This window comes from Pseudomonas sp. efr-133-TYG-23 (assembly GCF_030209215.1).
Taxonomy (GTDB): Bacteria; Pseudomonadota; Gammaproteobacteria; order Pseudomonadales; family Pseudomonadaceae; genus Aquipseudomonas; species Aquipseudomonas rhodesiae.
Window position 1 is genome coordinate 1 of record NZ_JARVSL010000024.1, and the last position, 51,548, is coordinate 51,548.

Here is a 51,548-nt window from a genome sequence, read left to right on the forward strand (position 1 = left end):
GCCCGATAGCAGAGTGTCAGTCGATGTAGATGCCGACTGAAGCACTGCCATCGGGGGCAAGCCCCCTCCCACATTTGCTTTGTGTTGCCTGAGGATCGGGGCCAGCGTCTGCTGTTGATTGGGATCGAGTTCACGCCGTAATGCTGAATCGAGATGCAAGCCCATCAGGTGGCCGATGTCAGAGGCACTGAACGACGGTTGGTCGTCGATTAGCACATTCAAATCTTGCACAAACCTAATGTGGGAGGGGGCTTGCCCCCGATAGCAGAGTGTCAGTCGATGTAGATGCCGACTGAAGCACTGCCATCGGGCAAGCCCCCTCCCACATTTGCTTTGTGTTGCCTGAGGGATCGGGGCCAGCGTCTGCTGTTGATTGGGATCGAGTTCACGCCGTAATGCTGAATCGAGATGCAAGCCCATCAGGTGGCCGATGTCAGAGGCACTGAACCACGGTTGGTCGTCGATTAGCACATTCAAATCTTGCACAAACCTAATGTGGGAGGGGGCTTGCCCCCGATAGCAGAGTGTCAGTCGATGTAGATGCCGACTGAAGCACTGCTATCGGGAGCAAGCCCCCTCCCATATTGTTGATCGCCAGTGGACTGGGGATCAGGTTGTTTCTTCAGGATCAGAACGCCGGCTTGATCGCGCCTTTGTATTTTTCTTCGATGAATTGCTTCACCTCAGGGGTGTGCAGCGCGGCGATCAGTTTCTTCACGGCGTCCGCGTCCTTGTTGTCTTCGCGGGTGACCAGGATGTTCACATACGGCGAGTCGCTGCCTTCGATCAACAGGGCGTCCTTGGCAGGGTCCAGCTTGGCTTCCAGGGCGTAGTTGGTGTTGATCAGCGCCAGGTCGACCTGGGTCAGCACGCGTGGCAGGGTGGCGGCTTCCAGTTCGCGGAACTTCAGGTCTTTCGGGTTGGCGGTAATGTCTTTGATGGTCGACAGGATGTTGGTTGGGTCCTTCAGGGTGATCAGGCCGTTGTTGGCCAGAAGCAGCAGGGCGCGGCCGCCGTTGGTGGCGTCGTTCGGGATCACGACGTTGGCGCCGCTTGGCAGCTCGTCGATTTTTTTGTACTTGCTGGAGTAAGCACCCAGGGGCTCCAGGTGTACCCCGCCCACGCTTACCAAGTGAGTGCCCTTGGTCTTGTTGAATTCATCGAGGTACGGCTGGTGCTGGAAGAAGTTGGCGTCCAGGCGCTTCTCGGCCACTTGTACGTTGGGCTGCACGTAATCGGTGAACACCTTGACCTCGAGGTCCACGCCTTCTTTAGCCAGGGCTGGCTTCACGAATTCGAGGATTTCTGCGTGGGGCACCGGCGAGGCCGCGACGGTGAGGGTCTCGGCCGCGTGAGCGGAAAACGCGGCAACGGCGGCGAAAGCAACCAGTAGTTTTTTCATCCAGCAAGCTCCTTGTTCGGGCATCTGCCGGCAGTTGGCCGGCAATGGCCGTTATTTTCGAGAATAGTGTGTCACCAGCTTGTCGCCGATGGTTTGCAGAATCTGCACCAGCACAATCAACATAATGACGGTGACGACCATGACGTCGTCCTGGAAACGCTGGTATCCATAGCGGATCGCCAGGTCGCCCAACCCGCCGGCACCGACCACGCCGGCCATGGCGGTATAGCCCACCAGTGCAATGGCGGTCACGGTGATTGCGGCAATGATGCCAGGCTTCGCCTCGGGCAAAAGTGCCTTGACGATGATCTGCCGAGTGGTGGCGCCCATGGCTTGTGTCGCTTCGATGATGCCGCGATCCACTTCGCGCAGAGCCGTTTCCACCAGCCGCGCGAAGAACGTCGAGGCGCCTACCACCAACGGCGGAATCGCGCCGGCCACTCCCAGGGATGTGCCGGTGATAAAGATCGTTGTAGGAATCATCACAATCAGCAGAATGATAAACGGCAGTGAGCGTATAGCGTTGACGATAAACGCCAGAACGCCGTAGGTGGCTTTCTGCTCCAGCAACTGACGTGGGCTGAACAAGAAGAGCAGGATGCCGAGCGGCAGGCCGACCAGCACGGTGAACAGCAGTGAAGTGCTGAGCATCAGCATGGTGTCACCGGTGGCGACCCAAATGTCGGCCCAATCCACCTTATCGAAGTAATGCAGTAACACGTCCATTAACGCAGGACCTCCATATGCACGTCGGCTGCGGTGAAGCGGGCGAAAGCTGCTTCCATATCACCGCCGGTGATGGCCAGAGTCAGTTGCCCGTAGGGAATGTCTTTGATGCGATCGATACGACCGGCAAGGATGCTGTAGTCCACTCCCGTCTCGCGCGCGACGGTACCCAACAATGGCGCGTAAGTCGCTTCGCCCTGGAATGTCAGGCGCACGATACGGCCAGGCACGTGAGCGAAGTCATCGCGCTGTTCGCTTTCGTCGATTTGGTCGGCTTCCTGCACAAAACGCTTGGTGGTCGGGTGCTTAGGGTGCAGGAACACATCCGCCACCGACCCCTGCTCGACGATTACACCGGCGTCCATGACTGCGACTTGGTCGCATACGCGACGGATCACATCCATTTCATGGGTGATCAGTACGATGGTCAGTTTCAACTCGCGATTGATTTCGGCCAGCAATTGCAGGACCGACGCGGTGGTCTGCGGGTCGAGGGCGCTGGTGGCTTCGTCGCACAGCAGGATCTTCGGCTTGGTTGCCAGGGCGCGGGCGATGCCGACGCGTTGCTTTTGACCGCCGGAGAGTTGCGCGGGGTACTTCTTGGCGTGGTCGGACAGGCCCACGCGAGCGAGCAGTTCTGCCACCCGTTGGTCGATTGCCTTGCGCGACATTTCGCCGGCCAGAGTCAGTGGCAGCGCCACGTTGTCGGCGACGGTCTTGGAAGCCAGCAGGTTGAAGTGCTGGAAGATCATGCCGACCTGCTGGCGGAAACGCCGCAGGCCGTTGGCGTCCAGGGCGGTGACTTCTTCGCCATCGACCGTGATCTGACCGCCGCTGGGTTCTTCCAGGCGGTTGATCAAGCGCAACAGCGTGCTTTTACCTGCACCCGAATGGCCGATCAGGCCGAACACCTGGCCGTTCTCGACTCGCAGGCTGGTGGGATGCAGCGCGGGGATATCCCTACCGTCGACACGGTAGGTTTTATGGACGTTTTGAAACTCGATCACGTAGCGAACCTTGTGGGGCGCATGAAAAGGGATCAGCGGTTAGCCGGGCGCGCATTTTAGCCTGTCCGTATAGCGTTTCTTAGCATTTATTTCGTATCCAACCAGCGATTTGGCAATAACGCGATCAAAGGTCATAAAAAAGGAACGGCGCAAAACCCTGTCAGTCCCTACTTAAGCAACTCAATTTCCCAGGTGCCGTGCCTGGGGTTTTGCTCAAACGAGCCGGGGAACGCTCTGGCCACTTTGAATAAGGAGTTTTGACTGATGAGCACCAAGAAGCCAGCTACCCCGTCCAAGAGCGAACTCGCGGGGACCGATACCCTGGACCGCGGCAATACCAACGCCAAGCTGCAGGCCCTGGAAGCCTTTCGCTCCGATGCCACCGGCCAGGCTTTGCGTACCAACCAGGGCGTGAAGATTTCTGACAACCAAAACAGCTTGAAGGTCGGCTCCCGCGGCCCGTCGCTGCTCGAAGACTTCATCATGCGTGAAAAAATCACCCACTTTGACCATGAGCGCATCCCGGAGCGCATCGTGCATGCTCGCGGTACCGGCGCCCATGGCTATTTCCAGACCTACGAAGACCATTCGGCACTGACCAAGGCCGGGTTCCTACGGACCCCCGAGCATAAAACACCGGTATTTGCGCGGTTCTCCACCGTACAGGGCCCGCGTGGTTCCGGTGACACCGTGCGCGATGTGCGCGGCTTTGCCGTGAAGTTTTTCACCGAGGAAGGCAACTTCGACTTGGTGGGCAACAACATGCCAGTGTTTTTCATTCAGGACGCGATCAAGTTTCCTGACTTCGTGCATGCGGTAAAACCTGAGCCCCATAACGAAATTCCTACCGGCGGCTCGGCGCACGACACTTTTTGGGATTTCGTTTCCCTGGTGCCGGAATCGGCCCACATGGTGGTGTGGGCAATGTCCGACCGCGCCATTCCGAAAAGCCTGCGCGCCATGCAGGGTTTTGGCGTGCATACCTTTCGCCTGATCAACACTGAGGGCAAGTCCAGCTTCGTCAAATTCCACTGGCGTCCGAAGGTCGGCACCTGCTCCCTGGTGTGGGACGAAGCGCAGAAGCTTGCCGGTAAAGACACCGACTACCACCGCCGCGACCTGTGGGAATCCATCGAGAGCGGTGACTACCCCGAGTGGGAGCTGGGCGTACAGATCGTCGCCGAAGAGGACGAGCATAAGTTTGACTTCGACCTGCTCGACCCGACCAAGATCATCCCCGAAGAGTTGGTGCCCATCACGCCGCTGGGCAAGATGGTGCTTAACCGCAACCCAGACAACTTCTTTGCCGAAGTCGAGCAGGTGGCGTTCTGCCCGGGTCATATCGTGCCGGGTATCGATTTCACTAACGACCCGCTGCTGCAAGGCCGTCTGTTTTCCTACACGGACACGCAGATCAGCCGCCTGGGTGGTCCGAACTTCCATGAAATCCCGATCAATCGACCAGTTGCGCCGTTCCATAACGGCCAGCGCGACGCGCAGCACCGCAGCGTGATTGATAAGGGACGTGCCTCTTACGAGCCGAACTCCATCGATGGCGGCTGGCCGAAAGAAACCCCGCCGGGCCCGACCGACGGTGGCTTCGAAACCTATTACGAGCGCGTCGACGCCAACAAGGTACGTGAGCGCAGTGAATCGTTTGGCGATCACTTCTCCCAGGCCACGCTGTTTTTCAACAGCATGAGCCACCACGAGAAAGAGCACATTATTGCCGCTTACAGCTTTGAGCTGGGCAAGGTCGAGCGCGAGCATATTCGTGCGCGCCAGGTGAACGAGATCCTCGCCAATATCGATTTGGAACTGGCCAAGCGTGTGGCGCAGAACCTGGGCTTGCCGGTGCCGACCAAGGGCACCGTGCCGCCACGCGAAACCTCGGTGAAAACTTCGCCGGCGTTGAGTCAGGTGAACTTGCTGTCGGGGGATATCAAGACGCGCAAAGTGGCGATTCTGGCCGCCAACGGCGTGGATGGTGCCGCGATTGATGCGTTGAAAAAGGCTTTGGAGGCCGAAGGGGCTCACGCCAAATTGCTGGGGCCGACTTCGGCACCGGTGAAGACGGCCGATGGCAAAACCCTGGCGGTGGATGCATCGATGGAAGGCATGCCGTCCATTGCGTTCGACGCGGTGTTTATTCCTGGCGGCAAAGACTCGGTGAAAGCCCTGAGCGGCGACGGTGTGGCATTGCACTACGTACTGGAAGCCTACAAGCACCTGAAGGCGATTGCCGTAGGGGCGGATGTGAAGCCGCTGCTGGATCAGCTGAAGCTAGAGGCGGATGCGGGGCTGATCGTCGGCTCGGATGCCAAAGCGTTCAAGGCGTTCTTCGCCGCGATTGCACAGCACCGGGTCTGGGAGCGTGAGCCGAAGGCCAAGGCGATTCCGGCTTAAGGCAGGAGTTGCTAGTTAGATAGCTATCGGGGGCAGGCCCCCTCCCACATTTGAATGTATTCACAGTTCAATGTGTGGGAGGGGGCTTGCCCCCGATGCTTTTATTTCACTGCGCCTTGCGCGGAATCAGCACGATCTGCGCCGGGATCTTCTTCAGAATCTGCCGGTGAATCTTCAGGTCATATCCCGAATCAATGCGCTTCACCCGTTTGGTCAGCAGGCTGGCCAGCCACGGGTAATCTTCTGTGCGCGGCACCTGGATGCTCACGTCGCACTGGTAATTCACCACGTCGGTGGCGATGGCGTCGAGCTGATGGCGCATGTCTTCGATGTTGGTGAGGTTCAGCGCCACGGTGGTGCTCGGTGCTGCCGGGTCGATGACCTTCGCGGCGGGCTTGGCTTCGGCGGCTTTAAGGGCCTCTTCGGCTTGATCCAGCTCGGCTTTACGGGCGTGGGTGATAGCGCTGTTGACGCCGCCGGTCAGCGCCGGTGCTTTTGGCATCAATGCCCGGGCGCGGCTCAAGGCGGTGGCGGCCGCGTTGACGTCGCCTTTTTGCAGCACGATCTGGCTGCGTTGTAGATAGGCTTCGGCCAGTTGGCGCTGGTAGGTTTCCAGCGCCGGATCATTGGGCGTCTGGGCCTGCAGGGTGGCGAGTTGGTCTTCGGCGGTGGCCAACTCACTGCTGGCCAGGTTTTGCTCCAGCTGCGCGATGGCCGCAGCACGCGGGTCCGTGGCCTCCGGGGCAGCGGGCGGTGTGCTTTGACAGGCACCCAGCAGCAGGGAAAATGCGGCAAGGAGCAGATAACGTGCGGTGAACGGCTTCATTCCTGCGACTCTCTATTTGCGCAAAAAGCGAGCAAGTCTACACCCCTCGACGGGGCAGGACAAAACTCAGCAGAAACAGGGCGGCGGCGGTGACCACGATCGATGGTCCGGCCGGAGTGTCCTTGAACCACGACAACGCCAGGCCCCCACACACCGCAAGCATCCCCAGCAGGCTGGCGCCAATCGCCATTTGCTCCGGTGAACGGGCGTGACGCTGAGCGGCCGCGGCGGGGATGATCAGCAACGATGTGATCAACAATACGCCGACAATCTTCATCGCGACAGCAATCACCACCGCGATCAATAACATCAAGGCCATGCGCAGGGCGGGCACCGGCAAGCCTTCGACCCTGGCCAGTTCTTCATGCACAGTGATCGCCAGCAGCGGGCGCCACAGCGTCACCAGCAACACCAGTACCATTGCGCTGCCGCCGAGGATCCAGGCCAGGTCGGTGGGGCTGATTGCCAGCAGATCGCCGAACAGGTAAGCCATCAGGTCGATACGCACTTCATGCATAAAGCTCAGCACCACCAGGCCCAGGGATAAGGTGCTCGGTGCCAAGATCCCCAGCAAGGTGTCGGAAGCCAGCGGCTGGCGCTGTTGCAGCGTCACCAATAGCACGGCCAGCAGCAGGCAGCCGGCGGTTACGGCGATGGTTGGGCTCACATCCAACAGGAAGCCCATGGCTACGCCCAGCAGCGCGGCGTGTGACAAGGTGTCGCCGAAATAGGCCATGCGCCGCCAGACCACGAACGAGCCCAGAGGGCCCGCGACCAGTGCCAGAGCCAAGCCTGCCAGCAGGGCGTAGAGCAGAAAATCAGCCATGCTTGCAGCTATCTCCGTGAACGTGGGTATGGGGGACGCTCGGGTCGTCGACCACTGCGCCATGTAGGTCATGGGCGTGGTCATGATGGTGATGGTAAATCGCCAGGCTTTGCGCGTTTTTGCCGAACAACTCGACAAATGCCGGGTCGCCGCTGACTTGTTCCGGGTGGCCCGAGCAGCACACATGGCGGTTGAGGCATACCACTTGGTCGGTGGTGCTCATCACCAGATGCAGATCGTGGGACACCATCAGCACGCCGCAGCCGTGGCGGTCGCGCAGGCGGGTGATCAGGCTATACAGTTCGGCCTGGCCGGCGACGTCGACGCCCTGCACGGGCTCGTCCAGCACCAGCAGCTCCGGTTCGCGCAGCAGCGCGCGGGCCAGCAGCACGCGTTGCATTTCGCCGCCGGAAATACTTTGTACCGGGCTGTCGATCACCTGTTCGGCGCCGACTTCCTTAAGTGCGGCTTGGGCGCGGGCGCGGTCCACGCCGGGCACCAGACGCAGGAAGCGCAATACGGACAGCGGCAGAGTTGGGTCCACATGCAGTTTCTGCGGCATATAGCCCACGCGTAGCTTAGGCTTGCGCCACACACTGCCACTGTCGGGCTTGAGCAGGCCGAGCACGGCGCGCACCAGCGTGGTCTTGCCGGCACCGTTAGGGCCGATCAGTGTGACGATCTGCCCCGGCTCCACGCTCAGTGCGATGTTATCCAGCACGTTTTGCCCGGCGAACTTGACGCCGACCTGCTCCAGACGGATTAACGCGTTGCTCATCAAGCCCCCTGGCAACCCGAGCACAAACCGACCACTTCGACCGTTTGCCCTTCGACTCGGAAGCCAACGTCGGCGGCGCTGTGGATAATGGAATCGCTGATGCTTTTTTGTTCAAGCTCGATGGCCGCATGGCACACCCGGCAGATCAGGAACTGACCCTGGTGCGCATGCTCTGGGTGGTTGCAACCGACAAACGCGTTGAGGGAGGCGATACGGTGGACCAGGCCGTTTTCCAGCAGGAAATCCAGCGCGCGATAAACCGTAGGCGGCGCGGCGCGGCGGCCGTCCTGCTCGCTGAGCACGCCGAGAATGTCGTAGGCACCCAGCGGTTTGTGGCTTTGCCAGACCAATTCCAGCACGCGCCGCCGCAGGGCGGTCAGGCGCAGGCCTTGGCGTGCGCACAGCGCATCGGCCTCCGACAGCGCGCTGTGCACGCAGTGAGAGTGGTCGTGGGGACGGCTGGCAAGCGGTGTTATAGGCATGAGCGGCGACAGATATTTGATAGAGACGTTATTATGTTACCCGTTCCTACGCCATTGAGTGGTCATCGTGTCCCGACTTTTTCCCGTTTTTGTCGTATTTGTCACCAGTTTATTCATTGCCGGTGCCGCTCAGGCCGACGTCAAGGTGCTCACCAGCATCAAGCCGTTGCAGCTGATCGCCGCGGCGGTGCAGGACGGCGTGGCGGTTCCGGAGGTGCTGTTGCCGCCGGGCGCGTCGCCGCATAACTTCGCCTTGCGCCCATCCGACGTACGGCGTGTGCAGTCGGTCGACCTGCTGTATTGGATCGGGCCGGACATGGAGACTTTCCTGCCACGCGTGCTCAAAAATCGTACAGCCACAACTGTGGCCGTGCAGGATTTGCCTGGCATGCAATTGCGCCGTTTCGCCGAAGATAGCCATTCCCACGCCGATGAAGACGAACATGATCACGACCACCGTCCAGGCAGCGTGGATGCCCACTTGTGGCTATCGACAGTGAACGCCCGCGTGATTGCCGCGCGCATGGCCTCCGATCTCGCCAGCGCCGACCCTGCCAATGCCGCGCGTTATCAGAGCAACGCCAAGGCTTTCGCCGCACGCCTGGATGCGTTGGACGCGCGATTGAAGAAACGTCTGGCCGGCATCGGCGACAAGCCCTACTTCGTCTTTCACGAAGCCTTCGATTACTTCGAAGCTGCCTACGGCCTCAAGCATGCCGGCGTGTTCAGTGTTGCCGCTGAGGTACAGCCGGGGGCTCAGCACGTCGCGGCAATGCGTACGCGGTTGCAGGAAGTGGGCAAAACCTGTGTGTTCAGCGAACCGCCGCTGCGTCCGCGTTTAGCTGAAACCCTGGTGGCAGGGTTGCCGGTAAAACTGGCGGAATTGGATGCTTTGGGCGGTTACACCCCGGCGACCGCGCAAGGTTATGAGCAGGTGCTGGAAAAGTTGGGTAATGACCTGGCTGGGTGCCTGGAGTCGTTGTAAGTGTTAGCGCAGATCAAATGCAGGAAGGGTTTGCCCCTTCCCGCATTGTTGACCGGATCGGCGCTTAGAGCGCGAATGGCAGGTTGACCGTGACCTGCTGACGCTGCGCCAGGCGATGTTCGAACTCGGCGGGATCGTGAATGAGAACATCCTGCCCGGCAAACGACTCGGCCGCGATCAAGCGCGAGAGCCAGAAGCGTACACACGCTACCCGCAGCATGGTCGGCCACAGTTCGGCTTCCTTGGCGGTAAATGGCCGTAGGCTCGCGTAGGCGCCCAACAGTGCGCGAGCGCGGGGTGCGTCGATCACACCGTCGGCGTCCGAACACCAGTCGTTCAGGGCAATCGCCACGTCGTACAGCATCGGACCCGAGCAGGCGTTGTAGAAGTCGATCAGGCCGGTCAGATGTGTGCCTTCGAACATCGCGTTGTCGCGGAACAGGTCCGCGTGCACGTTGGCCCGAGGCAAGGCGAGGATCTGAGCCTTATGGGCGGCGATTTCATCCAGCGCGCCTTGCAACAGGCGCTGTTGGGCATCGTTAAGATGTGAAATCAGTTGGTTGCCCTCACTGAGCATCCAGTCCAACCCGCGATCGGTCTTACGTTCCAGCACCTTGTCGCCCTGAGTTGCCAGATGCAGGTGACCGAGCAATTCGCCGACCTGGGCGCAGTGCTGGGCATTGGCATCTTTGATGTGCTTGCCGGCCAGGCGCGGCTGCAACAGCGCCGGTTTGCCGGCCAGTTCGCGCAGGGCCACGCCATCGGTTGTACGCAGGGCGTATGGCACGGGCAGGTTGGCGTCGTGGAGTACGTCCAGCAGCTCGATGAAGAACGGCATTTCCTGCACCGGGCCGCGCTCAACCAGGGTCAGGACAAACTCGCCCTGCTCCAGGCTGATAAAGAAGTTGGTGTTTTCGCTACCAGCGGCAATCCCCTGGAAGTCAAGCAGGCGGCCGAGCCCATAAGGGGCAAGAAAGGTTTCCAGCTCGGGCCGAGCCAGGGGGGTAAACACAGACATGGTTAAAACTGCCAGTACGGGCGCCGCGGTGGGCGGCGCCGATTGAAGTTAAGAAGTCATTTCCATTCGAAGATCTTCCATGACGGGATCAGCATATCCGGCTGGTCGGAGCGGATGAAGTTCGCATCGGTTCCGTCTGCGCGCACGAGGAAATACGGCGGGCCCTTCTTAGGGATCACCTTGATTGCGTACAGGAAGCCATTCTGACGATATTCCTGAATAGTCTTGTCGCCTTCGGTGCGAATGGTAACTTGCGGGTCGCCCGAAGGCGCATCGTCTGCCGCCATGGCAGCCATCGGAGCGAGTGCGATCAAGCCGGTCAACAGCAGGCGATTGAATGTACGCATGATAACCTTGTCCCTTTGTTTTCATTGGTCCGGCTATTCTAGCGCCTGACCCGCCGAAAAGGTTGATCCTGCTCATGAGCCAAGCCCCCCTCGTCCTGGTGGACGGTTCGTCCTACCTGTACCGCGCCTTCCACGCGCTGCCACCGCTGACCACCTCCAAAGGCCTGCCGACCGGTGCGGTCAAAGGCGTCTTGAACATGCTCAAAAGCCTGCGCAAGCAGTACCCGGACAGCCCGTTCGCGGTGGTGTTCGACGCTAAGGGTGGGACTTTTCGCGATGACATGTACGCCGAATACAAGGCCAACCGCCCCAGCATGCCTGATGACATGCGCCTGCAGATCGAGCCGCTGCACCAGAGCGTGATCGCTCTGGGCTTCCCGTTGCTGTGCGTCGAAGGCGTCGAGGCCGACGACGTGATCGGCACCCTGGCGCGCAGCAGTGCGGCCGCTGACCGTCCGGTAGTGATCTCCACCGGTGATAAAGACATGGCGCAGTTGGTCGACGGGCACATTACCTTGGTCAACACCATGACCGGTAGCGCCTTGGACGTGGAGGGCGTAAAGGAGAAATTTGGCGTCGCTCCCGAGCAGATCATCGACTATCTGGCGTTGATGGGCGATTCGTCCGACAACATCCCCGGCGTACCGGGCATCGGCCCCAAGACTGCGTCCGGCCTGCTGGTGGGCGTCAATGGTGGCCTCAAAGAGCTTTATGAGCAGTTGGATATCGTGCCGACGCTGCCGATCCGTGGGGCCAAGAACCTGCCGGCCAAGTTGGAAGAACACAGGGAAATGGCGTTTCTTTCCTACCAATTGGCGACGATCAAGATCGATGTGCCACTGGACGTGGGCCTGGATGACCTGCATCTGATCGAACCGGACCGTGAAAAACTGCTGGAGCTGTACACCCTGCTGGAGTTCAAGAGCTGGTACGACGAAGTGCAGCGTGATACCAAACGCGTCGAACTGAAGGCGTCGACCGAAGCGGCCCCCGTCGCGGCGGTAGCGGAGGCAGTGGTTGTGGCCCCTGTTGAAGCGGTCTACACCACCATCTTGGATCAGGCCACGTTCGACGTCTGGCTGAAGAAGCTCGACGCTGCAACGTTGATCGCGTTCGACACGGAAACCACCGGGATCGACGCGCATCAGGCGCAATTGGTCGGCGTGTCCTTTGCTGTGCAGCCCCACGAAGCGGCCTACGTCCCCTTAGCCCATTCCTACATCGGCGTACCGCAGCAACTGGATCGCGACAGCGTATTGCTCGCCCTGAAACCGCTGCTGGAAGATCCGAACAAGCTCAAAGTCGGCCAGCACGCCAAGTTCGACATGAACATCCTGGCCAACTGCGCCATCGGCGGCGACCCCGCGCACGGCATCACGGTGCGCGGCATTGCATTCGACACCATGCTCGAATCCTACGTGCTCAATTCCACCGCGACCCGGCATGACATGGACAGCCTGGCGAAGAAATACCTGGACTACGACACAGTCAGCTTCCAAGACATCGCCGGCAAAGGCGCCAAGCAACTCACCTTCGACCAGATTCCACTGGAGCAGGCCGGGCCTTATGCGGCTGAAGATGCCGATGTGACGCTGCGTCTGCATCAGGCGTTGCATGCGCGACTGGCCGCCATCCCGAGCTTGGCCAGTGTGCTGACGGACATTGAAATGCCGTTGGTGCCGGTGTTGGCACGCATCGAGCGTCAGGGTGCCTTGGTGGATGCGCAGCTGCTGGGCGTCCAGAGCATCGAACTGGGCAACAAGATGGTGGAGCTGGAGCGCCAAGCATTCGAGATCGCCGGTGAGGCGTTCAACCTGGGCTCGCCCAAACAACTGGGGGCGATTCTTTACGAAAAGCTCGGGCTTCCGGTACTGAAGAAAACCGGCAAAGGCCAGGCCTCCACCGCTGAAGAAGTGCTGGCCAAGCTGGCGGAAGATGACTACCCGTTGCCCAAAGTGCTGATGCAGTACCGCAGCATGAGCAAGCTCAAAAGCACATACACCGACCGCCTGCCGGAGCAGATCAACCCGCGCACCGGGCGTATCCACACGTCTTATCACCAGGCAGTGGCGGCGACCGGTCGACTGTCGTCCAGTGACCCGAACCTGCAGAACATTCCGGTGCGTACCGCCGAGGGGCGGCGGATTCGCCAGGCGTTTGTTGCGCCCAAGGGCTACAAGCTGCTGGCGGCGGACTATTCGCAGATCGAGCTGCGCATCATGGCGCACTTGTCCAAAGACGAAGGGCTGATGAATGCCTTCCGTCATAACCTGGATGTGCACACGGCCACGGCGGCCGAAGTGTTCAAGGTCGAGCTGGGGGCGGTCACGTCCGACCAGCGTCGCAGCGCCAAGGCGATCAACTTTGGTCTGATCTATGGCATGGGCGCGCAAAAGTTGGGTAAGGACATTGGGGTCGATACCAAGACGGCCAAGGCTTATATCGACGTCTACTTCGCCCGCTACCCGGGAGTGCGCGAGTATATGGAGCGCACTCGGGCTCAAGCGGCCGATCAAGGTTATGTCGAAACCTTCTTCGGGCGCCGGCTGTACCTGCCGGATATCAACTCCAATAAACCCCAAGAGCGCGCCGCGGCGGAACGCACCGCGATCAACGCGCCGATGCAAGGCACGGCGGCGGACATCATCAAGAAAGCCATGGTGCGGGTAGATAACTGGCTCACCGACTCGGGCCTGGACGCCAAGGTGATCCTGCAAGTGCACGACGAACTCGTGCTGGAAGTGCGTGAAGACCTGGTTGCGCAAATCAGCGAGAAGATCCGCGAGCATATGAGCGCCGCAGCCCAGCTGGATGTGCCGTTGCTGGTGGAAGTGGGCGTGGGTGATAACTGGGACGAGGCACACTGATAACGGGCGCTTTGCCATCGCTAAGGGTGGTGGCATTGCGCTTTATGTCGGAAAGACCTGACAGTTATTTCCAATAGTTTTCGAACAGCTTGGAACTTAACCTGTGAACTGCCACTCAGAGTTACTGAATGGGTGGTGAAGCCCTTCAATGCTCCTATGTTGTGTTAAGTGTTGGCAGATATCTGGACCCCGCCCTAGCGGTCCGGAACTTGAACCCCGAACTTCCCCTCCCCATAAGAAGTCCGGGGTTTTTTTTGCCCGCAGAAAAGTTACCCGGCGATTTCCGCGCCTTTGTCCGCCAACTCCATCCAGCCCGCGAGAACGGTGTAAGCCTCTTCCAAGCCCATGCGCTTAGGCGCGGAGAACAATTGGATGGTGATCGTGTCGCCCCAACCCTTGCGGATTTCCGACTGCACTTTGAGCAAGGTATTTTTGGCCGCGCCGTAGGTCAGCTTGTCGGCTTTGGTCAACAGGATGTGCATCGGCATGCCGCTGGCGACTGCCCAATCGAGCATCAGCAGGTCGAAGTCGGTCATTGGATGACGGATATCCATCATCAGGATCAAACCCTTCAAACTCTCCCGGCCACCCAGATAAGCCTCCAGGTGACGCTGCCAGTGCAGCTTCAACGGGATCGGTACTTTCGCATAACCGTAGCCTGGCAGGTCGACCAGACGCCGATCATCGTCTAGCTTGAAGAAATTGAGCAGTTGCGTGCGGCCCGGAGTTTTCGAGGTGCGCGCCAGGCTGGCGTGGGTGAGCGTGTTCAGGGCGCTGGATTTACCGGCGTTGGAGCGGCCGGCGAAGGCGACTTCAAAGCCTTCGTCATCGGGGCATTGGTCAACCTTGGCGGCGCTGAGCATAAACGTGGACTGTTGGCACAGGCCGAGGATGGGATTCTTGAGTTGCATGAGATTTCCGATGTGGGCGGTGCCGAAAAAGGGTGCGGCAAGCGGTGTCGTTTCCGTTTCAGTGGCGCCAGTATATAATGCCGCAGATTTTGTGTGTGCTTTGTCCCAGCGAAGGATGAAGTTCACGGGAGCGATAGACCTTCATTGCGCATTAGAACGCAAAACGCTCTCAAACCCTGAAAAGGTCGATGTATGACCAGATGGTTGCTCGCTGTCGGTGTCCTGATTCCGCTTTACGGTGCTCAGGCTACACAGGAACCAGAAGCGCTGTACAACCGAGTTTGCGTGGCTTGCCATGCTGGCCAGTTGCCGAACGCCCCGAAGCGGGGTGACCAGGCAGCCTGGGCGCCGAGATTGGCGCAAGGTATGGATACGCTGGTACAGCACGTGACCCAGGGTTTCAAGGCAATGCCGCCGCGTGGTTTGTGCATGGACTGCAGTACTGAGGATTACCAGGCCGTCATTGAATGGATGGTGAGTAAACCCGGTAGATAACTCTTAAACCCTTAGCCGTAGTTGGATTAGCTGATGAACAAACTGATCGTGAGTCTGCTGTTGACCCTGGGCATCACCGGTGTTGCCCATGCTGCAGGCGACGCTACTGCGGGCCAGGCGAAAGCCGCCGTGTGTGGTGCTTGCCACGGACCGGATGGCAACAGCCCGGCGCCGAATTTTCCCAAACTGGCCGGCCAGGGTGAGCGTTACCTGACCAAGCAGATGCAGGACATCAAGTCAGGCAAGCGCACGGTGCTGGAAATGACCGGCTTGCTGACCAACCTCAACGATCAGGATCTGGCGGACATCGCGGCGTATTTCGCCAGCCAGAAAGGCAGTGTGGGAGCTGCCGATCCGAAACTGGTAGCGCGTGGCCAGAAGCTGTTCCGTGGCGGTGACCTGAATAAAGGCCTGCCGGCTTGCACCGGTTGCCACTCGCCCACTGGCGCGGGTAATGCCGCCGCCGGTTTCCCACATCTGGGCGGCCAGCACGCTCAATACATCGCTAAGCAACTGACCGATTTCCGCAAGGAAGAAGCCGGTCGTGCCAACGATGGCGATGCGATGACCATGCGCACCATCGCCCGCAAGCTGAGCGACGAAGACATCGCGGCAGTGTCCAGCTATATCCAGGGCCTGCACTGATCGGCGCGGCGACGTTAACGCTCGATTAATCCCGCGATGCAAGCATAAAAAGGGTGGCCCTGGCCGCCCTTTTTTGTGGCCGCTGCCGTTACACTAACGAACTCATGCCTGCGTCGACCGGTCACAACTAAGGTCGCGTGAGGCGACTTTATTTGTCCAGGAGTAAAGCATGCGTAATCTGATCCTCAGCGCCGCTCTCGTCACTGCCAGCCTTTTCGGCATGACCGCTCAAGCTGCCGATGTGCCGCTTGAAGCCGGTAAGACCTACGTCGAATTGGCCAACCCAGTGCCCGTCTCGGTGCCGGGCAAGATCGAAGTGGTTGAGCTGTTCTGGTACGGCTGCCCGCATTGCTACGCTTTTGAACCGACCATCAACCCGTGGGTTGAGAAACTGCCTAAAGACGTGAATTTCAAACGCATCCCGGCCATGTTCGGCGGCCCTTGGGATGCCCACGGCCAACTGTTCCTGACCCTCGAAGCCATGGGTGTCGAGCACAAGGTCCACAACGCAGTGTTCAACGCGATTCAGAAAGAAGGCAAGCGCCTGACCAAGCCTGAAGACATGGCTGACTTTGTTGCCACCCAAGGTGTCGATAAGGATAAGTTCTTGGCCACCTTCAACTCCTTCGCTATCCAGGGCCAGATCAAACAGGCCAAGGAGCTGGCGCAGAAGTACGGCGTGCAAGGCGTTCCGACCATGATCGTCAACGGCAAATACCGTTTCGACCTGGGTTCCACTGGTGGGCCTGAACAGACCCTCAACGTTGCTGACCAACTGATCGCCAAAGAGCGCGCAGCCAAGTAAGGGGCCTTTCATGCGCCGCTGGGGTACCGAACGTGTCGTTGGCCTGCATGATCCGCGTGTCAACGAAGATCACCTGGAATCCACTGGCCAGCTCGCGGACAGCCGTCTGCGCCTGCTCAGTTTCAATATTCAGGTTGGCATCAGTACCGAAAAGTATCGGCATTACCTCACCCGTGGCTGGCAGCATTTGCTGCCCCACAACGGGCGGGCCGTGAATCTGCAGAAGATCGGCGACCTGTTGAGCGATTTCGACCTGGTCGCGCTGCAGGAGGCCGATGGGGGTAGCATCCGCTCTGGTTACATCAATCAGGTGGAACACCTGGCCAGGCTCGGAGCGTTCCCCTACTGGTACCAGCAGCTCAATCGCAACCTCGGGCGCCTGGCTCAGCACAGCAATGGCGTGCTGAGTCGCTTGAAACCCACTGCTATCGAAGACCACCCGCTGCCAGGCCCCAAGGGGCGTGGCGCGATCCTCGTGCGTTTCGGCGAAGGGCCGGAAGCGTTGGTGGTGGTTATGATGCACCTGGCGCTCGGGGGGCGTACGCGCAACCTGCAGTTGGCCTACGTGCGCGAAATGATCGGCAACTACAAGCATCAGGTGCTGATGGGTGATATGAACACTCATGCCAATGACCTGCTGCAAAACTCGCCGTTGCGCGACCTCGGGTTGCTGGCGCCGCAAGTCGAAGCGACGTTTCCCAGCTGGCGTCCGCAGCGCTGTCTCGACCATATCCTGCTCAGTCCCACCCTCACGCTGGAAAGTGTGCAGGTGCTTGCGCAGCCCATTTCCGATCACCTGCCGGTCGCGGTAGAGATTCGTCTGCCGGGTTCGCTCACGGCTGATGCATTGCCCGCGTTGAGCCCCGGCCCTCGCGGACCCCTTGCATGAGCGACGACGCCCAGCGCTGGAAAGAAAAATACCTGTTAAGCATCGAGCAACAAGACAAACTCGAACGCCGCTGGGCTGCGCGCCTCGACCTGCTGCGCCGTGGCCTGGTGCGCAGCACCTTGGCGGCTGAAGGCACCGACCGCGCGGTCGACCAGTGCATGAAGGAGATGCGCGACGTTGTCCGCACCGACGACATGGACGCCGCCCTCGCCGCGCTGCTGCCGCGTCTGGAAAAAGCCGTTTTGGATTCGGAGCAGCGCCGCGAAACCCGGGTTGAACAGATGAGCACCGCGCTGACCTCCCTGGTCACGCAGTTGCAGAAATTGCCGCTGCCCCGCGAGGTGGCGCGACCATTGAAGACCTTCGCTAAACAGTTGGATGGCCGTGTCGGCCAGGCCCGGGAAATTCCGCTATTGCTCAGCGAGCTGAGCGACCTGCAAGGGCAGGCGCTGACTAACCTGGACCCGGATGGCGAAACTCCACGTCCTGGGCCGGGGCTCCTGCAGCGGTTGTTCGGTACCAAGGACGCCACCGTTGAAGCACCTGCCAGCGAGCCGGTTCCCACCCCCTCAGTTGCACCGGTTGCAACTAAACCCGTATCGGAAACCCCGCAGCCCGAGCAATCCGAAGAGCTGACCCAGGCTTTGCGCGCGTTCGCGCCACAGCCCGAAGCCGCGGCGCCTCAACCCGCCACACCGATCCAGCCAGCCCAGGTCGCCGTCGAGACCTTCGTCTACGAAGCGCCGCCTCAAGCCGACGCAGCGGCTGTGCCGGTCAAAGCTGAGCTGGCCCGCACGGAACCCAAGGCGCCTGAACTCGAACCGCAGGCGCAAGAGCCGGCCAACGAAAGTGCCCTCGCCGCCTTTATCGACGCACCGCAGCCCGAGGCCATAGAGGCACCGGAGCAGACGGTAATCGGCAGTCTGTCGCTGCCGCCGGTGTTGGACGTGGAGGCGCTTGACCCCGACGAGATGCAATCGGACGGCCAATACGCTTTGCCGGACTCGCCCGAGCCGTCCTACAGCTCCGTGGCCAAGCACATCGAAGACACGCTTATCGGTTTGCTCGAAGAGCTGGACCTGCCCGAGCGTCATCGCCCTCAGGCTGAAGCGATGCGCGAGCGTCTGGCCCACGGTTTGAACTGGTATGAACTGCTACCGATCCTGGATGATCTGGCGGTACTGATGTTGGCGATCACCGACAGCGGCCATCTGGAATTCGAGGCATACCTCAAGCAACTCAATGAGCGCCTCGAAGCCTTCCAGGGTCATTTGAAGGTGGCCAGTGACGGGCATGCCGACAGTAGCTCTGCCGCGCGTGAACTGGATACGCAGATCCGCGAGCAGGTCGATGGGCTGCAAACCAGCGTACAGGACGCCGCCGACCTGGACAGCCTCAAACAGGTGCTGGAGAGCCATCTTGAGGGCTTGCTCGGCACCATGGACGAGCATCGGCAGCAACGCGATCTGCGCGAACAGGAGGTTGCCGAGCGCCTCAAAGGCCTGGCCGAACGCGTCGCCAACATGGAGCAGGAAGCCCAGGGCTATCGTGAACACCTTGAAGTGCAGCGCCAGAAGGCCCTGATCGACCCATTGACCGGCCTGCCCAATCGTGCGGCCTGGAGCGAACGCCTGGACCACGAAATCAATTCCTGGCACCAGCGCGGCAACAGCCTGTCGCTGGCCATGCTGGACCTGGACCACTTCAAACGCATCAACGATGGTTACGGCCACCTGGCCGGCGATAAGGTGCTGAAGATCATCGCCAATGTGCTCAGCAAGCGCCTGCGGCCCACCGATTTCATCGCGCGTTTTGGCGGTGAAGAGTTTGTCTTGCTGATGCCCGATTCGACCCTCACCGAGGCCTTGGCGGTGGGTGAAGGGCTGCGCGAGGCAATTCAAGCGTGTCCGTTTCACTTCAAAGGCGAACCGGTGACGATCACGGTGTCGATGGGCGTGGCGCAATTGCGCTCGGGTGAGCGCAGCGAACTGGCGCTCAAGCGCGCCGATGAAGCGTTGTATCGAGCCAAGGCGGCGGGGCGTAATCAAGTGCAGGCGGCGTAAAAGATGTTGCCTGTTTGTAATTAGGCCGCTCTGTTTCAGTCGGTACGTTACACTGTTGCATTATCGTCTTCAGCGTACTGTCATCCGCCATGAAATCCATTTGTATCGCCCTTGCGTTTCTCCTGCTTGCCGGCTGCGCCAGCGGCCCCCGCATCAACACCAGTCATCCCTCGGTCAACTACGACAATCGCGTGCAATTTGTGATCGTTCATTACACCTCGGCCAACCTGGAACGCTCCCTGGCCTTGTTGACCCACGGCCAGGTCAGTAGCCATTACCTGATTGGCGATGACGCCTCGGCCACCATTTACAAATTGGTGGATGAAAGCCAGCGCGCCTGGCACGCAGGTGAGAGTGAATGGATGGGCCGCACTTGGCTCAATTCAAGCTCCATCGGTATTGAGATTGTGAACCCGGGTTTCAAAGACACCCCGACAGGCCGCCTGTGGTACCCGTATTCCGAGGCGCAGGTGAAGTCGTTGGTCGTGTTGCTTAAAGACATCAGCAAGCGCAACGGCATCGACCCGAAGAACATCATCGGCCACAGCGATATCGCGCCGTTACGCAAGTTGGACCCGGGGCCCTTGTTCCCCTGGAAGCGTTTGGCCGATGAAGGGTTGGGGGTTTGGCCGGATGCACAGGCTGTCGCGCGCTTTCAGGTGCAATACACCGCAGAGCTACCGAGCATCACTTGGTTTCAGGAGGAGTTGGCCCGATTGGGCTACCAGACGCCTCAAACCGGTGAGCTGGATGTCGCCACGCGTCATGTGCTCGCAGCGTTCCAGATGCACTTCAGGCCGTCGCGGTTCGATGGCGCGCCGGATGCCGAAAGTGCAGCCATTCTGCGCGCCCTCAACCGGCGCTGACCGTCAGAGCGGCAGCGCCATGTAAAACTGGGTGCCCTGCCCCGGCCGCGAATACACCCCCATGCGGCCGCCGTGCAACTGCACGATCTCTTTGCACAACGCCAGCCCCAGACCGGCGCCGCCTTTCTTGCGGCCCACTTGCACAAAGGGTTCGAAGATGCGCCCTTGCTGCCCATAGGCAATCCCTTCGCCGTTGTCTTCGACGCTGATAATCACCCGCTCGCCATGGCGACGCGCTTGCAGGCGAATTTGCCCGCCATCGGCGGTATGGCGCAGTGCGTTGGCCAGCAGGTTGTCGAGTACCCGTTCCAGTTGCGCCTGGTCTGCATATAAGCGTGGCAGGTCGGGCTGGGCTTCGATCAGCAGCTCGATACGCTGCGCATTGGCCTGCTCTATAAAGCGCCCGCGGGCATGCTCCAGCAGGTCGGGAATCTCACAGGGGCCGAGGGTCAGTTTCTGCAGGCCATTCTGGTAGCGCGAGAAGTTGAGCAAGTCATTGATCAGCTGCATCAGGCGCTGCATTTCTTCGTTAACGGTGTCCAGCAGATCCGCTTCCCGGGACTCTGTGGGGAATTTCGCGCGTTCGCGGAACAGCCCGAACGCCATGTGCATGCCGGTTACCGGCGTGCGCAGCTCATGGGAGGCACGCAGCACGAATTCACTGCGCACGCGTTCGAAGGCGCGTTGCTCGGTCACGTCGTGCATCACCATCACCGCGCCGAGAATATGCCCTTGGGTGTGGCTGACTGGGGTCAGGCTGTAGGTCAGCAGGCGCAGTTCGCCGTCGACTTCCACCTCAAGGTCTTCCGGCGCGCGCTCCAGATTGCCGCCACGCAGCACCAAGTGCAGTTGTTCATCCAGCTCAGGGCGCCCCAGCGCTTCGCCCAGGCCCTGGCCGAGGCGTTCTTCATCCCAGCCCAATTGGCGTTGGGCAACCGGGTTCAGGTGCTCCAGACGCCCTTGGCGATCAATCATCAGCAAGCCGTCGTCGATGCTGTCGAGCACCGCCTGTAGCCGTTGCTGGCCGGCCAGCAGTTCATCCACATTGGTGGCCTGATGCTGACGCAGCGCCTCGGCCATGATGCCGAAGCGCCGAGTCAGTAGGTTCATTTCCGCGGCTGACGAGATCGGCAGCGTGACCTCGAAATCGCCCTGGCCGATCTTGTCCGCGGCCTTGGCCAGCGCTTCGATCGGCCCGCCAAAGCGCCTGGCGATACCGTGGGCGGTCACGAAGCCGATGATCAGCACCGCCAGGCCCACCAAACCCATGAGACCGGCGATCAACAGCGCGCGGTCGCGGGATTTGCGTTCACTGGTGTTGATGGCTTCCAACGCGCGTTTGTGCTCGGCGATCAAGCCATTGCGCAGCACGTTGAATGTCTGGGTGAGTTTGTCGTTATTGCCGCTTACCAGCGACGCAGGTTGGGACTCGTCGAATGCCTTGAGGAAATTCAGGTAGTTGATGCGGGCCTGGCTGAACCCACTGCCTATGCCGTCCTGCCGCTCGTGGGCGATGCCCTCGTCCAGCAGTGCGAAATACTGTCGTTTGGAAGCGTCCAGGGCGTTCGGATTGGGCCGCTCGTCGAGCATCAGGATCAACTGGTCGCCCAGGCTTTGGCGCAATTTCAGGCCAAGCTCCAGGGTGACAAAATTGCTGCGGATCAGCGACTCTTGGGTCTTGGCCATCTGCATGACGCTGACCAGGCCCAGGATCAATCCAAGCAGGGCGACGGTGATCAGCGCTGAGATACTCAAGAACAGCCGAGTCCGCAGCTTCATCGCTAACTTCATAAGGTACAGCTCACAGGTTGTACTGTTTTCGTTTGCGGTACAGCGTCGACGCGTCAATGCCGAGGGTGCGCGCCGCCTGATCAAGCGTGTCGCTGGTGGCCAGTACAGCACCAATGTGGGCTTTTTCCAGTTCGTCCAGGCTTAGCGCCGCACCGATGCGCGGGGCGTTGTTGGTCGGTTGCTCGGCCATTCCCAGGTGGCTGATTTCAACCTTTTCCTGCGGGCAGATAATGCTCGCGCGCTCTACCACGTTACGCAGTTCGCGGATATTACCCGGCCAACGGTAGTTGAGCAGGGCTTCGCGCGCTTGGTCGCTGAACCCGCGCGCCGGGCGGGCGTACTCCTTGACGAAGCGTGCCAGGAAGCGGTCGGCCAGGGTCAGGATGTCCTCGCTGCGCTCGCGCAGCGGTGGCAGGTGCAGGGTGATGACATTCAGGCGGTACAGCAAGTCTTCCCGGAAGCGGCCGTCGCGCACCATGTCTTCCAGGTTCAGGTTGGTGGCGGCGAGGATACGTACATCGGCACGCCGGGTAACCGGGTCGCCCACGCGTTCGTATTCCTTGTCCTGAATAAAGCGCAGTAATTTGGGCTGCAAAGTGAGGGGAAAGTCGCCGATCTCGTCGAGGAACAGCGTGCCGCCGTCAGCCTGGTTGACCCGGCCCAAGGTGCTTTCACTGGCGCCGGTAAAGGCGCCGCGGCTGTGGCCGAACAGCTCGCTTTCCATCAGTTCGGCGGTCAGCGACGGGCAGTTGATGGTCACGCAGGATTTTTTCGACCGCTTGCTCCAGCCGTGAATGGCCCGCGCCAGTTCACCTTTACCGGTGCCGGACTCGCCCAGGATCAGGATGTTGGCATCTGTACCGGCCACTTGGCGCGCGGTTTCCAGCACCACCATCATCGACGGGCTGTGGGAGTCGAGGCCGTCCTTGGGCTGGCGCACCGCGCCTTCCAGGGCTTCCAGACGTGCCGAGAGTTGGCGGACTTCCAGCTGCTTGGCGGTGGCCAGGCGCAGTTGGTCCGGGCTGCACGGTTTAACCAGATAGTCGGCGGCGCCGGCCTGGATCGCGTCCACGGCGGTGTCCACGGCCGAATGCGCGGTGACGATCACTACACGCATCCACGGCGCCTGAATACGCATCTGGGCCAGCACGTCCAGGCCATTGTCTTCGCCTAGACGCAGGTCCAGGAAGCACAGGTCGAACACCTGGCGTTGCATCAGCGCGTCGGCTTGGGCGGCGCTGTTAGCGGTGGCGACGGTATAGCCTTCATCTTCCAGGCAATAACGGAAGGTGCGGAGGATCGCGGACTCGTCATCTACTAAAAGAATGCGGCCTTGAAGTTCCTTGGCTGATTCCATCTGTCCCGCGCTCCCTAACTGATAAGTGATGGTGATTAGTCCCGGAATAATCGGGCAAGTTGCATGGTTTATTCTGACCGACAAAACGAATCGTCGTGCAGGTATCTGCGCTTCTTCTCACAAAGGCCACAGCGAGTGGCCATTTCATGTCATTCGCTCAGTTGGGCAGCGCCCATGTCGCGATGTATCCCTTGACCCGACCGCTGGCCATCGTGCATTTCGCACGGCCCATAGAGGCCCATCGTGCAGGATGCTGCCCCTATCATCGAGCGACTATCTATAACTTACTGATTTTATTAGGTTTTATTTTGTTAAAAACCTGGCATGCGCTCTGCAATATCTACCCCAAGAGCGTCATGAACGAATAATCAGAATGCGGGAGTACAGCAGCATGACTCGCCAAACCCTCAGCCAATTGCGTGTATCGCCACGGTATGTGCAGCAAGGTTTGTTTGCCAGCTTGGCCATGATGGTCACGTTGATTGCAGGCCAGCAGATTCAGCATTGGCAGGAGAGTCAGCAGCAAGCCCAAGTGTTTGAGCGTCCGGCCATGACCCAGACCCATTTCAGTTCGATGCAGAGCCGCCCCGTCGCCAGCGCTGTCGGTGAGGTGAGCGTCAAGCAATTGCGAGTGGCTGACAAGGATTCAACTCTTGATCAGTTGCCAGCCCAGGAACGTTGGGTGTTCTAGGCAATAAAAGCGGTCGTCCGCACTGGGCGTCCGTACGGCATGACCGCTGTACCCTCTAATAGAAGCGTAAGGAGAATCACCATGTTGAGTTGGGCAATCACATTTCTGATCATCGCCATTGTTGCTGCAGTACTGGGCTTCGGTGGTATCGCAGGCACCGCAACCGGTATCGCCAAAATCCTGTTTGTCGTTTTCCTGGTGATGTTCATTGCTTCGTTCTTCTTTGGTCGTCGCGGCCGAGGCTGAATATGACCACTTTGTCTCTCAAAGCCATTGCTGCCGCCCTGTTGCTGGGCGGTAGCGGTCTGGCGATGGCCGCCAATGACGGCCAGTCGCGGGCCAATGAATTGCTCAGCGCGGACCCGCAATACCGTGAGATTTGGCAAGGCGTGGTGAAGAAAGAAGAGCGCCTGCCGGAATGGGTGATGAACCTGACCGGTACGGCCGAGCAAATGAATGCCGTCGAAGAGGATGGTGACAAGTACTTGGTGGGCCCGCTCTGCGAGACCGCGGACACATGCCTGAACAAGCGCCTGATCGTCGCTTTCAGCTTTGACAAGGAAGATGCCTACGCCATGTTGGTGGAAGTGCCAGCCGGCCTCCCGGCGGACAAGTCCCCTACGCGGCACGCCGATTACCGTTTTATCGGTAAGCCGGATGAAGGTATGCAAAAGCTGCTGATGGAACAGCTCAAGAAAGACCCGAATTGGTACTAGGTTTCGTTTAAAGCACTTGCTGATAACGGGACCAGCGTCCATAGAAAGAAGCCCTTCGCTTCTTTCTTATGCATGCCTCGCCAAGGGGTATGCATGACCAGGGGGCCGGGTTGCTCTGATCGATTGGGATCGGCGTGACCTACGGGTACAGGGAGTACCTGCGCAAGGGCCGGGTCAGGCGAAAAGCTGCGACGCAGGTTCACAAGTCGTCGACTTGTTGAACTTGCGGCGGGCTTATGCCTCTTATGCCGCCCATAGCCCACCAATTTATTTTCGCCTGCCCTCAACCATTACTGAGTGTGTCGCGGCGACCATCTATCGAGAAAGTCTGCTGGGGTCTATAGGACATTTCAGACACCTCTGCGCTGAATCCTCAAGCATTTGTGCCAATCGTTCGACCAGCGCCGAAAACCCTGCGTGAGCCGGAATTGGCCGTTTCACGGCATATTCGCCGGGCAAAATGTCGCATTTGAACTGACCGTTCGGACAGTTATTATCTAAAAAAGCCATGCCGATTCGGCATGGGGTAGGCGTTTACGGCATTAGACGTCGCCCCCTTGCATGGGAATAGTTGCGCCTTTTTTCGCCTGCCAGTAAGTCATTTCGGCCATGCGGCGGCGACCTTTCATGGAGGCGGATGCACACACTTTTTCGCTTTCGAGCGTTGCAGCTGGCGCATTTGCCTTAAGTTCACTTGAAGTAAGGGTAATGACATGAAGAAGGCAAAGCTAAGCCTCGCCTGGCAGATCCTCATCGGTTTGGTACTGGGGATCGCAATCGGTGCAGTGCTCAACCATTTCAGTGCTGAAAAGGCCTGGTGGATCAGCAATGTGCTGCAGCCGGCGGGCGATATCTTTATTCGCCTGATCAAGATGATCGTGATCCCGATTGTAATTTCCTCGCTGATCGTCGGTATTGCCGGTGTCGGTGACGCGAAAAAGCTCGGTCGCATCGGCGTCAAAACCATCCTCTACTTCGAAGTGGTCACCACCATTGCCATCGTGGTCGGTCTGTTGCTGGCCAACCTGTTCCACCCCGGCGCCGGGATCGACATGAGTACCCTGGGCACCGTGGACATCTCCAAATACCAGGCGACCGCCGCCGAGGTGCAGCACGAGCATGCGTTTATCCAGACCATCCTCAACCTGATCCCGTCCAACATCTTCGCCGCCGTCGCCCGTGGCGAAATGCTGCCGATCATCTTCTTCTCCGTGCTGTTCGGTCTGGGCCTGTCGAGCCTCAAGCCTGAGCTGCGCGAGCCGCTGGTGACCATGTTCCAGGGTGTATCCGAGAGCATGTTCAAAGTGACCCACATGATCATGAAATACGCCCCCATCGGTGTATTCGCGCTGATCGCGGTGACTGTGGCCAACTTCGGCTTCGCCTCCCTGCTGCCGCTGGCCAAGTTGGTGATCCTGGTTTATGTCGCCATCCTGTTCTTCGCTTTTGTGATTCTCGGCCTGATCGCGCGCCTGTTCGGCTTCTCGGTGATCAAGCTGATGCGCATCTTCAAGGATGAACTGGTGCTGGCCTACTCCACCGCCAGTTCCGAAACCGTGCTGCCGCGCGTGATCGAGAAGATGGAAGCCTACGGCGCGCCGAAGGCGATCTGCAGCTTTGTGGTGCCGACCGGCTACTCGTTCAACCTCGACGGTTCGACCCTGTACCAGAGCATCGCCGCGATCTTTATCGCCCAGTTGTACGGCATTGACCTGTCGATCGGTCAGCAACTGATGCTGGTACTGACCCTGATGGTCACCTCCAAAGGCATCGCCGGTGTACCGGGCGTGTCCTTTGTAGTACTGCTGGCGACCCTGGGCAGCGTGGGCATTCCGCTTGAGGGCCTGGCGTTCATCGCCGGTGTCGATCGTGTGATGGACATGGCGCGTACCGCTCTGAACGTGATTGGTAACGCGTTGGCCGTGCTGGTTATCGCCCGTTGGGAAGGCATGTACGACGACGCCAAGGGCGAGCGCTACTGGAATTCCCTGCCGCACTGGCGCAGCAAGGAAGCATTGCCGGTCGGCGAGGTCAGCCGCGGTTGAACCCCATGAGCTGAACAACGCAAACCCCGGGTAAATCCGGGGTTTGTCGTTTCTGCCGGCCCCGCTATCATTCGCCCCATCATTCGAGGGGATTCAACTGATGCTCAATGGCCTGTGGCTTGGCTTCTTTGTCGTGGCAATGGTGTCAGCACTGGCGCAATGGCTGGTCGGCGGTAACGCTGGGATCTTCGCGGCGATGGTGGAAAGCATTTTCGCCATGGCCAAACTGTCGGTTGAAGTGATGGTGTTGCTGTTCGGCACCCTGACGTTATGGCTGGGCTTTCTACGCATCGCCGAAAAGGCCGGCATCGTCGATTGGCTGGCCAAGGCCCTCGGCCCGCTGTTTCGTCGCCTGATGCCGGAAGTGCCGGCGGGTCACCCCGCTATCGGTCTGATCACCCTCAACTTCGCCGCCAACGGCCTGGGACTGGACAACGCCGCCACCCCCATCGGCCTCAAAGCCATGAAGGCGTTACAAGAACTCAACCCGCTGCCGACCACTGCAAGCAATGCGCAGATTCTCTTTCTGGTGCTCAATGCCTCGTCGCTTACGCTGTTGCCAGTGACCATCTTCATGTACCGCGCCCAACAAGGCGCCGCCGACCCGACGCTGGTGTTCCTGCCGATTCTGCTGGCGACCAGTGCGTCGACCCTGGTGGGCCTGCTCTCGGTTGCCGTCATGCAGCGCCTGCGGCTGTGGGACCCGGTGGTGTTGGCTTATTTGATTCCAGGCGCGCTGATGCTGGGCGGCTTCATGGCATTGCTGGCGACCCTGTCCGCCACGGCACTGGCCGGGTTGTCATCGATTCTCGGCAACCTGACCCTGTTCGGCCTGATCATGCTGTTCCTGCTGATCGGCGCGTTGCGCAAGGTGAAGGTGTACGAAGCATTTGTCGAAGGCGCCAAAGAAGGCTTCGATGTCGCCAAGAACCTGCTGCCGTACCTGGTGGCGATGCTGTGTGCGGTGGGCGTGTTACGAGCCTCCGGCGCGCTGGATTTCGGCCTGGAAGGGATTCGCCATGTGGTGGCGTGGACGGGCATGGACACGCGCTTTGTCGATGCCTTGCCGACTGCGATGGTCAAGCCGTTCTCCGGCAGTGCCGCGCGGGCAATGCTGATCGAGACCATGCAGACCCAAGGCGTGGACAGCTTCCCGGCGCTGGTGGCCGCGACGATTCAGGGCAGTACCGAAACCACCTTCTATGTGTTGGCGGTGTACTTTGGTTCGGTCGGTATCCAGCGCGCGCGGCATGCGGTGGGTTGTGCGTTGCTGGCGGAGTTTGCCGGTGTCGTGGCGGCTATCTCGGTGTGCTACTGGTTCTTTGGCTGAGAGTTAGATAGCTATCGGGGGCAAGCCCCCTCCCACCTATTGACTGTGAATACATTCAAATGTGGGAGGGGGCATGCCCCCGATGAGGCCCTTAGCGCTTCACGCCCCGGTTGCCCTGAGACACCACCCAATCCACCACCTGCTTGTTCAGCTGATCCCCTGCCTGGCCAAACGCAGCCACCACCCCTGGCACCTGGGTATCGCTCACCGGCTGGCGCACTTCAAAGCGCCGACTGGCCAGAATCCGTTGATCGCTCCCACGTACCAGGCGTGCGTCCAGGCGCATCACCACCTCCACCGCATTGCCCCGGTATTGGCTCTGAAACGCCTGCAACTGCCCGCCCAGTTCATAGTCGGCCTGCAGGTTGGTGTCATCGCTGCTGAGCAGCGTGACCCGGCCATCGCGCTGGAAGCCGTCGAGCAGGCGATTACGCAACAGCACCGGCGCCGGATCGCTCCAGCGCGAGTTCGCATAGCTGCTGATCAAGTCGCCATTGGGCACCACGGCAATGCGCGGGCTGTCGAGAAATTCGCTGGTTTGCGGCTTGGTCACGCGCAGCGACCAACTCACCGGCGTGCCTTGGCTGGTGGCGTGGGCCGAAGCCAGGCGGTACACGTCGGACGGGTCGGCTTTGGGCAGGATCGAGCACGCGCTGATCAGCGCCAAGGCCACAGGGACGATCAGTTGATAAGCACGCTTCATGGCGTGAACTCCTTGTTCTTGTCGCTGCCCAGCAAGTAACCGCTGGGGTTGGCTTCCAGGCGGCGGGAGATGGCGCGCAGCGAGCCGAGGGTTTCGCGCAGTTCGCGCACGGCCGGCGCCAGTTCGTTGAGCCCTTGCATGCCGCTGTTGACCGAATCCTTGTTGTTGGTCAGCAAGGTATTGATGGTGGCGGTGCTTTGCTCAAGGGACTTCATGGCCTGTTCGGCGCTGCCGAAGGCTTGCTTGCCCTGCTCGTTCAGCAGGCCATTGGCATTGCGCATCAGCACGGTGGTCTGTTCCAGCGCGGCGCTTGCCTGTTTGCTCACTTGCATCAATTGCTGCATCACAACCTTGATATCGCCACGCTGGTCAGCGATGGCGCCGGTCGTTTGTTCCAGATGTGCAAGGGTATTGCTCAAGTGCTCGACGTTTTCCGCGGAGAACATGCTGTTGGCGTTGTGCAGCAACACATTGATGCTGGTCATCAGATCATTGCTGTTGTTAAGCAAGCGCGCGATGGGCGAAGGTGAGGCGATGATTTCCGGCAGGTTGCCATTTTTGCCTTTGAGTTCGGGGCTTTGCGGCGTGCCGCCACTGAGCTGGATGATCGAGGTACCGGTGATGCCGGTCAGCGCGAGTTTGGCCTGGGTGTCTTCCTTGATCGGCGTCTGCCCGGCCAGGCGAATACGAGCGAGGACGCGACGCGGGTCTTTTGGGTCCAGGCGCAGGCTGATCACATCGCCCACCTTGATCCCGCTGTATTGCACCGCACTGCCTTGGGACAAACCGCTGACCGCTTCATTGAAGACCACTTCGTAATCCTGGAACGCGCTGTCGACGCTGGACTTGGCCAGCCACAAGCCAAACAGCATGGCGCCGACCACCACGATCACGCTGAACAGTCCGATCATCACATGATGGGCTCGGGTTTCCATGTCATACCTCGTTGAGCGATTGAGCGGCATCCAATGCCGCGCGGCCACGGGGGCCGTGGAAATATTCGTGAATCCACGGGTCGTCCGTTTCCGAGACGACATCGATAGCATCGGCCACCAGCACTTTTTTCTGCGCCAGTACTGCCACGCGGTCGGTGATGGTGTACAGCGTGTCCAGGTCGTGGGTTACCAGGAACACGCTCAAGCCCAGCGCGTCGCGCAGGGTCAGGATCAGTTGATCGAATTGCGCCGCGCCGATCGGGTCGAGGCCCGCGGTGGGTTCATCAAGGAACAGGATGTCTGGATCCAGCGCCAAGGCCCGGGCCAGAGCGGCGCGTTTGATCATGCCGCCGGACAACGAGGCCGGGTACTTGTCGGCCGCCGACAGCGGCAGCCCGGCCAGCGCCAGTTTCACCGCAGCCAAATGCTCGGCATCGGCGCGGCTCAGGCCCGCATGTTCGATCAGTGGCAGCGCGACGTTCTCGGTCACCGTCAGCGAGGAAAACAGCGCGCCCTTCTGGAACAGCACGCCGAAGCGCCGTTCCACCAGAGAACGCTCCTGTTCCGGCAGGCTCGGCAGGTTCTTGCCGAACACCCGCACTTCACCCTCGTTTGGCCGGCGCAGGCCGACGATACTGCGCAGCAGCACCGACTTACCGCTGCCGGAACCCCCCACCACCGCGAGGATTTCACCTTTATACAAGTCCAGATCGAGGTTCTCGTGCACGCGCTGACTGCCAAAGCGATTGCACAGGCCGCGCACTTCAATCACCGCCTCGGCGGGTGCCCGGTGTAGACGGCTCACCAGCTCATCTCCATGAAGAACAGAGCCGCGACCGCATCCAGCAAGATCACCACGAAAATCGATTGCACCACGCTGGAGGTGGTGTGGGCACCGACCGACTCAGCACTGCCGCTGACCTTGAAGCCCTCCAGGCAGCCAATCGCCGCGATCAGGAAAGCGAATATCGGGGCTTTCACCATGCCCACCAGGAAATGTTGAACCCCAATGTCCGATTGCAACAGCGAAAGGAACATCGCCGGTGAAATATCCAAGGCCACGGCGCATACCACGCCACCGCCGACAATCCCCGAGAGCATCGCCAGAAACGTCAGCATCGGCAGCGCCACCAGCAGCGCCAGCACGCGGGGCAGCACCAGTAACTCCATCGGGTCCAGTCCCAGGGTGCGGATGGCGTCGATTTCTTCGTTGGCCTTCATCGAGCCGATTTGTGCGGTAAACGCACTGGCCGTGCGGCCAGCGATCAGGATCGCCGTCAGTAGTACGCCGAATTCTCGTAGGAAAGAGAACGCCACCAGGTCCACGGTAAAAATCGTCGCGCCAAAGCTTTTGAGCACGGTGGCACCGAGAAAGGCCACTACGGCGCCGACCAGGAAGGTCAACAAGGCCACGATGGGGGCGGCATCCAGGCCGACCTGTTCGAGGTGGGCAACCATGGGCGTAATGCGCCAGCGCTTGGGCCGGAACAGGCTGCGGGCGAAGGTTTCGAGGATCAGGCCGATAAAGCCCAGCAGTTTCTTGCTGTCCTGCCACACCTTGTCCACCGCTGCACCGATACGCGCCAGCACCTGAATACCGGTAGCTTCTTCGGGGGCCTTGTCCGGCACGCAGAAGTCGTTGAGGGAGCGATACACGGTTTTAAGCAGTGCGCGGTCGGCGGTGGACAGGCTGCAATCGGTCTGCTCGGCGGATTGCTCGATGCGGGTCGGCCCGAGCAGTTCCACCAGCAGTGACGCGCCAGCAGTGTCCAGGGCGCCGAGGCCATTGAGGTCGATGCGCGCGCCGGCGTCGTATTGGCCGTCGAGCTTGTCCGACAGCTTTTTCAGGCTGGCGTAGTGGGCAAGCGTCCAGTCCCCCGTAATCCTGAGTAACGGAGGGGCGGTGGACGTATCGAGATGGGCGGCGCCGGCCGTAGTGCGGGTGGTCATAAGCTCCGAGCGTATTTGCTATCCACAAGTCCTACGTAATAGCACGAAGCAGCCTACTGTGGGTTGTCCGTTTGTGCTGCGTCGGTGACTTTAAAGCGCAGCACGCCGATCACTTGTCCGTCTTCGGTGAGCACCCTCACCTGCCAGCGCCCTACGGAGTCGGCCGGGAAGTTCTGCTTGTGGGTCCAGGCGCGGTAGCCCTCTTTGCGTCCGCCGTGAATATCCAGGGCGATACGGTCCACTTCTTTGCCGTTGAGTTTCCACACATGGTAGATACGCTCGTCCAGCCCCCGCGGCGCGTTGATCGCGGTGTAGGCATACAGCCCACCGTTGCGCAGTTGCGCGGCGCTGACTTGTTTGAGGTCGTCGCCCGGGGTGCGGTCCTGCAACTGCGTGCTGATGGCCACCTCGGTCATCCACAGCGTGGCCGGCGGCACCCAACTGCGCAGCAGCCAACCCGCCGCGCCGATGGCGGCCGTGACCCCAAGCAGCATCGCCCAGCCCTTGAGACTGCGCAGCGGCAGGCTCACGGCCAGGCTCGGAATCGACAAGGCCATGGCCACGCCGAGGGCGAGTTTGTAACTCTCGGCGGTGGTCAGGTGCAGGATGATCGGCAGTGCAGTGAGCAGCGCGGCGAACAGGGTCAGGGTGTGCAAGGCCAGGAACAGCGAACGCTTGGGCGCCAGCCACTTGTAGTACAGCGGGTCGATGATCGACACCAGCGCCGCGGCGCCGAGCAGCCCTGTAAATATCGATTGGCCGCTGTTCCAGGCCGTGGTGATGAAAAAGAACGGCAGCACGAAGAACAGACTTTCCTGGTGGATCATCTGGGTCGCATAGCGCAGCAGAGGTTCGGGAATTTCCCGTTTGAAGAGTTTGGTGAACAGCTGCGTGAAGCTGTTTTCGAGCATCAGCCATAGCCAGCTCACCAGCATGATCACCGCGATCCAACTGGCCATGCCCTGCTGACGGTCCACCAAGATGAAACTGCACACCCCCGAGATAAAACCACCGAGTGCGATCACCCCTGGGTAGCGCTTCATCAGTTCAAGGATGCGCTGTATATAGTGAGTCAGGTTTGGCATTCGGCGATTCGCAGTGTGTGTAGGAAAAATCCCAGACAGAATAACGTCTTAGCCGGGTGTTCGGTGCGTCATTGCACAACCCGTTTGCGATAACGCCGCACGCTGACCCACAGGATCGCGATCACCCCCAGTAGGCCGACGCCGAGCCCACTCAGGCTGTCGTAGCTCAACAGTGGTTTTTCGATGCGCCAGTAGCCGGGTTGCTTGAGCAACTCGCGCAGTGTCTGGTTGGCCTCGTCCAGTTTGACTGCCTTGATGCGTTTGGCTGGGTCGCTGAAATGGCCGTTGTCATAGTCGCTGGTGGCGCTCCAATAGTAGTCGGCCAGCGCGCTGTTGCCCTGCACGGCCCAGGCTTGTCGGGCAATGGCCGCTTGTTGCAGACGCGCAAAGGTGGCCGGGTCCAGGCCGTCTTTGAGCAATTGCGTCTTGAGGTCTTGCAGTACCTGTTCGGCTTCGCTGAGGTCTTCCCGTTCCAGGTCTGCGTTCAGGCTCAGAAAACCGACGCCGCCGAGCACTTCGCGTTCGGCCCAAGGGCCGTAGGACAGGCCATGCTTGAGGCGCAGTTGGCGGTACAGCGCCCAGTCCAAGTAGTCCTTGAGCAGGTCGTAGGTTTCATCGTGCTGGTCGTCCAGCACCGGTTCCGGCAGCAGCCAGTGCAGTTTGGCGCTGTTGCCCAGCCATCCGTGGATCAGTTCGCGATGGGCGGCGGCGGCCTGCTGGATCTGCGGCAGCGGCAAATGCTCGCTGGGTTCGACCGGCGCCAATTGGCCGTAGGTGCGTTCCAGATAGGCCGGCAGCAGTTTGTCGAGATCGCCGACGACGATCAGCGTCATGTTGTTGGGGGCGTACCAGTCCTTGCGCAGTTTTTGCAATTGATCGCGGGTCAGGTGATTGACCTCGGCGCGTTCGGCACATTTAAGTCCCAGCTCGACGGCCAGTTGATTGCTGGCGGTGTGGCCCAGGTCCTGGCGGTCAAGCAGGCGTTGCAGGCGTGAGTAGTGGCCGCCGTCCTCACGTTCCACCACCTGTTTGGCTGCATTGATGTGGGCATCGGTCAACTCGGTGCGAGTGAGGATCGCCAGCAACAGGTCCAGCACTTTGCGCTGGTTATAGGCGGGCGCTTCGATCACGAAGGTGGTATCGGCGTTGCTGGTGTAGGCATTCCATTCGCCGCCCAGGGCTTGCATGCGTTCTTCCAGATCGCCTTCGTCGCCGCCATCGATGCCGCTGAACAGCAGGTGTTCAAACAGGTGAGGCAGCTCTTTGTCCTCGCACCGGAAGTCATCCAGGCCCACACCCACCACCAAGCGAATCGCCACATGCCCGCGCTCGGTACCCGGTTTGAGCAGCAGTTGCAGGCCGTTGGGCAAGGTGTAGCCCTCGACTTGCAGGCGGTCAAAGGCAAAGGCGTGAGCGGCGCCCATCAGCAGGCAGGCGAATAACAGGCGACGCATAACTGGCTTCCTGGCGAGTGAGGTCAGTTGTAACTGACTTCACGGGCCATCGTACGTTCAGGGTGAATGCGTGATGTCGGCAATATCTTCGGCCGAGAGTGCGCCGGTGTCGGACGTTTCCAACACCACATACGCACTGCTGCAAAACAACGAGTTCAGGCGTTTCATGTCGGCAATCAGCTCCAGATGCAGCGAACTGGTCTCCAGGCTTTGTACGATCTTGCGCTGCAGACGGCTGACATGGGCATGGGCCAGGCGCCGCTCCTGGGCGCGGAAGCGGCGCTTCTCACGCAGCAGCTGGCGAGCGCTGTGGGGGTCGGCGCTGAGAAACACCGAAAGCCCCAGGCGCAGATTGGCGATCAACTGGCTGTGCAGGTCGGTGAGTTCTTCCAGGCCCACCTCCGAGAACTGCCGGCGCTGGGAGGTCTTCTGCTGCTGGACCTTGCGCAGCATGCGTTCGATCAAGTCGCCGGCCAGCTTGAGGTTGATCGATAGCTCGATGATTTCGGCCCACCGGCGGCTGTCTTGGTCGCTGAGGTCTTCGCGGGGCATTTGCGCCAGGTAGAGCTTAATGGCGCTGTAGAGCGCTTCAACGTCATCGCTGAGGCTGCGCATTTCCTGGGTGATGGCCGTCTGTTTGCCGCGCAGTACTTCCTGCATGGCGGTGAGCATATTGTCGATCAGGTCACCCAGGCGCAGGGTTTCTCGCGCGGCGTTGGCTAGCGCCAAGCTGGGAGTGGTGAGGGCGGTAGGGTCCAGATGCCGTGGTTTGGCTTTGCCATTGACCTCTTCTCGCTCTGGCAGCAGCCACGTGCACAAGCGTGCCATCGGGCCGATGGTGGGCAGCAGGATCAGGCAGCGGCTGACGTTGTAGAGCAGATGAAAGGTGATGACCATGCCCTGGGCGCTGTAGTCCAGATTATCCATCCAGCGTACGAGCGGGTCGAGCACCGGGATGATCAGCAGCAGGCCGATCAGTTTGTACAGCAGGCTCCCTAGGGCGACCTGGCGACCGGCCGCGTTCTGCATGCTGGTACTGAGAAATGCCAGTATGCCGCTGCCGATATTGGCGCCGATCACCAGGCCGATTGCCACATGCAGGCCGATCACGCCGGCGCCGGCTAGGGTGGCGGTCAGCAGCACCGCGGCGAGACTGGAGTAGGAAATCATGGCGAACAAGGCGCCGACCAAGGCGTCGAGCAGGATGTCGCCGGTCAGCGACGCAAACACGACTTTGACCCCCTGGGCATGGGTAATCGGTCCCGCCGCTTCGACGATCAATTGCAGCGCCAGGATGATCAGCCCCAGGCCGATGCCCACCCGACCCAACTGCCCTGCCCGCGTCTGTTTGCGCGACAGGAAGAAAATCACCCCCAGAAAAATCAACAGCGGCGACAGCCAGGACAGATCAAAGGTGAGTACCCGCGCCATCAAGGCCGTGCCGACGTCGGCGCCGAGCATGGTGGCCATGGCCGGCATCAGCCCCATCAGGCCCTGGCCGACGAATGATGTCACCAGCATCGCCGTGGCGTTGCTGCTCTGCACCATGGCGGTCACCAGAATGCCGGCGATAAACGCCAGCCAGCGCTTGGCCATGTTCTGGCCGATGACGTGGCGCAAATTGGAACCGTAGACCCGCAGGATGCCGGTTCGGACGATGTGCGTGCCCCAGATCAGCAGGGTCACGGCGGAAAGCAGATTGAGCAAGGTCAGCATGCTCGGCCCCCCGTGTTGGTGGGCTCCAGAAGGAGCCAATGAGAATTGCCGCGTGCCGTTCTACGTCTTGTACTTAAGCTGTAGTTGGCGAATGGGCTCGGCGCCAGCATCGCATAGCTAAAGTGGGGATTGAAACAAAACTGTCATGAAATCAGCTTTTTGCGATGTAAAAAAAACGGGGCGCGAAGGCCCCGTTTTTGTTCAGGCTCGGGTTTACTGACCCGGAATGTCCTTGCGCAGTTTCACCGGATCCTGCTGCTTTTTCTTTTTCGCGATGGCGGTGCGCATCTTGATGTTTACCGCTTCCACCGCCAACGAGAACGCCATGGCGAAGTAGACGTAACCCTTCGGCACATGCACATCGAAGGATTCGGCGATCAGCACGGTACCCACCACCAGCAGGAACGACAGCGCGAGCATTTTCAATGACGGGTGCTTATCGATGAACTCGCTGATCTTGCCGGCCGCCAGCATCATCACCAGTACGGCGACGACGATCGCGGCGACCATGACCGGCACATGGGACACCATGCCGACCGCAGTGATCACCGAGTCCAGGGAGAACACGATGTCGATGATCGCGATCTGGATGATGGTGTAGATGAACTTGCCACCGGCGCCCTTGGGCTCCTCGTGGGTTTCGTCTTCGCCTTCCAGCGCGTGGTACATCTCCTGGGAGCTTTTCCACAGCAGGAACAGGCCACCGAAGAACAGAATCAGGTCGCGACCGGAAATGCCCTGGCCGAGGACCACGAACAGGTCGGCGGTCAATTGCATCACCCAAGTGATCGACAGCAGCAGCATGATGCGCGTGACCATTGCCAGCGCCAGGCCGAAAATCCGGGTGCGCGCTTGCATGTGCTTGGGCATGCGGCTGACCAGGATCGAAATCATGATGATGTTATCGATGCCCAGAACGATCTCGAGGGCCGTCAGGGTGAAGAAGGCAATCCAGATCTCCGGATTGGTCAGCCATTCCATGTGTATTCCTTTGCGCAAGTGTTGAACCGCGCCGGTCTGGAACCGGCGCAGTGGGTTGTACGGTTATAGAGTGCTGAACAGCGGAAAAATCCCCATCAGCAAGGCGGCGAACATTATGCACAGGCACACCAGCACTGCCCACTTCAACGTAAAGCGCTGGTGATCGCCAAATTCGATACCGGCCAGGGCCACCAGCAGGTAGGTCGAGGGGACCAACGGGCTGAGCAAGTGCACGGGCTGACCAACGATGGAAGCGCGGGCCATTTCCACGGCGGTGATGCCATAGTGGCTGGCGGCTTCGGCGAGTACTGGCAGTACGCCGTAGTAGAACGCGTCGTTGGACATGAAGAACGTGAACGGCATGCTCACCAGCGCGGTGATCACCGCCAGGTACGGGCCCAACGCTTCAGGGATGACCGCCAGCAGGCTCTTGGACATAGCATCGACCATGCCGGTACCCGACAGAATGCCGGTGAAAATGCCCGCCGCGAAGATCAGCCCCACCACCGCCAGCACGCTGCCGGCGTGAGCGGCTACGCGGTCTTTTTGTTGTTGCAGGCACGGGTAGTTGACGATCATCGCGATGCTGAACGCCACCATGAACAGCACCGGCAGCGGCAACAGACCTGCAATCAGAGTGCACATCAGCGCCAGGGTCAGGGCGCCGTTGAACCAGATCAGCTTCGGACGGCGAGCGTCCGGGTACTGCGACACACTGATCTCGCTGTGGTCGATTTCGTCGACTTGCAGGTGCAGTTCACCCAAGCGCGCACGTTCGCGCTTGCCGTACATGTAAGCGATCACCAGGATCGCCACCACGCCGGCGGCCATGGCGGGGATCATGGGTACGAAAATATCCGACGGGTCCACATGCAGCGCACTGGCGGCGCGGGCGGTGGGGCCGCCCCAGGGGGTCATGTTCATCACGCCACCGGCGAGGATGATCAGGCCGGCCATGATCCGCGGGCTCATGCCGATGCGCTGGTACAGCGGCAGCATGGCGGCTACGCAGATCATGTACGTGGTGGCGCCGTCACCGTCGAGGGACACCACCAGGGCCAGCACCGCGGTGCCGACCGAGATTTTCAGCGGGTCGCCCTTGACCATCTTGAGGATCTTGCGCACGGCCGGGTCGAACAGGCCGGAGTCGATCATCAAGGCAAAGTAGAGGATGGCGAACATCAGCATCACGCCGGTCGGCGCGAGCTTGGTGATGCCTTCGAGCATCATCGGGCCGATCTTCGGCGCGAAGCCGCCGAACAGCGCGAACAGGATCGGCACAATGATCAAGGCGATCAGCGCGGACAAGCGCTTGGTCATGATCAGGAACATGAACGTGATGACCATGGCAAAGCCAAGGAAAGTCAGCATAGGAATACTCCAGGCGTAGCGCGGCTAGGGAATGGCGAACCGGAACGGTTCAGCGCAGAACGACAGTCACGAGGCTTACGGATGGAGTTGGAGCGAACAGGCGGGTACGGACGGACATCGGGGATCACCATTGTTGTTGTGTACAGCCGGTCTGTTGCCGGCAGTTGGGGGCGATCCTAGACGCGTAAGCTTTCAGCCAGCTTTCGCTGGCAAAACAGTTGGTGGTGGGAAGATGCGCGGTCTTCAGGGGAACGCATGTCAACTATCGCGGGGGCCTCAGGGCAGTTCGAGGCCGCCCGCCGCCTTGTGCAGTTTGCGCAGATGTTCACCGACCTGCTTGAGGTTGGCTTCACAGGCGGCGATCTCGGCGGCACGGGACGGATCCAGCAGCGCCCTCACCTCTTTGTCCAGCTCGCCGGTCAGCGATTGCAATTGCTTTTGGCGCTCGGCGCTTTCTGACTCCAGGCGCGTGGCTTCCGACGGTTGCGGCAGACCGTAGCCGCCACTGCCCAGCAGTTCAGCCGGGCGACTGAGAAAGCCACTGTTGGCAAGGATCTGCTGCAACGTGGCGTTGGCTTTCTCCATGCCGCCGTTTTTCAACTCGCGGGCGCCGAGGTAACGCTGCTTGACCTCATCCTGGGCCAGCATCAGCTGTTTACGGAAGCTCGCCTGTTCCAACAGCAGCAACGCCGCACTGGTGCGCAGATCGGCCTGGTTGAACCACACGCGACGTTGCTCGGCGCTGAGGGAGAGCCAGTCTTCAACCTGAGTCTGTTTGATCGGCAGATGTTTGCGCAGCACGTCGAACATGGCCTGGTAGCGTTCGCGGAAGGAGTCGAAGTGATACCCCAGGCGCAGCGCTTCACGTTTGTCGTCCAGCACGCTGGTATCGGCCAGACCGCGAGCCTGCAGTACTTCCAGCAAGCCATTGGGGGTAATGTTGTCCAGGCCGGTCAGCTGCGGGTTGGCGCTGCCGCTGCGCAACAGTTTCAGGCTTTCCACGGCACAGTTATTGGACAGGAAGAAATAGTTGCCGTCGTAGCTCCAGTGCATTTCAGCGGCGTGCTCGACGGTTTCGTTGATCTCCCGGCGCGTGAGTTTCAGCGGGACGGAGGCCAGGCCGCGCAGTTCGGTCTTGGTGTATTCATCGATCACCTGCGCCAGCGGCAATACGAACAGCCGTGACGGGTATTTGCCCACCAGACCGTCCCAGCTCGACAGTTGCACGTCACCGACGAAAGCGCGGTAGGACAGCACCAGGTGCTGGTCCAGATCCAGCCGACAGTCCGGCCCACGCGGGCGGCCCGGGGCGCAGATCACCAGACGCAACATGCTGTGGCCCCAACGGCTCACTAGGTTCTGGTTGGCTTCGGCCAGCAAGTAGTCAATCTGGTATACCCGCTCGGGATCGATATGACCCAGCGGCGTTTTGGCGAAATCGTTGCCGGCATTGAGAAACGCGTAAGTCTTGGCGCAGGCATCCTGTTCGGGCGGGGCCCAGCCGAAGTGATCGCGGTAGTAACGGAACAGTGCCGGGCGCCGGCAAGCGTAGCTCGGGTCGAGGAGGAAGTACTCCATATTGACCGCGACGAATTCCAGCGGGCTGGTGGTTTCGTACAGGTCGGGGCTGCGCACCACCTGGCGGTTGTGTTGTTCGCGTTCGCCGCGCCTGCCGACGTATTGCGGCCAACCGGCGAGGTCGAGCAATCGCGGGTCATCGCTGAGGGTGAAGCGCCGGTCGTTCTGGCCACGGCACTGATCCGGCAGGCCGATCACGCCGGTGATGCTGTTCTGGCGACTGCAGCGCTGGATCAGCCTGCGTTCGTCTTCGGACCACAGGCGCGCGCGATCATAGATGTGAGTCAGTTCATGCAGGACCGTGGCCAGCATTTCCCGGCGCACGGTGCCGTGGGGGCGATTGGTTTTACGCGTGGCGGCGCTGCCGTCGGTCAGGCTGGCCAACAGGTTGCGGTTGAGGTCCAGCTCGGACACCAGGGAGGCTTGGCCGTAAGCGTTTGCAGGCATCTGGTCGGTCCAGCCGACATCGATGCGTCGGTCCAGTTGCTCGATAAAGCGCGGCGGCAACGCGCGCATCGCATCATCGAGCAATGCCTGGCTGGCCTGCTGTTCAGCCGGGCTCAAGCCCTCGGTCTTGAGCCGCAGTTGCAGGCTGGCCTGGGCAGCGCTGGCGCATAGCAGCACAGTCCCGGCCAGGAGCCAGGCCGCGAGGCGCCTCACAGTGCGAGGATGGCTTCGGCGAGAGTCTGGTCGCTGGCATCGCGTGCTTCAGGCAGGCGGGTTCGCAGGGTATCGAAGGCGGCCTCCAGTTGCGCGCCACGGATTTCGCCGTTGGTGGCGACAAAACTGGCGGCGTCGTCGTGGGCTTCGCGTACGACCTTGGAATCGCGGATGGAGGTGGTGGTGTCTGAGGTGAAATCAATGGTGCGACCGGAGGCGCGCACAATGATGTTACTGGTGGCCACCAGGGTATGCGCCTGGGCAACGTCGGCCAACAACAGCAGGCCAAGGGTGGCGACGATCAGCGGGCTACGCATGGAATGACTCCGAAATACAAAGGTGATTATTGGACGAGAATTGCTTGCGCCAGTTCAAGGTCGCTGGCGTTAAGTTTTGGCTGGCTGCGGCGCAGGTAATCCAATGCCGACTCCAGCCGTGCTCCCCGCCACTGACCGTCAGTGGCAATGAAAGCGGCGGCATCATCCTGGGCCGCCATGACGACTTTTCTGTCGAAAGGTGCGGAAGTCACTTTGCTGGTGGCGTACGCGCTCGCGACGGTGCCCTGAATGGTCACGTCAAAGGCAGAGGCAATGGGCGACCAACTGGCAGAAAACAACATAGGAACGATGAGCAAACGGTATGAAAAAGCCATAGGACTCGACAACTGAAAACGAGCGGCAAGGCTAGCGCAAAGCCCCGGCAAGGGCCAGTGCGAAGGCATCCGGGAGCGGCAGAGGCTCCCGTTGCATGGTGTTTCAGATTGCCAGGATGGCTTGGGCCAACTGTGCGTCCGTCGCGGTGTTCAATTGCGGGGCTTGTTGGCGGATTTGAGCCAGGGCGCTTTCCAGCTTCACTCCACGAATTGCACCTTCGCTGGCGACAAAGCTGGCGGCGTCGTCACGGGCGGCGCGTACGACTTTGTTGTCACGTAGGGACGAAGTGGCATCGGAGGTCGCGTCGGACGTGGCTTTCAGGGCGCCAACGATGGAGTCGGTGGTCACGATAAAGCTGCTCGCGTTGGCAGTGGTAGCCAGGGTCAATAGAGCAGCGGCACTCAGCAGGCGAAGACGGGACATGGTGTGACTCCTTTAGATGAACGATAAGTGGTGCAGAACAGTCGTTGGGGATCAGACGCCTGCTCCCCGTGCTTCGCCACTCGGTAGCTGGATATTAAGCCGCCATTTATCCGTTCGGAAAGCTTCTTGACTGTCTAGTCACGCCAGAATGGTTTGGACAGCTCGGCAATACGATCTCCCTGCGTGATGCCTGCATCGGCCAAGTCTCGCGGATCAAGCTGAGCCAGCTGGCGCCTACCGTGAGCACGCTGCGCCCAACGGCCAAGGCCGTCGACTATACGACGTGTCAGCCGCTTATATAGAGCGTCTCGATTAGTCATGGAAGGTGCCTTCGATTAGTTCTGAAGCACCATTGTGAGAGAGGTATATCGAGCGATACAGATACACTGCGGGCAAATTGTACCGCTAAAATGTTCTATTATTAGAACTGTACTGGTCTGAATATAGCGCTTCTGCTCGGCGCCAAAAATCGAATCCCCCAAACGACAAAGCCCGCCTCCGGTTTCCCGGGGCGGGCTTTGTTTTGTTCAATCTGGTTGCTGGCAGTGGACCTAAGCAGGTCAGGGCCAGCGAGCGCTCATTAGCGCCAGAACGGCTTGCTCAGCTCTTCGTAGCGTTGAGCTTCGCTGATACCAGCATCAGCCAGCAGACGCGAATCCAGACGAGCCAGTTGGTGACGGCTGGAGATGCGGCGCTGCCACAGCATCAGGTTGGCCAGAACGCGCAGAGGCAGAGCGGCTTGGTGGTTTACGGCTTTTTCGGAGAACAGTTCGGAACTGAGTGTACGTTCCATGATGACATCCTTCCGCTTGTGGCGGGATTAGGTAGTGGTTTAACTGATGCCAATGATCCTCTTCCAGGGCAACACTCTCTAGATACAGTTCACCTGTATTGTGAGGGGCCAGTTAACTGTTTAATGAGGCTGTACGGTACGGAAATGGGGCAACTGTACCTGTCCGCACCTAAATGGTGCGAAATTGGCATTTTTTAAAGGTTGAGTAGGTAAATGGCGTAGGAAATGACCGGTACAGCAGTACAGTTTTTTAAATTTTGGCGGGTTGCTTAAGGAGCTGAGGCAACTGTACTTGCCTCAGCCCCGAGGTGTATGAATCAAGCCTTCAGCATATGCCCGGTTTCTTCCAGGTTGATGTGCCAGCTCAGTGCCTCGCGCAGGATGTGCGGGGTGTGGCCGCCTAATGCGCAAGCGGTCTCGAAGTAGGTGTTCAATGCATCGCGGTAAGCGGGGTGTACACAGTTATCGATGATCACCCGCGCCCGCTCCCGTGGCGCCAGGCCACGCAGGTCGGCCAGGCCTACTTCAGTCACTAGGATGTCCACGTCATGTTCGGTGTGATCCACATGGCTCACCATCGGCACCACGCTGGAAATCGCACCACCTTTGGCGATCGACTTGGTCACGAAGATCGCCAGATGCGCGTTGCGCGCGAAGTCGCCTGAACCGCCGATGCCGTTCATCATCCGCGTGCCGCACACATGGGTGGAGTTGACGTTGCCGTATATGTCGAACTCCAGAGCGGTATTGATACCGATAATGCCCAGGCGCCGCACCACTTCAGGGTGGTTGGAGATTTCCTGAGGGCGCAGCACCAATTTCTCTTTGTAGCGTTCCAGGTTGCCGAACACGTCGGCGTTGCGCCGTTCCGACAAGGTGATCGAACTGCCCGAGGCAAAGCTCAGCTTGCCGGCGTCGATCAGGTCAAATGTCGAGTCCTGCAGTACTTCCGAGTACATGGTCAGGTCTTCGAATGGCGAGTCGATCAAACCGCACATTACCGCGTTGGCAATGTTGCCGATCCCGGCCTGCAGCGGGCCGAGTTTGTTGGTCATGCGCCCGGCATCCACTTCTTGCCTGAGGAAATTGATCAAGTGATTGGCGATGCCCTGGGTGTCATTGTCAGGCGGGGTTACGGTAGACGCAGAGTCGGCCTGGTTGGTGATGACGATCGCAACGATCTTCTCCGGCGGAATCGGGATTGCGGTGCTGCCGATGCGGTCATCTACCTTCACCAGTGGAATCGGTGTGCGGGTCGGCCGGTAGGTAGGTATATAGATGTCGTGCAGCCCTTCCAGGTTCGGGTTGTGCGCCAGGTTGATCTCGACGATCACCTGCTTGGCGAAAATCGCGAAACTGGCCGAGTTGCCCACGGAGGTGGTGGGCACTATGTGACCCTGCTCGGTGATAGCAACCGCTTCGATCACTGCAATGTCCGGGAGCTTGAGCTGGTTATTGCGCAGTTGCTCGACGGTTTCCGACAGGTGTTGATCGATGAACATCACCTCGCCTGCGTTGATGGCCTTGCGCAAGGTGCTGTCTACCTGGAACGGCATGCGTCGGGACAATACGCCGGCCTCGGTCAGCTGCTTGTCCAAGTCATTGCCCAGGCTGGCGCCGGTCATCAACGTGATTTTCAGCGGGGAAGTCTTGGCGCGCTCGGCCAGGGCGTGGGGGACGGCCTTGGCTTCACCGGCACGGGTGAAGCCACTCATGCCGACGGTCATGCCGTCCTCGATCAGTGCGGCGGCGTCAGCCGCGCTCATGACCTTGTTCAACAGCGAAGGCAAGCGGATACGATCACGGTACATGAATTGTTATCTCAGGCTACGGAAGCAAGGTGGGCAGTGTAGTGATTTCAAAAAAATTCGGCCCGCTACCATGGTCGAATGCGAGGCAGCGATTTAGAGCCTTTGGTCGGGTTTCATCCCGCAATAAAAAACCCCAGCCTACTGCAGGCCGGGGTTTCGGGTATTGCGCTGGCGCAGTGTTATTCGACGGCCTTGACCATGTCCTCGATGACCTTCTTGGCGTCGCCGAAGACCATCATGGTTTTGTCCAAGTAGAACAGCTCGTTATCCAGCCCGGCATAACCGCTGGCCATCGAGCGCTTGTTGACGATGATGGTCTTGGCCTTGAAGGCTTCCAGGATCGGCATACCGGCGATTGGCGAGTTTGGGTCGTTCTTGGCGGCCGGGTTGACCACGTCGTTGGCGCCCAATACCAGCACCACGTCGGCCTGGCCGAACTCGGAGTTGATGTCCTCCATCTCGAACACCTGGTCGTAAGGCACCTCCGCCTCGGCGAGCAACACGTTCATGTGTCCAGGCATACGGCCGGCCACCGGGTGGATCGCGTATTTCACTGTGACGCCGTGGTGAGTGAGCTTCTCGGTCAACTCTTTGAGCGCATGCTGCGCCCGCGCCACTGCCAGGCCGTAGCCTGGGACGATGATCACGGTGTCGGCGTTGGTCAGCAGGAAGGTCGCGTCGTCGGCCGAACCGGATTTCACCGGGCGCGCTTCTTTTGAGCCAGCGGCCGCCCCGGCGTCCGGTGCGTTACCGAAGCCGCCGAGCAGTACATTGAAGAAGGAGCGGTTCATCGCCTTGCACATGATGTACGACAGGATCGCGCCGCTGGAGCCCACCAGCGAACCGGCAATAATCAGCATCGAGTTGTTCAGCGAGAAACCGATACCGGCCGCCGCCCAGCCTGAATAGCTGTTGAGCATCGAGACCACCACCGGCATGTCAGCACCGCCGATCGGGATAATGATCAGCACGCCCAATACGAACGCTAGAGCCAGCATCAGCGCGAAAGCGGTGAGGTTGCCGGTGAACATGAATGCCAGCCCTAGGGCCAGGGTTGTGAGGCCCAGCACCAGGTTCAGTTTGTGCTGGCCGCCGAACTGTACCGGTGCGCCCTGAAACAGGCGGAACTTGTACTTGCCAGACAGCTTGCCGAACGCGATCACCGAGCCTGAGAACGTGATGGCACCGATGGCCGCGCCGAGGAACAGTTCCAGGCGGTTACCGGCAGGAATCGCATCGCCCAGGTGTTTGACGATACCCAGGGATTGCGGCTCGACCACCGCCGCGATGGCGATAAACACGGCGGCCAGGCCAATCATGCTGTGCATGAACGCCACCAGCTCCGGCATCTTGGTCATTTCTACACGCTTGGCCATGATCGAACCGGCGGTGCCGCCGATCAGCAGACCGACGATCACATAGCCGATGCCGGCAGTGGCCAGCTCAGCGCCGAGCTTATAGATGAGCCCCACGGTGGTGAGCACGGCCAGGGCCATGCCCAGCATGCCGAACAGGTTGCCGCGACGCGACGTGGTGGGGTGCGACAGGCCCTTGAGTGCCTGGATGAAGCAGATCGACGCGATCAGGTAAAGCGTCGTGACGAGATTCATGCTCATTACTTCGGCGCCTCTTCTTTTACTTTCGCGGCTTTCTTCTTGAACATCTCCAGCATCCTGCGGGTAACCAGGAAGCCGCCGAACACGTTGACCGCAGCCAGGGCCACGGCCAGGGTGCCCATGGTTTTGCCCAGCGGCGTCACGGTAAGGGCGGCGGCGAGCATGGCGCCGACGATCACGATGGCGGAAATCGCGTTGGTCACCGCCATCAAAGGCGTGTGCAGTGCGGGCGTGACGTTCCAGACCACGTGGTAACCGACATAAATCGCCAGCACAAAGATGATCAGGTTGTAGATACCGGGGGAGATAAGCTCTTCCATCGTCTGAATCCCTGCTTAGGCGTTTTTGCGGATGACTTGGCCGTCGCGGCACATCAGGCACGCGGCGACGATGTCGTCTTCGAGGTTGATTTCAAATTGGCCTTCCTTGGTGAAGACCAGCTTCAGGAAGTCCAGCAGGTTGCGCGCATACAATGCCGACGCGTCGGCGGCGACGGCACCGGCGAGGTTGGTCGGGCCGCAGATGATCACGCCGTTTTCCACCACCACTTGGTCGGCCACAGTCAGCGGGCAGTTACCGCCTTGGGCGGCGGCGAGGTCAATGACCACCGAGCCGGGCTTCATCTGCGCGACAGTGTCGGCGCTTAGCAGCGTCGGTGCCTTGCGGCCGGGTATCAACGCAGTGGTGATAACAATATCGGCTTGTTTGGCGCGCTCGTGTACGGCCTGCGCCTGACGTTGCATCCAGCTGGTCGGCATCGGGCGGGCGTAACCGCCGACCCCGACGGCGCATTCGCGCTCTTCATCGGTTTCGTAGGGTACGTCGACAAACTTGGCGCCGAGGGACTCGATCTGTTCCTTCACGGCCGGGCGCACGTCAGACGCTTCGATCACAGCTCCCAGGCGTTTCGCCGTAGCGATCGCCTGCAGCCCTGCAACGCCAGCGCCAAGGATCAATACGCGCGCGGCTTTAACGGTGCCGGCGGCGGTCATCAGCATGGGCATGAAGCGTGGGTAGTGATGGGCGGCGAGCAGCACGGCTTTATAGCCAGCAATGTTGGCCTGGGACGACAGCACGTCGAGGCTTTGGGCCCGAGAGGTGCGCGGTGCGGCTTCCAGGGCGAAGGCGGTGATGCCGCGTTCGGCCAGTTTGGCGATAGTTTCATTGCTGAACGGATTGAGCATGCCCACCAACACGGTGCCGCTTTTAATCAGCGCCATCTCGTTATCGCTGGGAGCGACCACCTTCAGGATCAGCTCGGCGCCAAATGCGTCGTTGGCGCTGCCAAGGGTGGCACCTGCCGCTTCATAAGCACTGTCGACAACGCTGGCCTTGAGGCCCGCTCCACTTTGTACAGTGACCTTATGGCCCTGGCCGATCAGCTTCTTGATGGTTTCCGGGGTGGCAGCCACCCGCGTTTCACCGGTCTGGGTTTCGAGAGGAACACCAATGTGCACGTCAAATCTCCTGCATGATCTTTTTGCTTTTGATCTTTTTGTAAAAAGGCCAGTGCACCGCGAGTGGCGCAACTGGGGCGGCCGATCAGCACGATCCCGCTGAAATGACAGCGGGGCGCGGCATTTTGCAGGCGAACTTTACGGCCTTCAAGGGATTATGACGGGTGACGAAAAATTAACTACAAGTCACCCTGTGACTGATTGTCGCAACTCGCTGAAATAACCTCTTTAAATACAAGTGATTAAAGGGTTTCAGGCGTTTTTAGGGGTTTTTGTCATCGTTGTTGTGAATAGTCGTGCATTGGCTCGTCGTGGTCGCTGTAAGCCATGAGAATCATGGCTTCGGCACGTATTCTCGGTCGATAGATACAGTCTGCTGAAATGCGACATATACGTATATCTGTAGGATTTAAAAATAGCTGACTACAGAGTCAGTAATTTGAGGGCCCCTTTAAATACTGGGGCTGTAGCGTTGTGATTGCTCGATGAGCCAATCTCTGAAGGCGTGCAGCGACGCTGATTCGACCTTTCTGTCAGGAATCATCAGGTAATACGCCTTGGCGCTGGTCAGCGCCTCTGGGCTCGCAATCACCAATTGATGCTCATCCAACTCTCGCTGGATCAAAAACGGTGGGATCAGCGCGATGCCCATATCGTGCATGGCTGCCTGAGACAGCATCGAGAATAGCTCGTAACGGGGTCCTGTCATGTCGCGGGGAACGTTCAGTTGCCTGGCGTTGAACCACTGGCGCCACGCATAGGGCCGAGTGGTTTGCTGCAGCAGCGGTAGTTCTGCGATTTCCTGGGCGCTGAAGTGAGTGCGCTTGCCCAGCAAGCGCGGGCTGCAGATTGGCACCGGATTCTCTCCCATCAAGCGGTGGGATTCGGTGCCGGACCAATCGGCATCTCCGAAATAGATCGCAGCGTCAAAGTCAGTATCTGCAAATAGAAACGGCCGCGTACGGTTGGTCAGGTTCACCGTGACTTCCGGGTGTTGGCGCTGGAAGTCCTTGAGCCGTGGAATCAGCCACTGTGTGCCGAATGTCGGGACCACCGCCAGCTCAATCACATTGGCGCCCTGCTGGCCCATGACGGACAGGGTGTCGCGTTCCACCGCGTCCAGTTGTGTGGCGACGCGACGACTATAGGACAGTCCCGCTTCTGTTAGCTTCACGCCGCGCCGCGAACGCCGAAACAGTTCCACACTCAAGAACTCCTCAAGGCTGGCGATCTGTCGGCAGATGGCGCCTTGGGTCAGGGAAAGTTCCTGAGCGGCCTTGGTGAAGCTCTCGTGGCGGGCTGCCGCTTCGAAGCTGACAAGGGCGGTGGTGCTGGGGATTTTTCTGCGCATGTACCTTGACCTCACTCATAAAGCGAAATTTCACGGCATAAAACTGTTTCGAAGTGAGAAATTAGCACAACCTTATGCTTAAACCTCGTTTGCCCAGAACGATTACCCAGCCTAGGCTTGCTCCACGACTTCCCATGTTCTTTGCGAGGACTTAACTCATGGCTGGCAAGGCAAGCTTCAACTGGATCGATCCGCTTCTTCTGGATCAACAGCTCACCGAAGAAGAGCGCATGGTGCGCGACAGTGCTGAGCAGTTCGCTCAGGACAAACTGGCGCCGCGTGTGCTTGAAGCCTTCCGTCATGAGAAGACTGATCCTGCAATTTTCCGTGAGATGGGTGAGACCGGCCTGCTGGGCGCAATGATTCCCGAGCAGTACGGCGGTAGTGGGTTGAACTACGTGAGTTACGGCTTGATCGCGCGCGAAGTAGAGCGTGTCGATTCCGGCTATCGTTCGATGATGAGTGTGCAGTCGTCGCTGGTGATGGTACCGATCAATGAGTTCGGTACCGAGGCGCAGAAGCAGAAGTACCTACCAAAACTCGCCTCAGGCGAATGGATCGGTTGCTTTGGTCTGACCGAACCTAATCACGGGTCTGACCCTGGCGCGATGATTACACGTGCGCGCAAAGTGGAAGGCGGCTACAGCCTGACGGGCGCCAAGATGTGGATCACCAACAGCCCGATCGCGGATGTGTTTGTCGTCTGGGGCAAGGATGATGCCGGTGATATCCGCGGTTTCGTGTTGGAAAAAGGCTGGAAGGGGCTGAGTGCTCCGGCGATTCACGGAAAGGTTGGCCTGCGGGCCTCAATCACCGGCGAGATCGTTATGGATAACGTATTTGTGCCGGAAGAAAACATCTTCCCGGATGTGCGCGGCTTGAAAGGGCCCTTCACCTGCCTGAACTCTGCGCGCTATGGCATCTCCTGGGGGGCTTTGGGTGCTGCCGAGTTCTGCTGGCACACCGCTCGCCAGTACACATTGGATCGTCAGCAGTTTGGACGACCGCTGGCGGCCACCCAACTGATTCAGAAGAAACTGGCTGATATGCAGACTGAGATCACCTTGGCGCTGCAGGGGTGCCTGCGTCTGGGGCGTATGAAAGACGAAGGTACGGCTGCGGTTGAGATCACGTCGATCATGAAGCGCAACTCATGCGGAAAGTCGCTGGATATTGCGCGGATGGCGCGTGACATGTTGGGCGGCAACGGCATTTCCGATGAATTCGGGGTGGCGCGTCACTTGGTGAACCTTGAGGTGGTTAACACCTACGAAGGGACTCACGACGTGCATGCCTTGATATTGGGGCGCGCGCAAACCGGGCTTCAGGCCTTCTACTAATAGGGGTATGGGCATGGGCGCGCTTTCCCATTTGCGGGTATTGGATCTTTCGCGGGTATTGGCCGGCCCTTGGTCGGGACAGATCCTTGCAGACCTGGGGGCTGAGGTGATCAAGGTCGAGCGACCGGTAAGTGGTGACGATACGCGGGCCTGGGGCCCCCCCTTTCTGAAGGACGCTTTTGGTAAGAGCACCGGCGAGGCGGCGTACTACCTGGCGGCCAATCGGAATAAAGAGTCGGTCACGATCGATTTCACTCGGCCGGAGGGGCAAAAGCTCATACGGGACCTAGCGGCCAAGTCCGACATCCTGATCGAGAACTTCAAGGTCGGTGGTCTGGCGGCTTATGGGCTGGATTATGAGTCGCTCAAGGAGATCAATCCTGAACTGATCTATTGCTCAATCACAGGGTTTGGCCAGACAGGACCCTATGCGGCGCGAGCGGGCTACGATTTCATGATTCAGGGGCTGGGTGGGCTCATGAGTCTGACCGGACGGCCTGAAGGCGACGAGGGAGCCGGGCCTGTGAAGGTGGGGGTAGCGTTAACCGATATCCTCACCGGGCTCTACTCGACTGTCGCGATACTGGCTGCCCTGGCCCATCGTGATCATGATGGTGGCGGTCAGCATATTGATATGGCGTTGCTCGATGTGCAGGTCGCCTGCCTGGCTAACCAGGCGATGAATTACCTGACAACTGGGGTCGCGCCAAAGCGCCTGGGTAATGCTCATCCGAATATTGTTCCTTACCAGGATTTTCCTACTGCCGATGGTGATTTCATACTGACGGTCGGTAATGACGGGCAGTTCCGGAAATTTGCGCAAGTGGCCGGGCAGCCACAATGGGCAGATGACCCGCGGTTTTCTACCAATAGGATGCGGGTGGCCAATCGCGCCGAGTTGATTCCGTTGATTCGCCAGGCCACTGTCTTTAAAACGACGGCGGAATGGGTGGCGCAGTTGGAGAGTGCCGGAGTTCCGTGTGGACCGATCAACGATTTGGCGCAGGTGTTTTCTGATCCGCAGGTCAAGGCGCGTGGATTGGCAATGCAACTACCCCATCCGCTGGCGGGGGAGGTGCCTCAGGTTGCCAGTCCCATACGTTTATCCAAGACGCCCGTGGAGTACCGTAGTGCTCCTCCCTTATTAGGAGAGCACACCGTTCAGGTGCTGCAGAGCGTATTAGGTCTTGGGCCGGATCATGTGGCTGCTTTAAAGGGGGCGGGTGTTATCTGAATCTTTCCTTCTATATAGAGAGCTGTAGCAATAATGCTGGTTGGTTTTTAGCCAGATTTAAGTAATTGATAGAAAACGAAAATTAACGCTTGACGGCAGATTCCAGAAGTCTATAATTCGCCCCACTTCCGGCGCAGTCGAAACGGAAAACTCCTTGGTAAAC

At 59.8% G+C, this 51,548-nt stretch carries 48 protein-coding genes and 1 pseudogene; 16 read left to right on the forward strand and 33 right to left on the reverse strand.

Translation table 11 applies throughout. The annotated features are described in order from the left end of the window. From QRN41_RS17295 to QRN41_RS17310, 4 genes and pseudogenes are all read right to left on the reverse strand, one after another. Positions 1–216, reverse strand: a pseudogene (locus tag QRN41_RS17295) (hypothetical protein); the annotation flags it as partial. Positions 217–628: 412 nt separating this feature from the next. After that, positions 629–1,402: a MetQ/NlpA family ABC transporter substrate-binding protein gene (locus QRN41_RS17300; protein WP_167417384.1), complete on the reverse strand. Its 774-nt coding sequence runs from the start codon at positions 1,400–1,402 to the stop codon at positions 629–631. 51 nt (positions 1,403–1,453) lie between these two features. After that, positions 1,454–2,128: a methionine ABC transporter permease gene (locus QRN41_RS17305; protein ID WP_034101701.1), complete on the reverse strand. Its 675-nt coding sequence runs from the start codon at positions 2,126–2,128 to the stop codon at positions 1,454–1,456. Continuing rightward, positions 2,128–3,135 (reverse strand): methionine ABC transporter ATP-binding protein, encoded by a 1,008-nt coding sequence (locus QRN41_RS17310; RefSeq protein ID WP_034136349.1) that lies wholly within the window; start codon positions 3,133–3,135, stop codon positions 2,128–2,130. Before QRN41_RS17310 ends, QRN41_RS17305 begins: the two co-directional genes overlap by 1 nt. 264 nt (positions 3,136–3,399) lie before the next feature. On the opposite strand from QRN41_RS17310, the gene katE reads away from it, so the two are divergent. Next, positions 3,400–5,541 (forward strand): catalase HPII, encoded by a 2,142-nt coding sequence (gene katE / locus QRN41_RS17315; RefSeq protein WP_285421917.1) that lies wholly within the window; start codon positions 3,400–3,402, stop codon positions 5,539–5,541. 106 nt (positions 5,542–5,647) lie between these two features. Here katE and QRN41_RS17320 read toward each other — a convergent pair whose 3' ends face one another. The 4 genes from QRN41_RS17320 to zur are packed head-to-tail and all read right to left on the reverse strand — an operon-like array spanning position 5,648 to position 8,453. After that, on the reverse strand, positions 5,648–6,367 hold the full coding sequence (locus tag QRN41_RS17320; RefSeq protein WP_034111139.1) for a PA5502 family lipoprotein: 720 nt from the start codon (positions 6,365–6,367) through the stop codon (positions 5,648–5,650). A 37-nt stretch (positions 6,368–6,404) separates the two neighbouring features. After that, the gene (znuB, locus tag QRN41_RS17325; RefSeq protein ID WP_034101706.1) at positions 6,405–7,193 is read right to left on the reverse strand and encodes a zinc ABC transporter permease subunit ZnuB; all 789 of its coding nucleotides are present in this window, start codon (positions 7,191–7,193) and stop codon (positions 6,405–6,407) included. Then, a complete protein-coding gene (gene znuC, locus QRN41_RS17330; RefSeq protein ID WP_034101708.1) occupies positions 7,186–7,971 on the reverse strand; it encodes a zinc ABC transporter ATP-binding protein ZnuC in 786 nt (261 codons plus the stop codon). The genes znuB and znuC overlap by 8 nt, the downstream gene beginning before the upstream one ends. Next, entirely contained in the window at positions 7,971–8,453 is a 483-nt protein-coding gene (gene zur, locus QRN41_RS17335; protein WP_285421918.1) for a zinc uptake transcriptional repressor Zur, read from the reverse strand. Before zur ends, znuC begins: the two co-directional genes overlap by 1 nt. Positions 8,454–8,511: 58 nt before the next feature. On the opposite strand from zur, the gene QRN41_RS17340 reads away from it, so the two are divergent. Beyond that, complete coding sequence (locus QRN41_RS17340) at positions 8,512–9,438, forward strand: zinc ABC transporter substrate-binding protein (protein ID WP_285421919.1); 927 nt, start codon at positions 8,512–8,514, stop codon at positions 9,436–9,438. A 64-nt stretch (positions 9,439–9,502) separates the two neighbouring features. Here QRN41_RS17340 and QRN41_RS17345 read toward each other — a convergent pair whose 3' ends face one another. After that, positions 9,503–10,456 carry a homoserine kinase gene (locus tag QRN41_RS17345; RefSeq protein ID WP_047882320.1) on the reverse strand — a complete coding sequence of 318 codons (954 nt, stop codon included), beginning with the start codon at positions 10,454–10,456 and terminating at the stop codon, positions 9,503–9,505. Between the two features lie 56 nt (positions 10,457–10,512). Next, the gene (locus tag QRN41_RS17350; protein ID WP_034101712.1) at positions 10,513–10,803 is read right to left on the reverse strand and encodes a DUF2782 domain-containing protein; all 291 of its coding nucleotides are present in this window, start codon (positions 10,801–10,803) and stop codon (positions 10,513–10,515) included. Positions 10,804–10,877: 74 nt separating this feature from the next. Between QRN41_RS17350 and polA the strand changes: the two genes are divergently transcribed. Beyond that, entirely contained in the window at positions 10,878–13,670 is a 2,793-nt protein-coding gene (polA, locus tag QRN41_RS17355) for a DNA polymerase I (protein ID WP_167417387.1), read from the forward strand. A gap of 269 nt (positions 13,671–13,939) precedes the next feature. Here polA and yihA read toward each other — a convergent pair whose 3' ends face one another. Further along, the gene (gene yihA, locus QRN41_RS17360; protein ID WP_167417388.1) at positions 13,940–14,581 is read right to left on the reverse strand and encodes a ribosome biogenesis GTP-binding protein YihA/YsxC; all 642 of its coding nucleotides are present in this window, start codon (positions 14,579–14,581) and stop codon (positions 13,940–13,942) included. A gap of 192 nt (positions 14,582–14,773) precedes the next feature. Here yihA and QRN41_RS17365 point away from each other — a divergent pair, with 192 nt between their 5' ends. From QRN41_RS17365 to QRN41_RS17390, 6 genes are all read left to right on the forward strand, one after another. Then, the gene (locus tag QRN41_RS17365; RefSeq protein ID WP_034136356.1) at positions 14,774–15,076 is read left to right on the forward strand and encodes a c-type cytochrome; all 303 of its coding nucleotides are present in this window, start codon (positions 14,774–14,776) and stop codon (positions 15,074–15,076) included. A 33-nt stretch (positions 15,077–15,109) separates the two neighbouring features. Beyond that, on the forward strand, positions 15,110–15,721 hold the full coding sequence (locus QRN41_RS17370; protein WP_167417389.1) for a c-type cytochrome: 612 nt from the start codon (positions 15,110–15,112) through the stop codon (positions 15,719–15,721). A 169-nt stretch (positions 15,722–15,890) separates the two neighbouring features. Beyond that, positions 15,891–16,526 carry a thiol:disulfide interchange protein DsbA gene (gene dsbA, locus QRN41_RS17375; protein WP_034136358.1) on the forward strand — a complete coding sequence of 212 codons (636 nt, stop codon included), beginning with the start codon at positions 15,891–15,893 and terminating at the stop codon, positions 16,524–16,526. A 10-nt stretch (positions 16,527–16,536) separates the two neighbouring features. Next, the gene (locus QRN41_RS17380; protein WP_034136359.1) at positions 16,537–17,415 is read left to right on the forward strand and encodes an endonuclease/exonuclease/phosphatase family protein; all 879 of its coding nucleotides are present in this window, start codon (positions 16,537–16,539) and stop codon (positions 17,413–17,415) included. After that, positions 17,412–19,478, forward strand: coding sequence for a diguanylate cyclase (locus tag QRN41_RS17385; protein ID WP_285421920.1), 2,067 nt, complete (start codon positions 17,412–17,414; stop codon positions 19,476–19,478). Before QRN41_RS17380 ends, QRN41_RS17385 begins: the two co-directional genes overlap by 4 nt. 89 nt (positions 19,479–19,567) lie before the next feature. Further along, a complete protein-coding gene (locus QRN41_RS17390; protein ID WP_285421921.1) occupies positions 19,568–20,344 on the forward strand; it encodes an N-acetylmuramoyl-L-alanine amidase in 777 nt (258 codons plus the stop codon). Positions 20,345–20,347: 3 nt separating this feature from the next. Here QRN41_RS17390 and QRN41_RS17395 read toward each other — a convergent pair whose 3' ends face one another. Together QRN41_RS17395 and algB are read right to left on the reverse strand one after the other, a co-directional pair. Continuing rightward, positions 20,348–22,135: an ATP-binding protein gene (locus QRN41_RS17395; RefSeq protein WP_285421922.1), complete on the reverse strand. Its 1,788-nt coding sequence runs from the start codon at positions 22,133–22,135 to the stop codon at positions 20,348–20,350. Between the two features lie 10 nt (positions 22,136–22,145). Continuing rightward, a complete protein-coding gene (algB, locus tag QRN41_RS17400) occupies positions 22,146–23,492 on the reverse strand; it encodes a sigma-54-dependent response regulator transcription factor AlgB (RefSeq protein WP_034101725.1) in 1,347 nt (448 codons plus the stop codon). A 391-nt stretch (positions 23,493–23,883) separates the two neighbouring features. On the opposite strand from algB, the gene QRN41_RS17405 reads away from it, so the two are divergent. The 5 genes from QRN41_RS17405 (at position 23,884) to QRN41_RS17425 (ending at position 28,274) form a co-directional block, all read left to right on the forward strand. Then, positions 23,884–24,183, forward strand: a complete 300-nt coding sequence (locus QRN41_RS17405) for a hypothetical protein (protein WP_285421923.1) — start codon at positions 23,884–23,886, stop codon at positions 24,181–24,183. Between the two features lie 81 nt (positions 24,184–24,264). Further along, positions 24,265–24,429 (forward strand): DUF1328 domain-containing protein, encoded by a 165-nt coding sequence (locus QRN41_RS17410; RefSeq protein WP_003170804.1) that lies wholly within the window; start codon positions 24,265–24,267, stop codon positions 24,427–24,429. A gap of 2 nt (positions 24,430–24,431) precedes the next feature. Next, on the forward strand, positions 24,432–24,899 hold the full coding sequence (locus QRN41_RS17415) for an inhibitor of vertebrate lysozyme family protein (RefSeq protein ID WP_285421924.1): 468 nt from the start codon (positions 24,432–24,434) through the stop codon (positions 24,897–24,899). Positions 24,900–25,612: 713 nt separating this feature from the next. Further along, positions 25,613–26,944, forward strand: coding sequence for a glutamate/aspartate:proton symporter GltP (gltP, locus tag QRN41_RS17420; protein ID WP_034101729.1), 1,332 nt, complete (start codon positions 25,613–25,615; stop codon positions 26,942–26,944). A gap of 100 nt (positions 26,945–27,044) precedes the next feature. Further along, positions 27,045–28,274: a spore maturation protein gene (locus QRN41_RS17425; protein WP_034101730.1), complete on the forward strand. Its 1,230-nt coding sequence runs from the start codon at positions 27,045–27,047 to the stop codon at positions 28,272–28,274. Positions 28,275–28,365: 91 nt separating this feature from the next. Here QRN41_RS17425 and QRN41_RS17430 read toward each other — a convergent pair whose 3' ends face one another. From QRN41_RS17430 to QRN41_RS17525, 20 genes are all read right to left on the reverse strand, one after another. Beyond that, complete coding sequence (locus QRN41_RS17430) at positions 28,366–28,977, reverse strand: ABC-type transport auxiliary lipoprotein family protein (RefSeq protein WP_285421925.1); 612 nt, start codon at positions 28,975–28,977, stop codon at positions 28,366–28,368. Beyond that, positions 28,974–29,912 (reverse strand): MlaD family protein, encoded by a 939-nt coding sequence (locus tag QRN41_RS17435; RefSeq protein ID WP_034136364.1) that lies wholly within the window; start codon positions 29,910–29,912, stop codon positions 28,974–28,976. Before QRN41_RS17435 ends, QRN41_RS17430 begins: the two co-directional genes overlap by 4 nt. Position 29,913: 1 nt before the next feature. After that, positions 29,914–30,717, reverse strand: a complete 804-nt coding sequence (locus tag QRN41_RS17440) for an ABC transporter ATP-binding protein (RefSeq protein ID WP_034136365.1) — start codon at positions 30,715–30,717, stop codon at positions 29,914–29,916. Then, positions 30,714–31,862, reverse strand: a complete 1,149-nt coding sequence (locus QRN41_RS17445; RefSeq protein WP_285421926.1) for an ABC transporter permease — start codon at positions 31,860–31,862, stop codon at positions 30,714–30,716. Before QRN41_RS17445 ends, QRN41_RS17440 begins: the two co-directional genes overlap by 4 nt. 53 nt (positions 31,863–31,915) lie before the next feature. After that, the gene (locus tag QRN41_RS17450; protein WP_034101737.1) at positions 31,916–32,947 is read right to left on the reverse strand and encodes a DUF5924 family protein; all 1,032 of its coding nucleotides are present in this window, start codon (positions 32,945–32,947) and stop codon (positions 31,916–31,918) included. 68 nt (positions 32,948–33,015) lie between these two features. Further along, entirely contained in the window at positions 33,016–34,401 is a 1,386-nt protein-coding gene (locus QRN41_RS17455; RefSeq protein WP_285421927.1) for a M16 family metallopeptidase, read from the reverse strand. A gap of 57 nt (positions 34,402–34,458) precedes the next feature. Beyond that, positions 34,459–36,117 (reverse strand): Na/Pi cotransporter family protein, encoded by a 1,659-nt coding sequence (locus QRN41_RS17460; RefSeq protein ID WP_285421928.1) that lies wholly within the window; start codon positions 36,115–36,117, stop codon positions 34,459–34,461. A gap of 213 nt (positions 36,118–36,330) precedes the next feature. Further along, positions 36,331–37,098 (reverse strand): TerC family protein, encoded by a 768-nt coding sequence (locus QRN41_RS17465; protein WP_034101741.1) that lies wholly within the window; start codon positions 37,096–37,098, stop codon positions 36,331–36,333. 63 nt (positions 37,099–37,161) lie between these two features. Beyond that, complete coding sequence (locus QRN41_RS17470; protein ID WP_167417396.1) at positions 37,162–38,469, reverse strand: CitMHS family transporter; 1,308 nt, start codon at positions 38,467–38,469, stop codon at positions 37,162–37,164. Between the two features lie 276 nt (positions 38,470–38,745). After that, positions 38,746–40,707 carry a DUF7844 domain-containing protein gene (locus tag QRN41_RS17475; protein ID WP_167417397.1) on the reverse strand — a complete coding sequence of 654 codons (1,962 nt, stop codon included), beginning with the start codon at positions 40,705–40,707 and terminating at the stop codon, positions 38,746–38,748. Then, positions 40,704–41,024: a DUF2388 domain-containing protein gene (locus QRN41_RS17480; RefSeq protein ID WP_034101745.1), complete on the reverse strand. Its 321-nt coding sequence runs from the start codon at positions 41,022–41,024 to the stop codon at positions 40,704–40,706. The genes QRN41_RS17475 and QRN41_RS17480 overlap by 4 nt, the downstream gene beginning before the upstream one ends. Positions 41,025–41,050: 26 nt before the next feature. Next, complete coding sequence (locus QRN41_RS17485) at positions 41,051–41,359, reverse strand: DUF2388 domain-containing protein (RefSeq protein ID WP_123479103.1); 309 nt, start codon at positions 41,357–41,359, stop codon at positions 41,051–41,053. Between the two features lie 103 nt (positions 41,360–41,462). Then, the gene (locus QRN41_RS17490) at positions 41,463–41,783 is read right to left on the reverse strand and encodes a DUF2388 domain-containing protein (protein ID WP_034101747.1); all 321 of its coding nucleotides are present in this window, start codon (positions 41,781–41,783) and stop codon (positions 41,463–41,465) included. A 134-nt stretch (positions 41,784–41,917) separates the two neighbouring features. After that, positions 41,918–42,103, reverse strand: coding sequence for a DUF1127 domain-containing protein (locus QRN41_RS17495; protein ID WP_034111160.1), 186 nt, complete (start codon positions 42,101–42,103; stop codon positions 41,918–41,920). A gap of 260 nt (positions 42,104–42,363) precedes the next feature. Beyond that, entirely contained in the window at positions 42,364–42,576 is a 213-nt protein-coding gene (locus QRN41_RS17500) for a DUF1127 domain-containing protein (protein WP_034101749.1), read from the reverse strand. Between the two features lie 317 nt (positions 42,577–42,893). Beyond that, entirely contained in the window at positions 42,894–44,387 is a 1,494-nt protein-coding gene (scpC, locus tag QRN41_RS17505; protein ID WP_167417398.1) for a succinyl-CoA:acetate CoA-transferase ScpC, read from the reverse strand. A gap of 179 nt (positions 44,388–44,566) precedes the next feature. After that, positions 44,567–46,003 (reverse strand): NAD(P)(+) transhydrogenase (Re/Si-specific) subunit beta, encoded by a 1,437-nt coding sequence (locus tag QRN41_RS17510; protein ID WP_034136373.1) that lies wholly within the window; start codon positions 46,001–46,003, stop codon positions 44,567–44,569. Further along, positions 46,003–46,323, reverse strand: a complete 321-nt coding sequence (locus tag QRN41_RS17515) for an NAD(P) transhydrogenase subunit alpha part 2 (RefSeq protein ID WP_034101753.1) — start codon at positions 46,321–46,323, stop codon at positions 46,003–46,005. Before QRN41_RS17515 ends, QRN41_RS17510 begins: the two co-directional genes overlap by 1 nt. 15 nt (positions 46,324–46,338) lie before the next feature. Then, a complete protein-coding gene (locus QRN41_RS17520; RefSeq protein ID WP_034136374.1) occupies positions 46,339–47,460 on the reverse strand; it encodes a Re/Si-specific NAD(P)(+) transhydrogenase subunit alpha in 1,122 nt (373 codons plus the stop codon). 451 nt (positions 47,461–47,911) lie between these two features. After that, positions 47,912–48,811, reverse strand: coding sequence for a LysR family transcriptional regulator (locus tag QRN41_RS17525; RefSeq protein ID WP_034136375.1), 900 nt, complete (start codon positions 48,809–48,811; stop codon positions 47,912–47,914). 158 nt (positions 48,812–48,969) lie between these two features. On the opposite strand from QRN41_RS17525, the gene QRN41_RS17530 reads away from it, so the two are divergent. Then, positions 48,970–50,151 (forward strand): acyl-CoA dehydrogenase, encoded by a 1,182-nt coding sequence (locus QRN41_RS17530; protein ID WP_010207882.1) that lies wholly within the window; start codon positions 48,970–48,972, stop codon positions 50,149–50,151. A gap of 13 nt (positions 50,152–50,164) precedes the next feature. Further along, positions 50,165–51,385, forward strand: a complete 1,221-nt coding sequence (locus QRN41_RS17535) for a CaiB/BaiF CoA transferase family protein (RefSeq protein WP_167417399.1) — start codon at positions 50,165–50,167, stop codon at positions 51,383–51,385. Positions 51,386–51,548: the final 163 nt, after the last annotated feature.

Bases quoted from the DNA above. Each gene is read 5' to 3' on its own strand.
- QRN41_RS17350 (WP_034101712.1), bottom strand. From the start codon at position 10,803: ATGCGTACATTCAATCGCCTGCTGTTGACCGGCTTGATCGCACTCGCT.
- katE (WP_285421917.1), top strand. From the start codon at position 3,400: ATGAGCACCAAGAAGCCAGCTACCCCGTCCAAGAGCGAACTCGCGGGG.
- znuB (WP_034101706.1), bottom strand. From the start codon at position 7,193: ATGGCTGATTTTCTGCTCTACGCCCTGCTGGCAGGCTTGGCTCTGGCA.
- QRN41_RS17390 (WP_285421921.1), top strand. From the start codon at position 19,568: ATGAAATCCATTTGTATCGCCCTTGCGTTTCTCCTGCTTGCCGGCTGC.
- QRN41_RS17535 (WP_167417399.1), top strand. From the start codon at position 50,165: ATGGGCGCGCTTTCCCATTTGCGGGTATTGGATCTTTCGCGGGTATTG.
- QRN41_RS17490 (WP_034101747.1), bottom strand. From the start codon at position 41,783: ATGTCCCGTCTTCGCCTGCTGAGTGCCGCTGCTCTATTGACCCTGGCT.
- algB (WP_034101725.1), bottom strand. From the start codon at position 23,492: ATGGAATCAGCCAAGGAACTTCAAGGCCGCATTCTTTTAGTAGATGAC.
- scpC (WP_167417398.1), bottom strand. From the start codon at position 44,387: ATGTACCGTGATCGTATCCGCTTGCCTTCGCTGTTGAACAAGGTCATG.
- zur (WP_285421918.1), bottom strand. From the start codon at position 8,453: ATGCCTATAACACCGCTTGCCAGCCGTCCCCACGACCACTCTCACTGC.
- yihA (WP_167417388.1), bottom strand. From the start codon at position 14,581: ATGCAACTCAAGAATCCCATCCTCGGCCTGTGCCAACAGTCCACGTTT.
- QRN41_RS17450 (WP_034101737.1), bottom strand. From the start codon at position 32,947: ATGCCAAACCTGACTCACTATATACAGCGCATCCTTGAACTGATGAAG.
- QRN41_RS17500 (WP_034101749.1), bottom strand. From the start codon at position 42,576: ATGGAACGTACACTCAGTTCCGAACTGTTCTCCGAAAAAGCCGTAAAC.
- QRN41_RS17455 (WP_285421927.1), bottom strand. From the start codon at position 34,401: ATGCGTCGCCTGTTATTCGCCTGCCTGCTGATGGGCGCCGCTCACGCC.
- QRN41_RS17300 (WP_167417384.1), bottom strand. From the start codon at position 1,402: ATGAAAAAACTACTGGTTGCTTTCGCCGCCGTTGCCGCGTTTTCCGCT.
- QRN41_RS17380 (WP_034136359.1), top strand. From the start codon at position 16,537: ATGCGCCGCTGGGGTACCGAACGTGTCGTTGGCCTGCATGATCCGCGT.
- QRN41_RS17485 (WP_123479103.1), bottom strand. From the start codon at position 41,359: ATGGCTTTTTCATACCGTTTGCTCATCGTTCCTATGTTGTTTTCTGCC.
- QRN41_RS17410 (WP_003170804.1), top strand. From the start codon at position 24,265: ATGTTGAGTTGGGCAATCACATTTCTGATCATCGCCATTGTTGCTGCA.
- QRN41_RS17530 (WP_010207882.1), top strand. From the start codon at position 48,970: ATGGCTGGCAAGGCAAGCTTCAACTGGATCGATCCGCTTCTTCTGGAT.
- QRN41_RS17415 (WP_285421924.1), top strand. From the start codon at position 24,432: ATGACCACTTTGTCTCTCAAAGCCATTGCTGCCGCCCTGTTGCTGGGC.
- QRN41_RS17495 (WP_034111160.1), bottom strand. From the start codon at position 42,103: ATGACTAATCGAGACGCTCTATATAAGCGGCTGACACGTCGTATAGTC.
- QRN41_RS17430 (WP_285421925.1), bottom strand. From the start codon at position 28,977: ATGAAGCGTGCTTATCAACTGATCGTCCCTGTGGCCTTGGCGCTGATC.
- QRN41_RS17365 (WP_034136356.1), top strand. From the start codon at position 14,774: ATGACCAGATGGTTGCTCGCTGTCGGTGTCCTGATTCCGCTTTACGGT.
- QRN41_RS17460 (WP_285421928.1), bottom strand. From the start codon at position 36,117: ATGCTGACCTTGCTCAATCTGCTTTCCGCCGTGACCCTGCTGATCTGG.
- QRN41_RS17525 (WP_034136375.1), bottom strand. From the start codon at position 48,811: ATGCGCAGAAAAATCCCCAGCACCACCGCCCTTGTCAGCTTCGAAGCG.
- QRN41_RS17445 (WP_285421926.1), bottom strand. From the start codon at position 31,862: ATGACCACCCGCACTACGGCCGGCGCCGCCCATCTCGATACGTCCACC.
- QRN41_RS17370 (WP_167417389.1), top strand. From the start codon at position 15,110: ATGAACAAACTGATCGTGAGTCTGCTGTTGACCCTGGGCATCACCGGT.
- gltP (WP_034101729.1), top strand. From the start codon at position 25,613: ATGAAGAAGGCAAAGCTAAGCCTCGCCTGGCAGATCCTCATCGGTTTG.
- QRN41_RS17510 (WP_034136373.1), bottom strand. From the start codon at position 46,003: ATGAGCATGAATCTCGTCACGACGCTTTACCTGATCGCGTCGATCTGC.
- QRN41_RS17305 (WP_034101701.1), bottom strand. From the start codon at position 2,128: ATGGACGTGTTACTGCATTACTTCGATAAGGTGGATTGGGCCGACATT.
- QRN41_RS17435 (WP_034136364.1), bottom strand. From the start codon at position 29,912: ATGGAAACCCGAGCCCATCATGTGATGATCGGACTGTTCAGCGTGATC.
- polA (WP_167417387.1), top strand. From the start codon at position 10,878: ATGAGCCAAGCCCCCCTCGTCCTGGTGGACGGTTCGTCCTACCTGTAC.
- QRN41_RS17465 (WP_034101741.1), bottom strand. From the start codon at position 37,098: ATGGAATGGCTGACCAATCCGGAGATCTGGATTGCCTTCTTCACCCTG.
- QRN41_RS17405 (WP_285421923.1), top strand. From the start codon at position 23,884: ATGACTCGCCAAACCCTCAGCCAATTGCGTGTATCGCCACGGTATGTG.
- QRN41_RS17320 (WP_034111139.1), bottom strand. From the start codon at position 6,367: ATGAAGCCGTTCACCGCACGTTATCTGCTCCTTGCCGCATTTTCCCTG.
- QRN41_RS17395 (WP_285421922.1), bottom strand. From the start codon at position 22,135: ATGAAGTTAGCGATGAAGCTGCGGACTCGGCTGTTCTTGAGTATCTCA.
- QRN41_RS17385 (WP_285421920.1), top strand. From the start codon at position 17,412: ATGAGCGACGACGCCCAGCGCTGGAAAGAAAAATACCTGTTAAGCATC.
- QRN41_RS17425 (WP_034101730.1), top strand. From the start codon at position 27,045: ATGCTCAATGGCCTGTGGCTTGGCTTCTTTGTCGTGGCAATGGTGTCA.
- QRN41_RS17515 (WP_034101753.1), bottom strand. From the start codon at position 46,323: ATGGAAGAGCTTATCTCCCCCGGTATCTACAACCTGATCATCTTTGTG.
- QRN41_RS17470 (WP_167417396.1), bottom strand. From the start codon at position 38,469: ATGCTGACTTTCCTTGGCTTTGCCATGGTCATCACGTTCATGTTCCTG.
- dsbA (WP_034136358.1), top strand. From the start codon at position 15,891: ATGCGTAATCTGATCCTCAGCGCCGCTCTCGTCACTGCCAGCCTTTTC.
- QRN41_RS17345 (WP_047882320.1), bottom strand. From the start codon at position 10,456: ATGTCTGTGTTTACCCCCCTGGCTCGGCCCGAGCTGGAAACCTTTCTT.
- znuC (WP_034101708.1), bottom strand. From the start codon at position 7,971: ATGAGCAACGCGTTAATCCGTCTGGAGCAGGTCGGCGTCAAGTTCGCC.
- QRN41_RS17480 (WP_034101745.1), bottom strand. From the start codon at position 41,024: ATGCGTAGCCCGCTGATCGTCGCCACCCTTGGCCTGCTGTTGTTGGCC.